Source organism: Streptomyces sp. NPDC055243 (genome assembly GCF_044544025.1).
In the GTDB taxonomy this organism is placed as follows: Bacteria; Actinomycetota; Actinomycetes; order Streptomycetales; family Streptomycetaceae; genus Streptomyces.
The window spans coordinates 1-57671 of record NZ_JBITWR010000004.1; the positions used below are offsets into that span (position 1 = coordinate 1).

The following is a 57671-nucleotide window of genomic DNA, read 5'->3' on the forward strand; positions in this document are numbered from 1 at the left end:
TTTCCCTTTCCGGCGGTGCCGACTCTACCAGATCCTTTCGGGCCTGATTCCCAGTCAGCGGGGTTTGTCTTCCCGGCTGTTGGGCCGTTCCGACGTCTCAAACTCTAGCGGTTCTTCCCGGCGACTCATAATCGAGCCGTGGAATTGAATTCGGGCACGCCGAAATCGTTCCCGGTGGGATGTCGTGCAGAGTTTGTTTTGCCGCGTCTCAGCGGCGGGAGGTGTTGTCGCAGAACCGTTACGGCTCCGTGGCAACCCGAAGAACCTTACGGATCCGCCAGGTGACTGTCAAACGCCCGAGGTCGAGCGCTCGCTCCCCCTCTGTACGGCCGCTCAGTCCGGCTCCGTACGGCCGATCAGTCCAGGTCGGTGAGACGTCCGCCCGCGTCCGGCTGGGCGTGCTCGACCCGGCGCAGAAGGCGCGTCAGTACTTCCCCGAGGGCGCCGCGCTCCTCCTGTGAGAGGTCCTGGAGGAGGTCCTCCTCGAAGACCGTGGCCAGGCGCATCGCCTCCAGCCACTTCTCGCGGCCCTCCGCGGTGAGCTCGACGATCACTCGCACGCGGTTGTTCTCGTCGCGGTCCCGGGTCACCAGACCCTCCGCCACCATGCGGTCGATGCGGTGGGTCATGGCGGCCGGCGTGAGGCCGAGGCCTTTGGCCAGCTCGCCGGGGCCCATTTGGTACGGGGCGCCGGAGAGGACCAGGGCCTTGAGGACCTCCCACTCGGCGTTGCTGATGCCGAGGGTCGCGGTCTGCCGCCCGTAGGCGACGCTCATCCGCCTGTTGAGGCGGCCGAGGGCCGAGACGATCTCCTCGACCTGAGGGTCGAGGTCCTGAAACTCCCGCTGGTAGGCGGCGATCTGCTCTTCGAGAGTCGGCTCACTGGGGCCGGGAGTGTCACCCATGGCCCGCAGTATGGCACGCCCTCACTTGGCGTTGAAGTTCTTCTGTGTGTATTGTTTAGGCTCTAACTTTAGCTTCGAAGTCTTCACTCCTAAGGCAGGTGAAAGTGACCAGGGCGATGGGCGCAGCGATGCGTCGTATTCAGGTAGGCAGCGCGCTGAGTGCGTTCGGCGTCGGATTCACGGTTCCGTTCCTCTACGTGTACGTGGCGCAGGTACGGGATCTGGGCGCCGGTACGGCGGGCATCGTGCTCGCCGCCTTTGCCATGGCCGCGCTGATCGTGCTGCCCGTCACCGGGCGCGTCATCGACCGCCGCGGCCCGCTCCCCGTACTCATGGGAGCCGCGCTGACCGCCTCGGTGGGTGCCCTCGCCCTGGGCTTCGCGAACAGTGAACCGACGGCGATCGTCTCGGCGGCCCTCCTCGGTGCGGGCACCGCGGTCATGCAGCCGGCGCTCGCCACGATGATCGTCTGGTGCTCGACGCCCACCACGCGTACGCGTGCCTTCGCGATGCAATTCTTCCTGCAGAACCTGGGCCTGGGCATCGGCGGTCTCATCGGCGGCCAGATCGTCGACGAGCACGACCCGGGCAGCTTCATCACGCTGTTCTCCATCGAGGCCGTGATGTTCCTGGTGCTCGCCGCGATCGCCGTGTCCGTGCGGCTTCCGCACGCGCCGTCCATCCAGGACGCCGTGCCCAAGGACGGGTCCGCGCCGCAGAGCGGTCTGCGGGCGCTCCTGCGGCACAAGGCGATGGTGCAGCTGTGCGTGCTCGGCTTCGTGCTCTTCTTCGCCTGCTACGGACAGTTCGAGTCGGGCCTCTCCGCGTACGGCGTCGAGGCGGCCGGGATCTCGGCGTCGACACTCGGCATCGCGCTCGCCGCCAACACGGCCGTGATCGTCGTCGCGCAGTTCGCCGTCCTGAAGTTCGTCGAGCGGCGCAAGCGGTCCCGGGTGATCGCCGCCGTCGGTCTCATCTGGGCCGTCGCGTGGATCGCGGCCGGTTACGCCGGCCTCGGGCACGGCAGCCAGGCCATGGCCACCGCCGCGTTCATCTCCACGTACGCGCTCTTCGGGCTCGGTGAGGCGATGCTGTCGCCGACCGTCGCGCCGCTGGTCGCCGACCTGGCTCCGGCCGGGATGGTCGGTCAGTACAACTCGGCCTTCGCCCTGGTGAAGCAGCTGGCGCTCGCCGTCGGCCCCGCCGTGGGCGGTCCGATGGGGGCCGCGCTGCACGGGCCGTACATCGTGACGTTCCTGCTGTTCTCGCTCGGCATCACGGTGCTCGCCGTGCGGCTCGGCAAGCAGCTCACTCCGCTGCAGAACCAGCCGTACGTGGCCAAGAGCCGGGTGGTCGCCCAGGGCACCCCCGAGCCCGTACCGGCGAACTCCTAGGCACTACGCGCGCGGCAGGGCGAACTCGCACCAGACCGCCTTGCCGCCGCCCGGTGTGCGCCGCGAGCCCCAGTTCGAGGCGATCGTGGCGACGATGGCGATGCCGCGCCCCTTCTCGTCCGCGGGCTCGGCGCGGCGGCGCCTGGGCAGGTGGTCGTCGCCGTCCGTGACCTCGATGATCAGTCGGCGGTCCGTGCGGCGCAGCCGCAGGCGCATCGGCGGGGTGCCGTGCTGGAGGGAGTTGGCGACCAGTTCGCTGGCCGCGAGGACTCCCAGGTCGTGCAGTTCGGGCGGGAAGCGCCAGCTGGCGAGGACTCCGGTCGCGAAGGCACGCGCGCGTGGCGCCGCTTCCACGCCGCCGAGCAGCTCCAGGGCGGCGTTGCGGAACAGCTCGGCGTCCAGGCCTTTGCGTGCCGGGTGCTGGAGGACGAGGACCGCCACGTCGTCGTCGTGGTCGGCCGTCACCCCCAGGGCGCGGATCAGGCGGTCGCACACCACCTGGGGAGTTCCAGTAGCGCCCGCGAGGGCGCGCTCCAGGGAGGCGACGCCTTCGTCGATGTCCTCGCTGCGCCGCTCGACCAGGCCGTCCGTGTAGAGGACGGCGGTCGAGCCGGGCCCGAGCGGGACCGAACCCGAGGTGTGCAGCCAGCCGCCGGTGCCGAGCGGCGGGCCCGTGGGCTCCTCCGCGCGGTGGATCGTGCCGCCCTCGTCCCGTACGAGGATGGGCAGGTGCCCGGCGGAGGCGTACACGAGGTTGCCTTCGTTCGGGTCGTGCACCGCGTAGACCATGGTGGCGATCTGGCTGGCGTCGATCTCGGCCGCGAGGCCGTCAAGGAGCTGCAGGACCTCGTGCGGGGGCAGGTCCAGGCGGGCGTAGGCGCGCACGGCCGTGCGGAGCTGGCCCATGACGGCCGCGGCGCGGACACCGCGGCCCATGACGTCGCCGATGACCAGGGCGGTGCGGCCGCCGCCGAGGGTGATCACGTCGTACCAGTCGCCGCCGACCGCGGCCTCCGTGCCGCCCGGTTGGTACGTGGCGGCGATGCGCAGGTCGTCCGGCTGCTCCAACTCCTGCGGGAGCAGCGAGCGTTGCAGGGTGACGGCCGTCTCGCGCTGGGTGCGCTCGCTGGCCCGCAGCCGCTCGGCGGCCTCCGCGTGGTCGGTGACGTCGGCGGCGAAGACCAGGATGCCGTCGTCCTTGAGCCCCGTGGCCGAGCCGCTCACGGGGAGCGTGACGGGGGTGCAGGTGAAGGTGTACGACCGGCCGCTCGCCGCCTTGCGTGACTTGACCGTGCGCGGCTTCGAGCTGCGCAGGACCTGGTCCAGGAGGGGCAGCAGGCCGAGTTCCTCCAGCTCGGGCAGCGCGTCGCGGGCGGGTTCGCCCACGGGACGGTCGCCGAATGCGGTGGCGTACGCGTCGTTGACGTACGCGACGCGGTGGTCGGGGCCGTGCACCAGGGCGACGAGGGCCGGAATGCGGTCGAGCACCTCACGGGTCGGCAGCTCGTCGACGCCGGCGGCGGGGGTCAGGGTCGTGCCCTCCTGGCTCCCCTCGGCACGGGCCGCGGGGACCGAGCTCTCGGCTCGCTGTGGCGGGGAGATCCCCAGGTCGGTGCGCGCCGCGGCGCGGCGCTGCGTTCCGGGGAGCCGGGCGCTCCAGCGCGTGAAGTTCACTGCGGTAGGCCTCGTGATGTCGCTTCTGGATCGGGCGGGGATTTCCGGCGGTCCTGGCCCGCCCATGGTCACACGAACAGTCTGGCCGACCGGACTGACATCCGTCAGACGCCGGTGTCACGCGGGGAGTTCCTGCCTCCGGTCAGGAGGACTCCTTCGGGCTTCTGCCCCCGGCCGCGAGTTCGAACTCCGCACGCGGGTGCTCGAGCGACCCCAGGGAGACGATCTCGCGCTTGAACAGGCCGGACAGGACCCATTCGGAGAGCACCCGGGACTTGCGGTTGACGGTGGGCACGCGGCTCAGGTGGTAGACGCGGTGCATGAACCAGGCAGGGTAGCCCTTCAACTTCCGTCCGTAGACATGTGCGACGCCTTTGTGCAGTCCCAGGGACGCCACGGAGCCCACGTACTTGTGCGTGTACTCCTTGAGGGGCTGTTCGCGCAGGGACGCCGCGATGTTGTCGCCGAGCGTCCTGGCCTGGCGCACCGCGTGCTGGGCGTTGGGGGCGCACTCCTTGCCGGGCTCGTCCGCGGTGACATCGGGGACGGCTGCCGCGTCTCCCGCGCCCCACGCGTGCGTGACGCCGTCCACGGACAGCTGGGCGGTGCAGTCGAGGCGGCCGCGTTCGTTCAGCGGCAGGTCGGTCGCGGCGAGCACCGGGTGCGGTTTGACGCCCGCGGTCCACACGACCGTGCGGGTGGGGAAGCGCGCGCCGTCGCTCAGGACGGCGACCCGGTCCTCGCACGAGTCGAGACGGGTCTCCAGGCGTACGTCGATGTTGCGGCGCCGCAGCTCACGGACCGTGTACTTGCCCATCTCCTCGCCGACCTCGGGAAGGATCCGCCCGGAGGCCTCGACGAGGATCCACTTCATGTCCTCGGCCTTGACGTTGTGGTAGTACCGCGAGGCGTAGCGGGCCATGTCCTCCAGCTCGCCGAGCGCCTCGACTCCCGCGTAGCCGCCGCCCACGAAGACGAAGGTCAGGGCCGCGTCGCGGATGGCCGGGTCGCGCGTGGAGGAGGCGATGTCCATCTGCTCGATGACGTGGTTGCGCAGCCCGATGGCCTCTTCGACGGTCTTGAAGCCGACGCCGTGCTCGGCGAGGCCCGGCACGGGCAGGGTGCGCGAGATCGATCCGGGGGCCATGACGAGCTCGTCGTACGTGATCTCGACGGCGCCCGAACCCTCGTCCTCGGTGGCCAGCGTGGTGAAGGACGCGGTGCGCTTGGCGTGGTCGACCGTCTTGACCTCGCCGATGACGATCCGGCATCTGTCCAGGACACGGCGGAGCGGGACCACGACGTGGCGCGGTGAGATGGAGCCGGCCGCGGCTTCGGGCAAGAACGGCTGGTAGGTCATATAGGGATCGGGCGTCACCACCACGATCTCCACTTCGCCCCGCTTCAGCTCCGGCTTCAGCTTCCGCTGGAGGCGCAGTGCGGTGTACATGCCGACGTAGCCGCCGCCCACAACGAGAATGCGCACAGGTTCCTTCACCATCCCATGACGCACCCCGCTCTTGCGTTTGTCCACAGCCTCGGCAATTTGTGTGACCGCTCGCGGCGGGCGGCGCGCCGTCGGGGCCTTGCCGGGCCTGATGGAAGGTGTGCAGGTCAGCGGGGGAAAGAGGGGGAAAGCAAGAGGGTGCAATCGGGTCGGAAACGGTGCGTACTCCGATCGGGGGGCGCTCTGTGCGGAACCCACCCCTTCTGAATTGACTCTGGCTCAACTATGTTCGTGTGCTGTCGGGGTGTCGGGGGATGCGCTCGTCGGGTCCAGCTACGGGGCCCGGGAATCGGGCTTGCTCCTCACACTTCGGTAGTCAATGGCGGGGAGTGTCTCCGGGGGGAGACGTCATTACCGGGGGAACGCGTATGCATATTCAGGAATCTCACTGGACTTCGAGCACGGCGTCGGCGTCAGCCGTCGCCACCAGCGGGAACGGACGCGACATGGGGGACGGACCGCGTTCGACGCCGCTGCGTGTGGACGCACAGCGCAATCTCGAGCACGTACTTCGCGCGGCGCGCGAGGTCTTCGGCGAGCTGGGTTACGGCGCGCCGATGGAAGACGTGGCCCGGCGCGCACGGGTCGGCGTCGGCACGGTCTACCGGCGCTTCCCCAGCAAGGACGTGCTGGTACGGCGCATAGCCGAGGAGGAGACCTCCCGGCTGACCGACCAGGCGCGTTCGGCGCTCGGGCAGGAGGACGAGCCGTGGTCGGCGCTCTCGCGCTTCCTGCGGACGTCCGTCGCGTCGGGCGCGGGGCGGCTCCTGCCGCCGCAGGTCCTTCGGGTGGGCGTCGCGGACGAGATCGCGGGCGTTCGGGACGACGAGGCGCGCGTGCCGCAGCAGCGGCAGGCGGCTCCGGCCGGTCCCGACCTGCGGCTCGTCGAGCAGCGCTCGGCTCCGGCCGAGGAGTCTGCGGCGGACGACCCGGGGGCGGTCGCGCTCCTGGACGTCGTCGGGCGCCTCGTGGACCGGGCGCGGGCGGCGGGCGAGCTGCGCGCGGACGTGACCGTGGCGGACGTGCTCCTGGTGATAGCCACGGCGGCGCCCTCGCTGCCGGACCCGGCGCAGCAGGCGGCGGCCTCGTCGCGGCTGCTCGACATCCTGCTCGAGGGGCTTCGGTCGCGTCCCACGGCCTGAGACGGCACGAGGGCGGCACCAGGCCAACACCTGAACGGCTCGGGGGCGGCTCAACTTCCGGTGAACACGCGGAGGTTGAGCCTTCCCCGAATGGGTGAACGGTAGTGCTCGGATACGGGAAGTCACCTCGGACGGGTGGTTGACCGTCATCGCCGTCCGCCGTAGCACGGCCGTATGGCAGTCTTTCCCGGATGGCCGGGTCTGAGTGTGCAAGCGGGGGCTTCCGCGATGAGTGGTGACGGGCGGGACGAGTTGTCCTCCGCCTTGGGCGATGAGGCCGCGGGGCTGCCTCAACGACAGGTGCCGAGCCAGGGCGGACCCGGAGCCGTACCCGGCTCCGATGGTGGCTCCGGCGGCCCCGATCCCAGCGTTCCGCCTCAGCGTGCCGTTCCTGTTCCCGTTTCCGTTCCCGGGGACGGCCCACCGGCCGACAGCGACCTGATCACGCGGATGCGGGCGGGCGACGACACCGCGTACGAAGAGCTGTACCGAAGGCACGCCGAAGCGGTCCGCCGGTACGCCCGCACCTGCTGCCGGGACGCGCACACCGCCGACGACCTCACGGCCGAGGTCTTCGCGCGGATGCTGCAGGCCGTCCGTGGCGGCAGCGGGCCCGAGCACGCGGTGCGCGCGTATCTGCTCACCACCGTGCGCCGTGTCGCCGCCGGGTGGACGAAATCGGCGAAGCGGGAGCAGCTGGTCGAGGACTTCGCGGTGTTCGCCGCGCAGGCCGCGCGCAGCTCCGAGGTCTCCGACGACGACACCATGGACCTGGGCGCGGACGTGCGCGCGATGCACGAGGCCGAGCAGTCCATGGCCATGCAGGCGTTCCGGAGCCTTCCGGAGCGCTGGCAGGCGGTGCTGTGGCACACGGAGGTCGAGGACGAGTCCCCGAGCGACGTCGCCACCCTCTTCGGGCTCGACGCCAACGGCACCCGGGTGCTCGCCAAGCGGGCGCGCGAAGGCCTGAAGGAGGCGTATCTCCAGGCCCACGTGAGCACCACGCTCACCGACAACGAGGAGTGCGCCCGCTACGCCGACCGGCTCGGCGCCTACGCGCGCGGCAGCCTGCGCACCCGGGCCGAGCGCGGCCTGCGCAAGCACTTGGAGCAGTGCGCCAAGTGCCGTCTGGCCGCGGGCCAGATCAAGGAAGTCGCCAGCGGCATTCCCGGGGTCGTGCCGATCGCGGTCATCGGCTGGTTCGGTGCCGCCGGGTACGCGAAGGTGGCCGCCCTCGTCGGCGGTGGCGCGGCGAGCGCCGCGGGCGCCGGTGCGGCGGGTGCGGCAGCGGCGAGCGGTGGCTCGTCCGGCGGCGCGGCGGGCGGTGGTGCCGCCGCCGAGGGGCTCGGCGCGCCCGCCAAGGCCGGCATCGCGGCGGCTGTGGTCGTCGCGGCCGCGGCTGCGGCGATCGCCCTGACCGCGGGGGGCGGGGACAAGCCCAAGGACCTGCCGAGCGCCGGGAAGACGCCGGCCGCCGAGCCCGACGTGCCGAGCAAGCCGTCGCCCCCGAAGCCCAAGCCGAAGCCCGGGCCCGCGCAGCCGGCCGCCGAGCCCAAGCCGAAGCCGCCCGCGAAGGCGACCCCCGAGCCGAAGCCGACGCCCACGCCCGAGCCCAAGCCGCCGGCCCCGAAGCCGGAGCCGACGCCCACGCCCACGCCGTCCGAGCCGAAGCCCGAGCCGCCTCCACCCCCGCCCCCGCCTCCGCCCGCCCCGACGGTCTACCAGTGGAGCGAGCTGCGGTACGGCGTCGTCGGTGACGGCACCGCGCCCGAGATGCGGCTGGGCGAGAGCAGTTGGGTCTGGCAGCGGGACGGCCTGTCCATCGCGGACAAGCAGTACGGCCACGGCGTGACCGTCCACGGCCAGTCCTCCGTCACCATCGACCTGAACCGCACATGCTCGGCCTATGAGGCGGTCGTCGGTGTCGACGACATGACGCTGGGTCTCGGCAAGGTGCGCTTCTCGGTCTTCGGGGACGGCGTACAGCTGTGGAAGTCACCGCTGATCAAGGGCGGGGACCCGGCGGTGCCGGTGCAGGTGAACCTGACCGGGCGCAAGACGATCCGCCTGGTCGTCGAGCCGCACTCGCCGTTCGACACCGCCGCGCTCGCGGACTGGGCGCAGTCGCGCTTCCGCTGCACGTAGTACGTGGGCCGTGGGTCGTGGGCCGTGGCCCAGCTCGGCTCGGCGTACGTGGGCCGCGGCTCAGCTCAGCTCGGCGACGGCCTCGTCGGCGGTGAGTCCGGCACCCGCGGTGCGCTCCGCCTCGTACCGCTGGTCGTGGGCCGTGGGTCGTGGGCCGTGGCTCAGCTCTGCTCGGCGTACGTGGGCCGCGGCTCAGCTCAGCTCGGCGACGGCCTCGTCGGCGGTGAGTCCGGCACCCGCGGTGCGCTCCGCCTCGTACCGCTCGTCGCCGAGGGCCGCGAGCGCCGCCGTCTCGACCCGCGCTGCCGCGTCCAGATACGGCGCCGGGCGCGGATGGCCACTGCGCAACCGGGTGCCGAAGGCCAGCAGTCGGGCGGCGCGCGGATAGTCTCCGAGCCTGCTCACCAGGGTGGCTCCGCCGTCCACCAGGGACGCGACGACCAGCTCCGCGCACCGGCTCTCCAAGGCCTCGCGCAGGCCGTGGGCGAGCAGCGGCAGCGCCTGTTCCGGCCCCGACTCGGCGGCCACGATCCTGGCCTCTAGGCCCCGAAGGTCCGCGTTGAACTGAGGCGGCGGGGTGCCGCGCTCGGCCTCGGCGTGGGCCGCGTCGAACAGAGCGCGGGCCTCGGCGACGTCGCCGTCGTCCAGCGCCATCGTCGACTGGACCATCCGCATGAACGCCCGGGAGTCCGCCACTCCGTACCGGTCGGCCTCGATCCCCGCCTCGTGGAGCGCCTTCGCCGCAAGATCACGGTCGCCCTCGCGGTACGCGATCTCGGCGAGCCGGACGATGAGGAAGGGCGTCTCGGCGTAGGCGCCCACTTCGTACGCGAGCCGCAGCGCTTCGTCGTACTCGGCGCGCGCCTCCTCGTGCAGGCCGCGTGCCATCGCGGCCTCGCCCGCCGCGCTGGACACCTGGGCGCGCATCCAGCGGTCGCCCGCGCGCCTGCTCAGCCCGCGCAGCTCCGCGAGGTCCTCGTCGACACCGGACAGATTGCCCGGGGCGTCGACGGCCTGGTGCGTACGGAACATCAGGCTGACGCCGATCTCCCAGTCGCCGCCGTACCTGCGGCAGTTGGCGACCACCGCGTCCAAGCCGGGCCGGGCCGCGTCGGGGCCGTCGAGGAAGTAGGCGGTGAACGGCCAGAGCAGCCCGGGGAAGCGGGCCGCCGCGGGCACCGGCCGCGCGAAGGCGTCCCGCACCCGCCCGAGGTAGCGGCGGTCGGCCTCCCCCGTCACCGCGTCCGTCGGCCTGGACTCCGCCACCAGGAAGAAGTGCAGCAGCCGCAGGCTCATCCAGGACCAGTGGAGCGGGTCGTCCGTGCCGTCGGGGCCGTCGGGGGTGCCGTCGGGGCCGTCGGGCGGCATCGCGGGCGCCAGGCGCAGGATGCGGGCGATCCACTCCGTGCTCTCCCTGCGGTAGTTCCGCAGCCACCAGAACCATCCGATGCCCAGGGCGAGTGCCAGGGCGTCCTCCGCGTCGTGGGACTCGATCGTGCGCTGCAGGGCCGCCCGGATGTTGTCCAGCTCCGTCTCCAGACGCTGGATCCACGGGAGTTGGTCCGCCGAGCGGAGCAGGGGCTCGGCCCGCTCGACGAGGGCGCGGACGTACGCGGTGTGGCGGTGGCCCGCCGCGGTGCGCAGGTCCGGGGTCTCGGCGGCCCGCTCGGACGCGTACTCGTGGATGGTCTCCAGCATGCGGTAGCGCATGTCGCCCCCGGCCGTGGGCTCGGCGATGAGCAGGGACTTGTCCACGAGGGCGCCGATGAGGTCGGCCGCGGGTCCGGTGCAGACCGCCTCGGCCGCCTCCAGGTCCCAGCCGCCCGCGAAGACGGACACCTCGCGCAGCACGGTCCGCTCGGGCTCGTCGAGCAGGTCCCAGGACCAGTCGACGACGGCCCGCAGGGTCTGCTGGCGGGGCAGGACCGTGCGGGCGCCGCTGGTGAGCAGGCGGAAGCGGTCGTCGAGGCGGTCGGCGATCTGCCGCGGGGTGAGCAGGCGCAGCCGGGCGGCGGCCAGTTCGATGGCGAGCGGGAGGCCGTCGAGCCTGCGGCAGATCTCGGCGACGGCCTCGGCGTCCTCCTCCGCCGCGAAGTCCGGGCGCACGGCCGTGGCGCGCTCGGTGAACAGGCGGTGCGCCGGGTCGGGCGGCAGGGGTTCCACGGAGCGGACGAACTCGCCCGGTACGCCCAGGGGTTCGCGGCTGGTGGCGACGACGGTGAGGTCCGGGCAGTGCGTCAGGAGGGTGTGGGCGAGCTCGGCCGCGGCGCCGATGACGTGCTCGCAGTTGTCAAGGAGCAGGAGCAGGCTGCGCGGGGCGCAGTACTCGATCAGCAGGCCGACCGGGTCGTCCTGCGGCACCGTGAGGTCGCTGGTCATCAGCACGGTCTCGCGCAGACCGAGCGCGCTGACGACAGCTCCGGGGACCGCCTCAGGCCGGTCGAGCGGGGCGAGCTCGGCCAGCCATGCCCGCGGATGCCCGGCGGCGGCTTCCTCGGCGAGGCGGGTCTTGCCGGAGCCGCCCGGTCCGGTGAGGGTGACCAGGCGGGCTCGTCCGATGTCTGAACGGATGGCGGCGAGTTCGGGTTCCCGGCCGACGAAGCTGGTCAGGCGGGGGCGGATGTTGCCGGTCCGCTCGGGCCGCTCCGTTCGCTCAGGCTTCGCGGGCGGCCTCTCGGCCGTGCGCGCCGCGGCCGTGTCCGGGTCCAGCAACTCCGCGTGCAGGGCGCGCAGTTCCGGGCCCGGGTCGGCGCCAAGGGCGTCGGCGAGCGTGCGGCGCGCGTTCTCGTACGCGGCGAGGGCGTCGGCGCCGCGGCCCGCGTCGCGCAGGGCGCGGATCAGCAGGGCGTGCAGCGCCTCGTCGTACGGCTGATCGGCGGTCAGCTCCCTCAGTTCCGGTACGACGTCGGAGGCGTGCCCCAGGAGCAGGTCCGCCTCGACGCGGGCGCGGGTCGCCTCGGCGAGCAGCGCTTCGGGGCGGGTCGCCGCGCTGCGGTCGGGCAGGTCGGCGAGTGCGGGGCCGCGCCACAGGGTGAGCGCTTCGCGCAGGGTGCGGGCGGCTGCCGCCGGGTCGTGGTCCAGGGCCGCCTTCCCCTCGCGTACGAGACGTTCGAAGCGGTGCAGGTCGATGTCTTCGGGGGTGGCGGTGAGGCGGTAGCCGCCGGGTCCCGAGGCGACGGCGCCCTTGCCGAGGGCGCGGCGCAGGCGGCCGACGAGGGCCTGGAGGGCGGCGGGCGCATCGGTGGGGGGCTCGTCCTGCGCCCACACCTCGGCGATGAGGGTCTCCATGGGGACGGTGCGGTTCGGGCGCAGCGCGAGGGTGGCGAGGAGCGCGCGAAGCCGCCGGCCCCCTACGGGCAGGGGCTCTCCTTGTTCGTCGTACGCCTCGGTGGCGCCCAGGATTCTGTACCGCACGGGGTCATTCTCGCCGGTGGGGTGGGTCGAGGCGCGAGGGTTTGCCTCCCCCGGGCCCGGCGCGACGCCCGGCCCCGGTCCTCAAGCAGCGGGCAGAGCAGTGCGCAGAGCGCCGGACAGAGCACCGGACAGAGCACCGCGCAGCGCACCGCGCAGACCACCGAACAGGCTGCGCCTCCGGCTACCGCCCCGCCCCCAACGCCCCCCTCTGCGGCACGACGCTCCCCGTAGGGACCGCCCTCTGCCGCGCGGGAGTGCCGGTCCAGCACGTGCCCCTGCGGGAGAGCAGGCGGCGCAGCCACAGCTCCGTGGAGACCAGGTCCGCCAGGCCGTCCAGCGGCAGTGGCTCGCCCTCCGCCGCCGCGCGCAGCGCCTTGCGGACCACGCGGGCCTCCACCAGGCCCGCCTGCGCGAGCAGGGGTGTGTCGAAGAGGGCCAGCAGGTCGTCCACCGCCACCCGCAGGCCCGTGCGCGCCGCCGCCGCGGACGACGCGTGGGACGGAGCGCCCCAGCCGGGCGGCAGTTCGGCCACTCCGGCGCCCTCCAGGACCGTACGCAGGATCGCCGCGCGGGCGCCTGGCTGGACGCGCAGGGCGACGGGGAGCGCGCGGCAGGCCCGGACCACCTGGTTGTCCAGGAAGGGCGCGTGCAGGCGCTGGAAGCGGACTTCGGCCGCCTGCTCCAGGACGCGGAGGTCCGCCGCGTGCCTCGCGAGGGCCGCGCGGGCGCGGAACTCGCCGGGGCGCTGGCCGGGCCCGGCGCCGGGGCGCCCGGTCGTGTCCTGGAGGCGAACCGATACTTCGGCCAGCGCCTCGCCCGTCAGCCACCGTGCCGCGGGCCCCGGCCTGGCCCACGCCAGGGCGGCCATCGAGGCCCCCACCGCGCCGCCCGGCTCGTCGAAGCGGCGCTGGAGGAGACGGTCGGCGAGCGAGTCGACGCCCGCGCGGTAGGACATCCGGGAGAGCTTGCGCGCGGCGCCGTACACGCGCGCGGGGACCATGACGGAGCCCGGGGAGCCGTCCGCCTTAGCCAACGCGGCCACGGGGCGCACCAGATGGCGCCGTCTGCGGTCCATCAGGAGATCGGCGAGGCGGGCCGGATGCGCGTCAAGGACCTGCCGGGCGCCGTACCCCGTGAAGTGGTCCGCGCTGCCCGACGCGAGCCGCGTGCGGTGGCGCTGGGCCGTGACGAGCGATGCGCTCGGCTCGTCGGTCAGCGGCCCGTCCAAGTCCGCGTACGGAAGGGCCTCTTCGCCCGCGGCGACCACCACGTGGTGCAGGCGGGGATTGGCCGCGATGGCGCCCGCCCGCTCCAGCTCGGCCTCGCGGCCGTTGATCGCCAGGTCGTTGAAGGTGACGGCAAGGAGCCGCTCGCCCGCGCCCGTGCCGTGGCCGAGGACCGTGCCGGGCATCCCCGGGAGGCCCGCCGCGAGCAGCGCGAGCGTGCCGGACGCGGGCCCTCCGGAGAGGTCGGCGCCGATGCCGGGCACCGGCATCCCGCGCGCCGCGCGCCGCTCGGCCGGTCCCATGCCGGGCACGGGGCCCGGGTCGACCTCGGCTCCGGGGACGTGCCGCGGGGCGCCGAGGCGGGCGCGCACCGCCTCCACGAGGGCGTCACGGACGCCGTCGACCGCGGTGGTCGCGTCGGCGGCGGGCGCGGCGACCGCGAGGGACGCCACGTGTTCGTACCCGGCGATCTCCCGTGCGCCCGCGCGCAGGATCAGTGCGTGCCCCGGGGGCACGCGCCGCACGCCCTGGTAGGGCGTCGAGTCCTGGAGCGCCTCCGGCACGTCGGGCGCGGCGAGCAGCGCCGCGAGATGGCCGATGTCCAGGTGGGCCTCGATGAGGTCGGCGAGCGGCAGCGCGGCCGTCGCGAAGGCCGTGCCGGAGGCCCAAGGGGTGTAGAAGACGGGGCGTGCGCCCGCGAGGTCGCCGGCGACCATGACGCGGCGCCCGACCTGGACGACCGCGGTGTAGCTGCCGGACCACGCGGTCAGGTGCCGCAGGGCGCCGCCGCGGGCCGCGAACAGACCGACCCTGAGCTCCTCGTCGCTCGCCCCGCAGGTGCCGAGGACCGCGATGCGGGTCTGCTCGTCGGCCTTGACCGTGCGCACCTCGTCGGCGCGCCAGTCGCCCACCGCCCACAGCGGATCCGGATCGCCCCAAAGGAGTTGGGAGCCCACGGGATGAACGGTCTCGCCGTTCTCACCGGTGGCCCCGGCCGAGCCCACCACCGCAGGCTTCGCGGCAGTGCTGCTCCACCCCACCAACCACCGCATCGTTGCCTCCACAGGCTGTGGACAACCAGTGCATCGAGAACTGGGGTCCCATGCTGCCACGAAGGAGGCGCGCAGGAGGGGCTACGGAGGTGCTCGCGCTCCCCTTAATCTGCCGCCGGGGAGCGGTACTTGGAGGGCGCGACCACGCCCTTTCGGTTGCGCGGGGGCGCATTGCCCCGGCCTCCGGAGAGGCGATTTTCGGCCAAATCAGCGGGTGGCGCTCACGTGACGGAACCGTAAACGGCACCACACAGTCCGGGAGGCGTTGCCCGCCCCCCGGACTGGTCCGCCGCCCGCGGGGATGGAGGCGGCGGTGTCCCCCAGCCCGCTGACTCCAGCGCAGCGGGCCGACCCACGCACCGTCAATGGAAGCGCTGCCCTTATGGCCGGTGAAGAGCGCACACGCAGGCGCACGGCCACACACCCGGAGCACACCACCGCACTCCCCCGCTTCTCCACCGGCAACAATCTCGCCATACGGAACTGCGCCTCTTAACGCTTGGGATTCGGCGAACTACGCTGTGTGTGCTGATGTTTTCGCGGAGGCATATACCTGGGGGCTCGGCCAAATGCTCTTGCGGCCGAGATTCCGGGCCACGGCGGTCGTAGTCGCGGACGCCGCTGCCCTGGGGGAACGCAGCACGCATGCCGCGCGGTCAAGCCATCGCGGCAGCCGTCTGTGTCGAGGGGTGGCGCATGTCCAGGGAGCAACGCGGGCCGAACGAAAAACTCGGCACCGTTCTCGCCCTCGCGGGAATCAGCAATGCGGGACTCGCACGCCGGGTGAACGACCTCGGCGCTCAACGCGGGTTGACGCTTCGATACGACAAGACATCGGTGGCCCGGTGGGTGTCCAAGGGCATGGTGCCGCAAGGCGCCGCCCCGCACCTCATCGCCGCGGCCATCGGCCAGAAGCTCGGCCGTCCCGTCCCGCTGCACGAGATCGGGCTCGCGGACGCCGATCCGGCGCCTGAGGTGGGCCTCGCCTTCCCGCGCGACGTGGGCGCCGCGGTCAAGTCGGCGACCGAGCTCTACCGCCTCGACCTGGCGGGCAGGCGCGCGGGCAGCGGCGGCATCTGGCAGTCCCTCGCCGGCTCCTTCGCGGTCAGCGCGTACGCCACCCCGGCATCGCGCTGGCTGATAACCCCGGCCGACAGCTCGGTCGCCCGCGACGTCGCCCCGGACGAGCCCCGCGAGTTGGGGCACGCCGACGACAGCGCGAACAGCGGGATGCCGATGAAGGTCGGCCACAGCGACGTGGTGAAACTGCGGGAGGCCGCCGAGGACGCCCGGCGCTGGGACTCCAAGTACGGGGGCGGCGACTGGCGTTCTTCGATGGTCCCCGAGTGCCTGCGGGTCGAGGCCGCGCCCCTGCTGCTCGGTTCGTACTCGGACGAGGTGGGCCGCTCGCTCTTCGGGGCATCGGCCGAACTGACGCGCCTGGCCGGCTGGATGGCCTTCGACACCGGCCAGCAGGAGGCCGCCCAGCGCTACTACATCCAGGCCCTGCGCCTGGCCCGCGCGGCGGCCGACGTCCCCTTAGGGGGGTACGTCCTGGCCTCCATGTCCCTCCAGGCGACCTACCGCGGCTTCGGCGACGAGGGCGTCGACCTCGCGCAGGCGGCCCTGGAGCGCAACCGCGGCCTGGCCACCGCACGCACGATGAGCTTCTTCCGCCTCGTCGAGGCACGCGCACACGCGCGCGCCAGCGACGCGCAGGCGGCGGGGGCGGCACTGCGGGCGGCCGAAGGATGGCTGGAGAGGGCCAGGGACGGCGACAACGACCCGTCATGGCTCGGTTTCTACGGATACGACCGCTTCGCGGCGGACGCCGCCGAGTGCTACCGCGACCTGAAGGCGCCCCGCCAGGTGCGGCGCTTCACGGAGCAGGCGCTCTCGCGGCCCACGGAGGAGTTCGTGCGCTCGCACGGGCTGCGGCTCGTGGTGTCGGCGGTCGCCGAACTGGAGTCGGGGAACCTGGACGCGGCCTGCGAGCAGGGCACGCGCGCCCTGGAGGTCGCGGGACGCATCTCGTCCGCGCGCACCACGGAGTACGTGAAGGACCTGCTGCACCGCCTGGAACCGTACGGCGACGAGCCGCGGGTGGTGGAGCTGCGCGAGCGGGCGCGGCCGCTGCTCGTGGCCCCCGCGTAGTTCACCGGGATCCCTGTCGTGGGGCATCCAGGATTCAGGTCGAGGGCCCGAAGTGTCCCCCCGTGCGGCGCCGGAACGGCAACAGCAATTACGCACCCTGTAACCCCGCGGTCCTCGCCGGGTTTGAGGGCGTTGTCAGTGGCGCAGTGCACTATCGGGGTGGGAGGTGATGCGGGATGGTCCGGGCCGCGGCGTACGACTGCGACGTGCTGGTGATCGGCGGCGGAATCGTCGGTCTGTCGACGGCGTATGCCCTCACGCGTGCCGCGCCGGGCACGCGGGTCACCGTCCTGGAGAAGGAGCCGGGCCCCGCCCGGCACCAGACGGGACGCAACAGCGGGGTGATCCACAGCGGCATCTACTACCGCCCCGGCTCCCTGAAGGCGCGGTACGCGGTGCGGGGCGCCGCCGAGATGGTCAAGTTCTGCGCGGAGTACGGCATCGCGCACGAGGTCACCGGCAAGCTGATCGTCGCCACGGAGCGCTCCGAGCTGCCCCGCCTGCACGCCCTCGTCCAGCGCGGCAGGGAGAACGGCATTCCGGTGCGCGAGCTGGGCCCCGCCCAGATCGCGGAGTACGAACCGGAGGTGCGCGGGCTCGCCGCGATCCAGGTCGGGACGACGGGGATCTGTGACTACGGCTCGGTGGCGGAGCACCTCGCGGACGCCTCGGGGGCCGACGTCCGGTACGGCGCGGAGGTCGTCCGCATCGACCGGCGCCCGGCGCTCGGGGTGGCCGTGCGCACGGCCGACGGCTCGGTGGTGCGGGGAAAGGTCCTGGTCAACTGCGCGGGACTGCAGTGCGACCAGGTGGCACTGCTGGCCGGAGACGACCCCGGGATGCGGATCGTGCCCTTCCGGGGTGAGTACTTCGACCTGGCGCGGCCCGAGCTGGTGCGGGGCCTGGTGTATCCGGTGCCCGATCCCGCCTTCCCCTTCCTGGGGGTGCATCTGACGCGGGGCATCGGCGGCGGGGTCCATGTGGGGCCCAACGCGGTGCCGGCGCTGGCCCGTGAGGGGTACGGATGGGGTGTGGTGCGGCCGCTGGAGGTCGCGGGGACGTTGAGCTGGCCGGGAGCCTGGCGCATGGCCGGGCGGCACTGGCGGTACGGGGCGGGGGAATTTCGGCGCTCCCTCTCCAAGGCGGCCTTCACCTCGGCGGTGCGGCGGCTGCTGCCCGCGGTGACACCGGACGACCTGGTGCCGGTGGCGGCGGGGGTGCGGGCGCAGGCCGTCCTGCGGGACGGGACGCTGGTCGACGACTTCCTCATCCGGGAGGGGGCGCGGGCCGTGCACGTACTGAACGCGCCGTCGCCTGCGGCTACGGCTTCGCTGCCGATCGGGCGCGAGGTCGCCCGGCGGGTGCTTGCGGTGCTGTAGGGGCCGGCCCTCCAGCCCAGGGGCCGGCCCTCCAGCCCGTACGCCGGGCGAGGACGGCCGCCAAGGCCCCGCGCCAGTGGGGTTCGGGAAGGGGCGTGGTTGGGGACTAAAATCCCCCCACTGTGTCTGATTCACCCGCCACCCCCAGCAGCCCCCGCCCCGCACGCCCGAAGGGCGAACCCCGTTTCCCCGACGGCCCCGCACCCGACCCCGCCGGGTCACACTTCGAGCGGCGGATCCGAAGCTTCCAGCCCCGGCGGAGCCGCGTCACCGCAGGCCAGGCCGACGCGCTCCAGCGGCTGTGGCCCAAGTGGGGCCTGGACATCGACGGGCAGCGCACACTCGACCTCGCCGAACTCTTCGGCGGCCCGCGTCCCGTCGTACTCGAGATCGGCTTCGGCATGGGCGAGGCCACCGCGCAGATGGCCGCCGACGACCCGGACACCGGCATCCTCGCGGTCGACGTGCACACCCCCGGCCAGGGAAACCTGCTCGGCCTCGCCGAGCGGAACGGCCTGGAGAACATCCGCGTCGCCAACGGCGACGCCGTCATCCTGCTCCGCGAAATGCTCCCGCCCGCCTCCCTCGACGGCCTGCGCGTCTACTTCCCCGACCCCTGGCCCAAGGCCCGCCACCACAAGCGCCGCATCATCCAGCCCGACTTCCTCGACCTCGCCGCGCCCCGCCTCAAGCCCGGCGCCGTGCTGCACTGCGCGACCGACTGGGAGCCGTACGCCGAGCAGATGCTCGAAGTCCTCACCGCGCACCCCGCCTTCGAGAACACCCGGGCCGACGGCGGATACGCGCCCCGCCCCTCCTTCCGCCCCCTCACCCGCTTCGAGGGCCAGGGTCTGGACAAGGGGCACGTGGTCCATGACCTGCTGTTCCGGCGGACGCCCGAGCACGGGACCGAGCACGGTGCCGAAACCGGAACCGAACCCGGAATCGGCCACGGAACCAGCCACGGAACCAGCCACGAGGCCTGAGACACCGTCGCGGCCCGCCCCCGTCCCTCGTTAGGGTCAACGGGTGGCCACACGTTCTCCGTACCCGTACCCGATGCCCCCCGCAGGGCCCGCCGGGCTGCGGCACGCGCGCTGGTGGCAGCGGCGGGCGATACGCGCGGCCGCCCTGGTCACGCTGCTCGCCCTCTCCGGCCTGGTGATCCTGGCCCTGGTCCGGGAGCAGACGGGCACCGAAGGCTTCCTCGTCGGGCTCGGCCTCGCGACGCTGCCCGTGCCGCTCCTGGTGGCCGCCTTCCGCTGGCTGCAACGGGTCCAGCCGGGCCCCTGGCGGAATCTGATCTTCGCCTTCGCCTGGGGCGCCTGCGCGGCCGCCCTCATAGCGATCGTCGCGAACAGCTTCGCGACCCGCTGGATAGCCACCGCCACCGCCGACCCCAACAGCGCGGACACCCTCGGCGCGACCGTCATAGCCCCGATCGTCGAGGAGAGCGCGAAGGCGGCGGCCGTGCTGCTCGTCTTCCTCTTCCGCAGACGCGAGTTCACCGGCATCGTCGACGGCGTGGTGATCGCCGGAGTGACCGCGACCGGCTTCGCGTTCACCGAGAACATCCTCTATCTCGGCAGCGCCTTCGGCACCGACCAGATCAACGGCGGCACCGGACTCGCCTCCGTGACGGCGGCGACCTTCTTCGTACGCGTCGTCATGTCGCCCTTCGCACACCCGCTCTTCACCGTGCTCACCGGCTTCGGCTTCGGCATCGCCGCGCTCAGCGCCGACCGCCAGCACTGGCGCCGCGTCCTGCTCCCGGTGGGCGGACTCCTCCTGGCGATGGGCCTGCACGCCCTGTGGAACGGCTCGGCGAGCTTCGGGAGCTACGGCTTCTTCACCGTCTACGCGCTCTTCATGCTGCCCTCGTTCGGCCTGCTCACCTGGCTGGTGATCTGGATCAGGCAGCGCGGCCTGCGCATCGTGCGGGCCGAACTGCCCGCGTACGCGCTCGCGGGCTGGCTCACCGCGCCCGAGCCGTACGCGCTCGGCACGATGCGCGCCCGCACGCTGGCCCGCGACTACGCCTCGTACACCCAGGGCAAGGCCGCGGCGCGCACGGTCGCCCAGTACGAGACGTACGCGACGTCTCTCGCGCTTCTTCGCCACCGTGGGCGCAAGGGCCGCGCGGGCGCCGACTTCGTCGTACGGGAGCGGGAGTTGCTGCACGCGCTGTGGGAGCGCCGCGAGGCGGCACGGCCCGCCCTCGCGTACGCGGCGCGCGCGACGGCACCGGTGCTGGTGCCGATGCCGCCGCCGTACGGGTACCAGCAGCAGCGCGGGTACCAACAGCCGTACGGATACCAGCAGCCTTATCCACAGCAGCAGCACCAGCAGCCGCCGCAGCCCCCGTACGGATATCCCTACGCCCAGCCTGCGATGCCCTACCCCGCGTACAACCCCTACCGCGGCTGAGAAGGGCTCGACTCAGGCGGAGGCCACCGTCAGCGCCGACAGCTCGGCGGCCGTCAGCTCGAACTCCCCCACCGCGAGCAGCGCAGGCAGCTGCTCGACCGTACGGGCCGACGCGAGCGGCGCCGCCACCGTCGGCTGCGCCGCGAGCCAGGCCAGGGCCACGGTCGCGATCTCGGCGCCGCGCGCCTGGGCGACCTCGTCCAGGGCGGCGAGCACGCGCCGCCCGCGGCCGGTGTCCAGGTGCTTGCCCGCGCCCTCGGCCCGCGCGCTGTCGACCTTCGCACCCGGGCGGTACTTGCCCGTCAGGAAACCGGACGCGAGCGCGTAGTACGGGACGGCGGCCAGGCCGGAGCGCGATGCGACCTGCTCCAGGGTGCCCTCGTACGTGTCGCGCGAGACGAGGTTGTAGTGCGGCTGGAGCACCGAGTAGCGCGCGAGGCCCTCGCGGTCGGAGAAGTCCAGGAACTCCTGGAGCCGGTCGGCGGTCACGTTCGACGCGGCGATGGCGCGGACCTTGCCGGACGTCACCAGCTCGTCGAGCGCGCCGATGATCTCCTCGACCGGGACGGTCGGGTCGTCGTAGTGCGTGTAGTAGAGGTCGATGTAGTCGGTGCCCAGGCGGCGCAGCGACTCCTCGGCACCGGACTTGATGGTGCTCGCGGACAGGCCCTTGTAGTCGGGGTGGGCGCCGACCTTGGTGGCGAGCACGACGTCGGAGCGGTTGCCGCGCGCGGCCAGCCAGCTGCCGATGACGGTCTCGGACTCGCCGCCCTTGTTGCCGGGCACCCAGGCCGAGTAGACGTCGGCGGTGTCGATGAAGTTGCCGCCGGCGGCGGTGTAGGCGTCCAGCACGGAGAAGGACTGCGCCTCGTCGGCCGTCCAGCCGAAGACGTTGCCGCCGAGTGCCAGCGGGAAGACCTCGAGGTCGGACGAGCCAAGTTTGCGGAGAGAAGTCATACGGGGCTCAACGCCCCTACGGATCTCGGCATTCCGTACAACGGGATGCCGGTTCCACTCGGTGGACACGCGCAACGAAGAGCGGGCGCGGAGCGCGGACATGCCGAACCGGCAGCCCTGGCGTCGGGGGGTTGTCGCCAGGACCGCCGGGGTTCTGCGGCTACATCAGATCGACTGGCCCTTGCCGCGCAGCCACGCCGCCGGGTCGACCCCGGTGGAGTCGCCGCCCGGGTGGATCTCCAGGTGGAGGTGGGCACCGGTGACGTTGCCGGTCGCGCCGACGCGGCCGATGGTCTCGCCGGTGGTGACCTTCTGGCCGACGCTGACGCTCATCGAGGACTGGTGGCAGAACCAGATCTCGGTGCCGTCGTCGAGTTCGAGGACCGTGCGGTAGCCGTAGGCCCCCGCCCAGCCGGCTTCCTTGATGGTGCCCGAGTGGATCGCCTTGATGGGCGTGCCCGTGGGCGCCGCGAAGTCCAGGCCGGTGTGGTAGCCGGAGGACCACATGGAGCCGGGCTGACCGAAGGTGCCGGTGAGCGTGTACGAGGCGACGGGGAGGGTGTAGCTCTTGGCGAGCTTGGCCAGGCGCTCCGCCTCGGCCTTGCGCTTGGCCTCCGCCTCGGCCTTCTTCTTCGCGGCGGCCTTCTCGGCGGCGATCTTCTTCTCGGCCGCGGTCTGCTCGGCCGCCGCCTGTGCGGCGGCCTGCTTGACGGCGGCCTCTTCGGCCGCCTTCTGGACCGCGTCGTCCGCCTGGTCCTGCTGGTTCTCGGCCTGCTCCATGATGCGGGCCCGCAGTGCCTCGCCGGCGTCCGTGGTGCCCTGCTCGGCGTCGGCGGTGCTGATGCCGGCGGCGCTCAGGGGCGCTGCGGCGACCGTCACGCCGTCGTCCGCGGAAGCCGCGTCGGACGAGTCGTCGGATATCAGGGAGCCCACGCCCGGAAGCGACTTGGCCTCCGGCAGCGAGTCCGTGACGGCCGAGAGGTCCGGCATCTCGATGGCCACCGGGGGCTTGCCGCCCTGCGCGGTGGCGATGCCGCCCGCACCGACGGCGGCGATGACGCCTACGCCGAGAACCGTGGAGCTGCGGGCGAGCCCGCCACCGCCCCGCTTGTGCACGCGGTGCCTGCCGCGGACGGGACGAATGGACTCCTCGGTGGGGTTCCATTCCTCCCAGGAATTGTCGTCGTACCCACCGAAGTCGTCGTCATTCGGTACGTACGCGCCTTGGGGGGCAGGGCGGTTGGACGCCACTGGGGCGCACTCCTTTCCTTCCTTCTCGCCTACCGGGTTAGCTGACGGGTTCGGAGCAGGAAGGTCTCCTACGAACATCTGGCACGGATGCACAGATGCCCGATTCACCCCAATTAGTGGTTCCCCGGCTCCCTTTCGGGATTAGGCGCGTGCGCGCGGAGCCGACTCGAGTGACGGCTGGGACGACCGCGCTGCGTTATCGAACGTTAATAGACAGCGGGGTCGTATTCCAAGCCGTTCCGACTGATCGTTAACGGCTTTGGCCTGTACTTAATGGGACACGGAGGGCTGGAACGGGGCGAGTTGACCCCGATTCTTCACACACCGGAGCTTCACACTTCCTTGACAGTGCGTCAGTTGTTATGCGGAGTGGTGTCCTTCAGTCACGGCCCGTGACCTCGGCCCCCGCGTCGGCCTCCGCGTCGACCTCCGCGTCGACCTCCGCGCCGGCCCTGGCGTCACCCGTCCCCAACGGCCGCCGCACCGCGAGCAGCGCCATGTCGTCGGTCGTGCCGCCCCCGGTGTGCCGCCGCACCTCGTCGGTGAGCGTGGCCAGGAGCGCGTCCGGGCCATTGGGCCCGGGGAAGATGCGGCCGCCGAGCCGGACGGCCGGGTCGTAGAACTCGCCGCGGCCGTCACGCGCCTCGGAGAGCCCGTCGGTGTAGAGCAGCAGCATCGCCCCCGGCGGGAACTCCGTCTCGTCCGCACGGTCCGGCCAGGCGCCCAGATCCCCCATCCCCAGCGGAAGGGCGGGCTCGGTGGCGGACAGGACGCACAGCCGTCCGTCGCCGCGCAGGAGCAGCGGTCCCGGGTGCCCGCGGTTGATGAGGCGCACCAGACCGTCGCCGTGCGGGATCTCCGCGAGGACCGCGGTGGTGAACCCCTCGAAGGCGTCGAGCCCGTCGCGCCGCGTGCCCTCACGAGCAAGCGCACGCTCAAGGCGCTGGGCCACCGCCTCCAGCGTGGCCTCCTGCTCGGCGGCCTCCCGGAACGCCCCGATGACGACGGCGACGGCCGCCACCGCGCCCATGCCCTTGCCGCGTACGTCACCGACGATGACGCGTACGCCGTGCGGGGTGTCCTGCACGGCGTACAGATCACCCCCGATGAACGCGTCGGCCTCCGCGGCCTCGTACCGCGCCGCGATGTCAAGACCGCCGATCCGGGGGTCCGGCTGCGGCAGTACGGCACGCTGGGCGGCCTCGGAGATGGAGCGGGCGGAGGCCAGCTGTTCGTCGCTGCGGCGCTGGACGCGGTTGATGAGGACGGCGAGCACGGCGACGGTCACCACCGTGATCAGTTCGGTGACGGCCTCGACGTCGGTGGTGGTGCTGGTCTTGAAGTGCAGGGCGAGCACGGCGGCGCAGGAGCCGAAGCCGATGAGCGCGGTGCTGATCAGCGAGTAGAAGGGCGCGGCGATGAGCGGGGCGGCGGTGAAGAGGGGCGCCGCGGTGAACGCGGGCGGGGTCGAGACGTCGTAGACGACCCCGGCGACGATGAGCAGCAGCGGAAGGGCCCGCACGAGCGCCCGCTCATGCCGGACATCGGGACTCTTGCCACCGCCCCCGCCACCGATTCCTCCTGGCTGCCCCACCGGTCTTCTCCTGCCGAATTCCGCGCCCAGGACCAGATCCATGACCACGCTCATTCAGGGTTCCCGGAGCGGCGGCACGGGGCGACCGGTGTGGGCCGACCGGGTTAATGGAGAGACCGGACCACCCCGGGGCGGAAACCACCGAAGGCCCGGATCCATTTCTGGATCCGGGCCTTCGGTCTTTAGTAGCGGGGACAGGATTTGAACCTGCGACCTCTGGGTTATGAGCCCAGCGAGCTACCGAGCTGCTCCACCCCGCGCCGTTGAATGCAACTCTACGCCATCAGGGGGAGTGAAAGCGAACCGGTTCACGCGTTCTCGGCGTGCGTCAGCGTTTCCCAGGCCACGAAGAGATCGTCCGTCCCCTCGGGCCGCCGCTCGTGCGTGAACCTCTCCGTCTCCGGAAGAGCCAGCTTCAGCCGTTCCCGCAGGTGATTGAGGCCGACCTCGGTGTCGGGCCCCATGTCGCGCCGCACCTTGCCGCCGCACAGCCAGTCCGGCGCCTTGGCGCCCCGCTGGTACTTGGAGTGGAATTCGAGCGCGGCCCGCAGCCGCTCCTTGACCTCGCCGTACAGGTCGACGCCCTGATGCCAGGCGGTCTCGGCGATGTGCGCGGTGGCCGCGAGCGAGTAGCTGGCGTGCTTGAAGTTCCGGCAGGTCTCCTGGGAGAGCCCGTCGGCGAACGTCTTCTGCCCGAACCAGTACTTCTGGAGCTTCGCCGGGGTGTTGATGTCGCTGCCCGCGGGCGATACGGGCAGCGGGCCGTCCGACTCCAGATAGAAGTAGGCGGGCACGCGGGTCCGGAAATGCGTCACCGCCTTCTCGAAGGACTCGTGGTCGTCGAGGAAGACCGCCATGCTGATGGTCGCGTCGGCCATCAACAGGTCCCAGTTGCCGTTGAAGTCGGCCGCTCCGTCGCGCACTTGGGGCAGATAGGCGTTGCGCAGCATCCGCTCGAAGCGCAGGAGTTCGCCGTCGGTCCAGCCGTCGTAGGTGTAGCGCACGGCCTCGGCCGCACGGGCCCAGGAGGAGGCGGCCCAGGCGGTCTGGAGACCCGCGTTGGACTCCGTGTGCCGGGTGATCACCCGCGCCCAGGCGTCCATGATCTGCACCGCCTTCTTGGCGTGCGCGCGGTCGCCGGTGATGTTCCAGAGCAGCGCCTGGGTGTACGCGGCGATGGCGTCCTCGCGCTCTTCGACGCAGCCCTGGCCGGGGCGGGTGCCGGGCGGGCACGCGACGACGGCGTACGGCTTGGCCGTGTAGTCGCCCGCGCCGTACTTGCTGTCCCGCATCTGCTCGAACGCCGTCAGCCAGGGCTGCTCGCGCGCCGCGACGTGGGCGCGCACGCGGTCCAGCTGCGCCTTGCTGACGAGCACTCCGGGGTGCTCGAAGGCCAGCTCGGCGGGGCGCGCGCGCTCGGTGGCCGCCCCCTGGGAGCCGCTGCCGGAACCACCGCAGGCCGCCGAGAGGCCGATCAGCGACGCCACGAGCACCATCACGAGAACCCGTCGTACGGAACCCATGCTGAACCTCCGGATCGGCCACCTGGCAGGCCCAGCGTCACTCGCGGGCCACGGGGGCGCAGGCGAGGAGGGTCCGTTCGGGCGAGCGACGCCCCGGGGCACGCCGAAGGCCCAGGTCAGAAGATGTCTGACCTGGGCCTTCTCCGGTAGACCGTGTGGGACTCGAACCCACAACCAATGGATTAAAAGTCCACTGCTCTGCCAATTGAGCTAACGGTCCGTGCGGACGCACCCCCCGAGCATAGCCGGACAGGGCAAGCCGTCCGATCGGGTATCGCCTCCTTGGCCCGTCGCGCGTTCCGCGACGGGCCGGGTGCGAGCCGGGTGCGAGCCGTGGACGGCCGCGGCGGGCTCAGGGATCGGCCGGTTCCGGCGCCCCGTTCCTGGCCGCCTCGCGGGCCGCCGTGCGCTCGTGGTCCGGGTTGAGGAACCAGTGCCTGGCCGAGGCGAACCACCACGTGGCGGCGAACCCGAGGACGACGAGGACCGCGATCGGGGCGTAGTTGAAGGTCTCCCAGGTGACCGGCGAGACCTGCGGCAGCATGAAGAGGACCGTGATCACGCCGACCCAGGCCACCGCCACGATGCCGATCGGGCGTGACCAGCGGCCCAAGTGCCAGGGCCCGCGCTCGAATTCCTCGCCCTTGCGCAGCCGCAGGAAGGTGGGCACGACGTAGGCGATGTAGAGACCGATGACGGCGATGGACGTCACCGCCGCGTACGCCGTGACATTGATCAGATAGGGCAGGCCGAGGACGAGCGCGCCGAGTGCCGCGAGCCAGACCGCGGCGACGGGCGTGCGCGTACGCGGGTTGACCGAGTGCCAGATGTGCGAGAACGGCAGCGCTCCGTCCCGCGAGAAGGCGTAGATCATCCGGGAGTTGGCGGTCACGGACGCCATGCCGCAGAAGAGCTGGGCGCCGATGACGACGAGGAGGAGCAGCTTGCCCGTGGTGGCCCCGAGCGCGTCGAGGAGGATCTGGGCCGGCGGCGCCCCCGTCGCCGACTCGCGGGCGCCGTCGTACGACTGGATGGCGAAGGTGAAGCCGAGCAGCAGCACGAACCCGGCGATCCAGGACGTCCAGATGGACCGGACGATGCCCTTGGGACCGGCGGTGGACGCGTCGTGCGTCTCCTCGGTCATGTGGGCGGAGGCGTCGTAGCCGGTGAAGGTGTACTGGGCCATGAGCAGCCCGATGAGCGCCACGTACAACCCGCTTCCCCACCCGGTGTTGTTGACGAACTCGGTGAAGACGAAGGACGCCGACTGGTGCGAGTCGGGCGAGAAGGCGAGCGCGCCGACGATGACGGCGACCCCGAAGACGTGCCACCACACGCTGACGCTGTTCAGCAGCCCGACGATGCGCACCCCGAAGGTGTTGAGCAGGCCGTGGAGCACGAGGATCGCGGCGAAGAGCAGGATCGTGCGCCCCTCGGTGACCTGGAAGTCGAACTGCAGATTGAGGTACGCGCCGAGGAACGAGGCGGCCCCGAAGTCGATCCCCGCGGTGACCGCGACCTGCCCGAGGACGTTGAACCAGCCCGTGAACCACGCCCAGGCGGCCGCGGTCCGCGACGGCGCGAGCCGGTGCGCCCAGAAGTAGAGCCCGGCGGAGGTCGGATAGGCGGAACAGATCTCCGCCATGGCCAGACCCACGAACAGCGTCATCAGACCGACCCCGACCCACCCCCAGGTGATCAGGGCGGGACCGCCGGTGTTCATGCCGAACAGATACATCGTGAGGCAGCCGGACAGGACCGAGATGATCGTGAAGGAGACCGCGTAGTTGGAGAACGCGGACATGCGCCGGGCCAGGACCTGGGTGTAGCCGAGCTGGGCGAGGCGCTCCTCGTCCGAGCCGGCGGCCGTGGGCGCGGGTGGTGCCGTGGGCCCGGGTGGTGCCGTGGGCGCGGGTGGTGCCGTGGGCCCGGGTGGTGGGGACTGCTTCCGCTCTCTGGGGTCACTTGTCATGCCCCCAGCGATTCCCTCGCCGGGGGCACGACATGCGCCACCGCTGGCCAAAAAGCGCTCAACTCAAGGGCTAGTAGAGGCCCTTGTAGCCGCTCCAGCCGGTCGCGACCTTCGTCCGCGCGGTGAACGAACCGTTCCCCTTGCCGTCGTTGCGGTAGAGGTTCCCGGACGTGTCGCGCACGACCAGGTCGGCCTCGCCGTCACCGGTGATGTCGCCGGCACCGACCACGGCGTTGTACGAGGCGCCCCACTCGGTGAAGACCGTGGCCCGGTCGGCGAGGGTGCCGTCGCCCTTGCCCTCGTACCGGAACAGCGTCCCGTCCTCGCGCCGGGCCAGGACGTCCCCGATCCCGTCACCGTTCAGGTCACCCGCCCCGACGACGTGCGTGTACGTCGTCCAGGCCGAGCGGATCTTCTTGCCGGCCGCCAGCTTCCCGTCGCTCTTGGCCGCGAAGACGAGGATGTCGCCGGTGGAAGCCTTGCGGGCGACGAGGTCGGCGCGGCCGTCACCGGTCACATCGGGTCCCCTCCCTCGCGGTCCGGCTCCCCACCGGACCGTCCTTCTGATCAGGCCTGAAGCTGATCAGGCCTGAAGGTAACAGCGAGCACCGGCACGGATACGACGAAGGGCCCGCACGACAGGTATGTCGTGCGGGCCCTTCGGTCAGATCAGACCGGCCGTGGGTCAGCCGTTGCGCTTCCAGCGCGGCTTGTCGTCACGGCGTCCGAAGGAACCCGTGCCGGTGCCGGAGCGGTCGCGGTTGAACGCCGGGCGGTCGTGGCCGCCGGAGCGGGCACCGCCCGCGGGGCGGTCGTCGCGGCGGTCACGGTTGAACGGACGGTCGCTGCCGCGGTGGCCGCCGGAGGGGCGGTCGTCGCGACGGAAGCTGGAGCCGCCGCCACGGTTGTCGTCCCGACGGTCGCCGCCACGGAAACCGCCACGGTCGCCACCGGAGGGACGGTCGTCACGACGGAAGCCGGAGCCACCGCCACGGTTGTCGTCCCGACGGTCGCCGCCACGGAAACCGCCACGGTCGCCACCGGAGGGACGGTCGTCACGACGGAAGCCGGAACCGCCGCCACGGTTGTCGTCCCGACGGTCGCCGCCACGGAAACCGCCACGGTCGCCGCCCGACGGACGGTCGCCGCCGCGGAAGCCGGAGCCGCCACGGTCGTCACGACGCTCGAAGGAGCGGCCGCCACGGTCGTTGCCGCGGTCACGGTTGAAGCCGCCGCCACCCTCACGACGGTCGCCGCCACGGAAGCCGGAGCCGCCACGGTCGTCACGACGCTCGAAGGAGCGGCCGCCACGGTCGTCACGGCGCTCACGCTCGTAGTTGCCGCGGTCGTCGCGCTGCGGACGACGGTCGTCACGGGCGGCCGGCGCGGCCGACTGCTCCGGGACGGAGACGGCGGCCTCGACGACGGCCTCGGCGGCTGCGGCGGCCTCGGCCACCGCGGTCTCCGGGTCGTCGCCACGCTCACGGGCGGCACGCGCGGTGAGGCGCGAGGCCTCCTCGCGCAGCTCCGTGGCGCGGCGGGTGGCGCGCTCCAGCTCCTTGGTGAGGTCCTTGACCTCACGCTCGGCCTGGGTCGCGGCGTTGCCCGCGGAGTCGGCCTGCACCTCGGTCATCGAACGGGCGCCGGTGATCTCGGCGACCTCCGGGTCGAAGGTGCCGCCGCCGTTGATGATGTGACGCGTGGCGTCGACGCCCGCGTCCTCCATCAGACGGAAGATCTGGCGGCGCTGGTGCGGCAGGGACAGCGAGACGACCGTGCCGGAGCGGCCCGCGCGAGCGGTACGGCCGGAGCGGTGCAGGTAGTCCTTGTGGTCGCCGGCCGGGTCCACGTTCAGGACCAGGTCGATGCCGTCGACGTGGATGCCTCGGGCGGCGACGTCGGTCGCGACGAGCGCGTTGACGTAGCCCTTCTTGAAGTCCTCGAGGACGCGGGTACGAGCGCCCTGCGTCATGCCGCCGTGCAGCGCGTCGGCCTTCACGCCGGACTCGCAGAGCTGCTCGGCGATGCGGTCGGCGCCCAGCTGGGTGCGGACGAAGATGATCGTGCGGCCCTTGCGCGCGGCGATGGCGGCCGTGACGGGCGCCTTGTCGCGGGGCTTCACGATCAGGATGTGGTGGGTCATGGTCGTGACGTTGCCCTGGGCGCTGTCGACCTCGTGCGTGACCGGGTTGGTCAGGTAGCGCTTGACCAGCGTGGAGATCTCGTTCTCCATCGTGGCCGAGAACAGCATCCGCTGACCGCCGGACGGAACCTGGTCGAGCAGCTCCGTGACCTCGGGCAGGAAGCCCAGGTCGGACATCTGGTCGGCCTCGTCGAGCACCGCGATCTGGGTGTTCTCCAGCGAGCAGGCGCCACGGCTGATGATGTCGCGCAGACGGCCCGGCGTGGCGACGAGGATGTCGACGCCGCGCTCCAGGGCGTAGATCTGGTTGCCCATGGACGTACCGCCGCAGACGACCTTCATCTTCAGGCCGAGCACGTCGCCGTACGGCTGAAGCGCGTCCGCGACCTGCATCGCGAGCTCACGGGTCGGGGTCAGGATGACGCCGCGGGGCTTCTTCTTCTCGGTGTGGCCACCGGCGAGCGTGGTGAGCATCGGCAGACCGAAGGAGAGGGTCTTGCCGGAGCCCGTACGGCCGCGGCCGAGGATGTCCTTGTGGGCCAGGGCGTCCGGGATGGTCGCGGCCTGGATCGGGAAGGGCGCGGTCACGCCGTTCTGGGCGAGCTTGCGGACGATGGCCTCGGGGAGACCGAGGTCACCGAAGGTGGGGCCGGCCGGAGCTTCGTCGGCGGCCTTGACGGCCTCGTCGGCAGCGTCGGTCGCGGGCTCATCGGCCTCGGCGACGACCTGCTCGGCGGCCTCCACGACGTCTGCGGCCTGGACGGTCTCGACGGTCTCGACAGCCTCGGCGGTCTCGACGACGGCCTCGGCCGCCTCGGCCTTCAGCTCGTCGGTCGTCTCGTTCTCGGGCAGGACGGCGTGGTCAGAATGAGAAATGGACATGCGAAATGCGAAACCTTCCGGAGTCTCGGCACGCGCCCGTCAACTCCGTGATTTCGCAATGGACCGCCTCTATGCGGTCAGCCACGGCAAGGGAGAGTACGCGCCACGCGGCGCTCTTCTTTTTCGGCGCCGGGCAAATGGGATCAAACGATCTACCACCATACGCACCCAACCCCCCAGAAGGCAAACCGCACCCTCCGGGGCACCTTGGATTCCACCCCCCACAGCTCGTCTCACCTGCGACGAAGCGGGTTTCGGACAGGGGCTGAACCCCGCCCCGAGGCGTCCCGGACGGACCCGAGGCCGCCCGAAGCCGTCTTAGGCGGGCCCGGCCTCCGGCGAGGGCTCCCGCGACCTGAGCCCCTCCGAGCGCTCCCCCAGCTGCGTGTCCTGCTTCGGGGGCTCGTGCGCCGACGACGAGGGCTCCGGAGTGGGCTCAGGAGTCGGCGTCGGGGTCGGCTTCGGAGGATCGGGCGTCGGCGTGGGGCGCGGCGGGTCGGGCTTCGTACGGGTGGGCGCAGGACCCCCGCCCTTCGCCGGCGGGGCGGGGGCGTCGCCACCGCCGGACGCGGACGCCGAGGCCTGGGCTGCGTCGGAACCGGACTCGCCGCGCTTGCCCGATCCCCCCTTGCCCTTGCCTTTGCCCTTCCCCTTGCCCTTCCCCTTGCCGCCCTTCGCGTCGCCGCGGTCGGCATCACCGCCGGCCGAACCGGCGCCCGGCGTGACGCTGCCGCCGTCCGGGGCGGCCGCCGCGCTGCGCTCGCCCGCGGACCGCGCGGGGCCGGGCTCACCGCCGCCGTCGTCGCCGATGCTCATGCAGCCCGCGGTCGCCATGACGGCCACCGCCGCCGCGGCCAACCGGACAGGAACGTACAACTGGCGCACGGCCGAGCACCTCCGAGGCGCTGAGAAGCGGGGACGTCCTACCCAACTCCCTTGCCCCGCAAGAGGACACGGACGACGAGCCCCGCCGCCGCCCGGTGCCGCCCGGCCGTCAGCCGTATCCCAGGGCGTGCAGGCGCTCGTCGTCGATCCCGAAGTGATGTGCGACTTCGTGCACCACTGTGATCTCCGTCTCCACGACGACGTCCTCGCGCGACTCGCACATGCGCAGCGTCGGCCCCCGGTAGATCGTGATCCGGTCGGGCAGCACTCCCGCGTACCACTCGCCCCGGTCCGTCAGCGGAGTCCCCTCGTAGAGCCCGAGCAGCTCGGGGTCCTCGGCGGGTGGTTCGTCCTCCACGAACACCGCCACGTTGTCCATCAACCGCGTCAACTCGGGAGGAATCCGGTCGAGCGCCTCGGCGACCAGTTCCTCGAACTCTTCCCGCGTCATCTCCAGCACGCACCCATTGTCGGCCACCGCCCCGCATAGCCGCCCCTCCCCTTGGGCATACCGGCCCAATGGCCCGCGACTTCCGTGCGCCCGCCGCCCTCGTACGCCACTACCGGTCCCGCCACCCGCACCCGGTGAGCGAGCTCATCAGCCCTCCCCACCCGTACGGCCGCGCGGTGGGCCTGATCGCGGTCGTCCTGTTCGGCGCCTGGCTCGGCCTGCTGATCGTCGGCAGCGTGCACGCTCCGGTCGGCCCGATGGACACGCGCATGACGCTGCGCCCCTCGCTCACCGGCGGCACGAAGATCGACGTCTCCCCGCTGGGCGCCCTCGAACTGCGCTCGCACCTCGCGCCCATCCGCCTGGACGTGGACGTGGACCGCCTGGACCCGGTCCGCTCCCAGGCCCTGGTCGACCACCCCGAGCGGATCTCGGGCCTCCAGGACGAGGTGACGAGGGACGTCGGCCACGGCACGCTCGACCTGGCCGTACGCTCCTGCGCCGCCGTCGTCGCGGGCGCCACGACGCTGGGCCTCGCGGTCTACCGCCGCCCGCGCCGGGCCATGGCGGCGGGCGGCCTCGCCCTGGCCCTGCTCGCCGCGTCGGGCGCGGCGGCGTACGCGACGTGGAACCCGAAGTCGGTCCTGGAGCCGAAGTTCTCGGGCCTGCTCAGCAGCGCGCCGTCGGTGGTCGGCAACGCCCGGAGCATCGTGAGCGAGTTCGACGTGTATCAGCAGGAGCTGGCGCGCCTGGTCACCAACGTGACGAAGCTGTACGACGCGACGTCGACGCTCCCCGCGTACCAGCCGGACCCGTCCACGATCCGCGTCCTGCACGTCTCGGACATCCACCTCAACCCGGCGAGCTGGAAGATCATCGCCTCGCTGGTCGAGCAGTACGACATCAACGTCATCGTCGATTCCGGCGACACGATGGACCACGGAAGCGCCGCCGAGAACACCTTCCTGGACCCGGTCGAGGACCTGGGGGCTCCGTACGTGTGGGTCAGGGGCAACCACGACTCCCACACGACCCAGCGCTATCTCCAGCGCATGAAGAACGTCCACGTCCTGGACGAGGGCAGGGCGGCGACGGTCGCGGGGCTGCGGTTCGCCGGGACGGGCGATCCGCAGTACACCCCGGACCGCTCGGAGCCGGCCGAGGGCGAGGCCGTCGAGGAGATGGCGGGCATCGGCCTCGCCTCCGCCCTGCGGGACCAGAAGGCCGCGGGCACGCCCGTCGACATCGCCGTCGCGCACAACCCCGACGCCGCGCGCGAGACGGACGGCGAGGTGCCGCTCGCCCTGGCGGGCCATGTGCACCACCAGGAGATGGAGGTCATGGACGGCGGGACGCGGCTGCGCATCGAGGGCTCCACGGGCGGCAGCGGGCTGCGGGCGGTGGAGGGGAAGTACCCCGACCCGGTCGAGACGTCGGTCCTCTACCTGGACCGGGACACCCGGCGCCTCCAGGCCTGGGACGAGATCAAACTGGGCGGCCTCGGGCTGACGAAGGCGGAGGTCAGCCGCCATCTGCCGAAGGAGAACCAGCCCGGCGCGACGCCGTCCCCGCCCCCCGCGGGCCGCTCCCCGGACACCGGCTCCCCGGCCCCCCGATAACCGTTTTGGCGATAGCTCCCCGCATCCCATATGCTTCTCACGTCCCCGACGCGCTGCAAAGCGCCCAGGTGGGCCCTTAGCCCTCATCGTCTAGTGGCCCAGGACGCCGCCCTTTCAAGGCGGTAGCACGGGTTCGAATCCCGTTGGGGGCACGCAACACCTTGTGCGAGACTAGTGCTCGCACAACGCTTGGTCCTGTGGAGCAGTTTGGAGTGCTCGCCACCCTGTCAAGGTGGAGGCCGCGGGTTCAAATCCCGTCAGGACCGCTTGCGATTCCTTGAATCGCGTGGCTGGGTAGCTCAGTTGGTACGAGCGATCGCCTGAAAAGCGATAGGTCGCCGGTTCGATCCCGGCCCCAGCCACCTCTTCGAAGGCCCCGTCCGATGGACGGGGCCTTCGCCGTTCCCGGAGACCGGAGACCGGAAGCCAGGGGACGGCAAGGGCCGCCTCACCCCGCCGGCGCCGCCGCGTGCGCCGCCGGCCTCTCCCGGCCGCCCGGGTGGCGGTGGCGCCAGACCCAGAACACCGTGCACGCGAGCACCGCCCACGCCGCGAGCACCAGGAACGGGAACACGTGCTGGTGGCCGCCGAAGTACACCGCCGTGTGCTGGGCGTTGACCGATGCCCCGGGCGGCAGCCAGCGCCCGATGTGGCCGAGGACCGACGGGAGCAGCGGCCACGAGACCGCGCCGCCCGACGACGGGTTGCCCAGCAGCACCATCAGGCCCCAGGTCGGGATCATCGCCCAGCGCCCGAACAGGGTGTTGAACATCGTGAAGACCATCCCCGAAGCGAACATCGTCAGCGCCAGGATCAGCCACGACTCCACGAACGGCAGGTCCACCGCGCCCAGCCACCAGTCCACCACCGCCGCGATCACGAACCCGCCGAGCAGCGCGTAGAGGACCGTGAAGGCGATCCGCTCCGCCGGGTTGAGTCCTCGCGCGTGGACGCTCAGCTGGATCGCCCCCACGAAGCCGATGATCACCGCGGCCAGCGAGATGTAGAAGATCGCGAGCCCTCGCGGGTCGCCTTCCTGGAGGGGCTTGATGTCCTTCACCGTGACCGGCACCCCCACTTCCCTCCCCACCTTCGGGGCCGCCTCCGCGAGGACCTGTGCGACCGACGCACCGGAAGCCCCCGAGACGTCGAACGTCACCTTGTCCCCGGACGCCACCGCGAGGATCGCGAAGACCTTCTGCTCCTCCACCGCGGTCCGCGCCGCGCCCACGCTGTCGTACTCGTGCACTTCGAGCGAGGCGTTCAGCGCCTTCTCCATGCCGTCCAGGAACGCCTTGCCCCGGGTGGCCTCCTGCGCGCCGACCACCGCGGTGGGGATGTGGTGCGGGGTCGGTTTCGCCATGGAGTACGTGTACGACCCCGCGAAGAGCCCCGCGGCGGCCGCCAGGATGAACACCAGCACGACCGCGGGCAGGAAGGGCGAGTCCTTGAACGCCGACCACCGCTCGCCCCGGGTGGGGGCCCTCCCGTGGGCTCCGTGGGCGCCGTGGGGACTGTGGGCGCTGTGGGAGCCGTGGGCTGCGGGAGGGGCTTCTTCGTGGCCAGGGCGGTCAGGCTGTTCAGGCATACGAATACGCTAAACCACCTAAAACGGACTCACCCCTGCTCGGCCTCGACCGGCCCCCTGGCCCTCCGGCACCAGGCCCGCACCGCGAACCCCACGCCCACCAGCGCCACGACCCCGACCAGGAGCACCGAGTCCGGCACGGCCCGGCCCACGCCCCCGGCCCACCGCTCCACGGCGAACGAGTCGTCCACGTCGAGCAGACCCGGCAGCGCGGTGGTCCCGTCGTACGCGAGGAAGAGCGCGCCCAGGGCGACGAAGAACGCCCCCGACAGCAACGACGTCGTGTGCAGCTCGAAGCGCCCGACCCGGAACGTCCGCCCCCGCAGCCAACGCCGCCGCCCCAGGTCGAACCGCTCCCAGAGCAGCGCGAGGACGAACAGCGGCACCGCCATCCCCAGTGCGTACACGGCGAGCAGCAGTCCGCCGTAGACAGGGCTCCCGCTCACCGCCGCCACCGTCAGGACGCTGCCCAGGATCGGCCCCGCGCAGAAGCCCGCGAGCCCGTACACCGCGCCCAGCGCGTACACGGACACCGCCGTCGTCGGCCGGATGCGGCCCGACAACTCGGCCATCTTCCGCGAGGCGAACCCCATGCCCACGACCTGGAGCACGCCGAGCGCGATGATCAGCCACCCGGCGACGAGCACCAGCTGATCCCGGTGGCCGAAGAAGAACCGTCCGGCGACCGAGCCCGCCGCGCCCAGCGGCACGAGGGTCGTCGCGAGACCGGCGTAGAAGATGCCGGTGCGGGCGAGCAGCCGCGAGGTCGAGTCGATCGAGTACGCGAAGAAGGCGGGAAGCAGCAGCGCGCTGCACGGGCTGATCAGGGCGAGGAGACCGCCGAGGAACGCCGCGAAGTACCCGACATCGGCGGTCACTTGTCGCCCGCCCCGGACGCCCCGGACGCCCCGGACGCCCCGGAGGACTTCGCCGCCTTCGCCGCCTGCTCGATCGCCTGGTCGAAGACCTCGTCCGGCTGCGCCCCGGAGATGGGCCGCCCGTTGACCAGGAAGGACGGGGTCGACGTGGCCCCCAGGCCGTAGGCCTCCTCCTGGTCCTTCTTCACGGCCGCCTTGGCGCCCGCGCTGTCCACGTCGTCCGAGAAGCGGCCGACGTCCTTGACCCCGGCCTTCCTCGCGAGCTCCTTGAGCCGGTCGCCGCCGAACCCCTTCTCCTTGGAGCCCTCCGCGTACGCCGCCGCGTGGAACTGCCAGAAGCGCCCCTGCTGCCCGGCGGCCCACGCGCCCCGCGCCGCGGACTCGGAATCCGCGCCGAAGATGGGGAAGTTGCGCCACTCGATGCGCAGGGTGCCGTCCTCGACGTACTTCTTCACCAGGTCCGGCTCGGTGTCGCGGGCGAACTTGCCGCAGTAGCCACACTTGAAGTCGGCGTACTCGATGAGCACGACCGGTGCGTCCTTGCGCCCCTGCGCGAGCGGGTCCTTGGCGTCGCGCCGGGCGAGCTCGGCCAGCTCCGGGTAGACCCCGGCCTGCGGGTCGGCGGAGACGTCCGCGGGGGACTCCTCCTTCGCGGTGACCGAGGAGGACTCGTCGGGCCGGGTGGCGCTGTAGGAAGCGGCGCCGAGCAGCAGGGCGGCGAGGGCCACGCCCGCTCCGATGGCGATGTTCTTCTTTTTGTTGTTGTTCTTGGGCATCAGGGAGTTCTCTCTCGTTCCGTACGTCGTTGAAGGGGCCCCGAACGGGGGCCTCTACACGCGCAGGATCGAGAGATCTATGGGAGAAGGCGGCGACAGCGGCGGAGGACCGCGCTCCGGCGTCAGGGACGGCACCGTCTGTCCGACGCCCCACCCACCGGACGCGGAATGGGCCTGATGCAGGGCGGGCAGCAGCTCGTACGCCGTACTGGAGCGCGGCGGGGCCGCGGGGGCCTGACCGGCGTCCTGCTGGCCGCCCTTGCCGCAGCCGGGCACCCCGGCGGACGCCTCGACCTGCACCGACACCGGCGCCGACACCGCGGAGTTCACCGCCGGTTCCGCGGCCGCCGCCGGCCCGCAGAACGCCCCGAGCACGACGAGCAGCACCCCCAGCAAGGGGCACCACGACAGACGCGCACGGGACGACATGCCCAAAATCGTACGTCCCCGGGCGCCCCGCCAGATAAATCGGTTCGCCACCTTCGAGCGGCGGGTGAGATCCTGGACGCCGTATGTCTACGCAGCCTGCCCTCACCCTCGACACCCTCGCCCCGCGCCTGTCCGAGCTGTCGCTGCGCGACGAGCACCGGATCGGCCGCCGGATGGAGGGTGCACGCCGGATCCGCAAGCCCGACGCCCGGGCCGCCGTCATCGCCGAGATCGCGGCGGACGTCGACAAGGCCGCGGCGCGGATGGCCGAGCGGGGCAGTCGTCTGCCCAAGATCACGTATCCGCAGGAACTGCCGGTCAGCCAGAAGAAGGACGACATCGCGGCGGCGATCCGCGACCACCAGGTCGTGATCGTCGCGGGCGAGACGGGCTCCGGCAAGACGACGCAGATCCCCAAGATCTGCATGGAGCTCGGGCGCGGCCTGCGCGGCATGATCGGCCATACGCAGCCCCGCCGCATCGCGGCCCGCACGGTCGCCGAGCGCGTGGCCGACGAGCTGAACACCCCGCTCGGCGAGGCCGTCGGCTGGAAGGTCCGCTTCACGGACCAGGTGGGCGCCGACACGTACGTGAAGCTGATGACGGACGGCATCCTGCTGGCCGAGATCCAGACGGACCGCGAGCTGCGCGCGTACGACACGATCATCATCGACGAGGCCCACGAGCGGTCCCTCAACATCGACTTCCTGCTCGGCTATCTCGCCCAGCTGCTGCCCAAGCGCCCGGACCTGAAGGTCGTCATCACCTCGGCGACCATCGACCCCGAGCGGTTCTCGCGGCACTTCGGTGACGCCCCGATCGTCGAGGTCAGCGGCCGTACGTACCCCGTCGAGGTGCGCTATCGCCCCCTCCTCGAAGACGACTCGCAGGACACGGACCGCGATCAGATCACCGCGATCACGGACGCCGTCGAGGAGCTCCAGGCGGAGGGCAAGGGCGACATCCTGGTCTTCCTCTCCGGCGAGCGCGAGATCCGTGACACGGCGGACGCGCTCAACAAGAAGAACTATCGCTTCACCGAGGTCCTCCCCCTCTACGCCCGCCTCTCGCACGCCGAGCAGCACCGCGTCTTCCAGCAGCACACGGGCAGACGCGTCGTCCTCGCGACGAACGTCGCCGAGACCTCCCTGACCGTCCCGGGCATCAAGTACGTCATCGACCCGGGCACGGCCCGCATCTCCCGCTACAGCCACCGTACGAAGGTGCAGCGGCTGCCCATCGAGGCGATCAGCCAGGCCAGCGCCAACCAGCGCAAGGGCCGCTGCGGCCGTACGTCGGACGGCATCTGCATCCGCCTCTACTCGGAGGACGACTTCGTCGCACGCCCCGAGTTCACGGACGCGGAGATCCTCCGTACGAACCTGGCGAGCGTCATCCTGCAGATGACCGCCGCCGGCCTCGGCGACATCGAGAAGTTCCCCTTCATCGACCCGCCGGACCACCGCAACATCCGCGACGGCGTCCAGCTCCTCCAGGAACTGGGCGCGCTCGACCCGACGCAGAAGGACCCGAAGAAACGCCTCACCCCGGAGGGCCGCAAGCTGGCCCAGCTGCCGGTGGACCCGCGCCTGGCCCGCATGGTCCTGGAGGCCGACAAGAACGGCTGCGTACGCGAGGTCATGGTGATCGCCGCCGCGCTCTCCATCCAGGACCCGCGCGAGCGCCCCGCCGAGAAGCAGACACAGGCCGACCAGCAGCACGCCCGCTTCAAGGACGAGACCTCCGACTTCCTGGCCTTCCTCAACATGTGGCGGTACGTCCGCGAGCAGCAGAAGGAGCGCGGCTCCTCCTCGTTCCGCCGGATGTGCAAGGCGGAGTACCTGAACTTCCTGCGGATCCGCGAGTGGCAGGACATCTACACGCAGCTGCGCACGGTCGCCAAGCAGATGGGCATCAACCTCAACGAGGACGACGCCCCCGAGCAGCAGGTGCACATCTCCCTGCTCGCCGGACTGCTCTCCCACATCGGGATGAAGGACGTGAAGGAGTCCAAGGACAGCGACCCCAAGCAGCGCGGCGGCCGTGGCGAGTATCTGGGCGCCCGCAACGCCAAGTTCGCGGTCTTCCCGGGCTCCGCGCTCTTCAAGAAGCCCCCGCGCTTCATCATGTCGGCCGAGCTCGTCGAGACCTCCCGGCTCTGGGCGCGGGTCAACGCGCGCATCGAGCCGGAGTGGGTCGAGCCGCTCGCCCAGCACCTCCTGAAGCGCACGTACAGCGAGCCGCACTGGGAGAAGGACCAGGCCGCGGTGATGGCGGTCGAGAAGGTCACGCTGTACGGCATCCCGCTCGTCACCGACCGCAAGGTGAACTACGGCCGCATCGACCCCGAGGTCTCTCGCGACCTGTTCATCCGCAACGCGCTCGTCGAGGGCGACTGGCGCACGCACCACAAGTTCTTCGCCGCCAACCGCCGCCTCCTGACCGAGGTGGAGGAGCTGGAGCACCGCGCGAGGCGCCGCGACATCCTCGTGGACGACGAGACGCTGTTCGACTTCTACGACCAGCGGGTGCCCGCGGACGTGGTGTCGGGGGCGCACTTCGACTCCTGGTGGAAGAAGAAGCAGCGCGAGGAGCCCGAGCTGCTCGACTTCGAGCGGTCGATGCTCATCAACGAGCGCGCGGGTGACGTGTCGAAGGACGACTATCCCGACACGTGGCTCCAGGGGCCGCTCAAGTTCCGGGTGACGTACCAGTTCGAGCCGGGCGCGGACGCGGACGGCGTCACCGTCCACGTCCCGCTCCAGGTCCTGAACCAGGTCACGGCGGACGGCTTCGACTGGCAGATCCCGGGCCTGCGCGAGGAGGTCGTGATCGAGCTGATCCGCTCCCTGCCCAAGCCGATCCGCCGGCACTACGTCCCGGCGCCCAACTACGCCACGGCGTTCCTGGAGCGGGCGGTCCCCCTCCAGGAGCCGCTGCACGTGACGCTGGCCCGTGAGCTCCAGCGGATGGTCGGCGTCCCCGTCTCCCCGGACGACTTCGACCTCACCCGCGTACCGGACCACCTGAAGATCACCTTCCGGATCACCGACGAGCGACGCAAGAAGCTCGCCGAGGACAAGGACCTGGAGGCGCTGAAGCTCCAGCTGCGCCCGAAGGCCCGCAAGGCGCTCTCCCAGGCCGCCGCCGCGACGGCCGAGCGCACGGGCGGCTCGGCAGTCGAACGGACAGGCCTCACGGACTGGTCCATCGGCTCCCTCAGCCGCGTCTTCGAGACGCGTCGCGCGGGCCAGCCGGTGAAGGCGTACCCGGCGCTCGTGGACGACGGCGACACCGTGTCCGTACGCCTCTTCGACACCGAGGCCGAGCAGCAGCAGGCGATGTGGAAGGGCACGCGGCGCCTCATCCTGCGCAACATCCCGGTGAATCCGGCCAAGTTCGCCTCGGACAAGCTGACCAACGCCCAGAAGATCGCCCTGTCCGCCAATCCGCACGGCTCCATCCAGGCGCTCTTCGCGGACTGCGCGATGGCGGCGGCGGACAAGCTGATCGGCGACTTCGGCGGTCCCGCCTGGGACGAGGAGTCCTACCGCAAGCTGTACGAGAAGGTGCGCGCGGAGATCGTCGACACGACGGTCCGCACGGTGAGCCAGGTCCAGCAGGTCCTCGCCGCCTGGCAGGCCTGTGAGCGCCGCCTGAAGTCGACGAAGAGCCCGACGCTCCTGGCCAACCTCGCGGACGTGCGGGCGCAGTTGGACGCCCTCGTCGGCCCCGGCTTCGTCACGGCCACCGGCATCCGCCGCCTGGCGGACCTGATGCGCTACATGACGGCCGCCGACCGCCGGCTCCAGCAGATGCCGACGAACGTGCAGCGGGACACCTCGCGCATGGAGAAGGTCCACGAGATGCAGGACGAGTACGCCTGGCTCCTGGAGCAGCTCCCGCAGGGCCGCCCCGTGCCCCAGGAGGTCCTGGACATCCGCTGGATGCTGGAGGAGCTCCGCGTCAGCTACTTCGCGCACGCGCTGGGCACGGCGTACCCCGTCTCGGACAAGCGGATCGTGAAGGCGATCGACGCCGTGGCACCGTGACGAGCCGCTCACGCAGAGCGAGTTCGACCAGCGCCCGTGGCCTGCTGTAGAGTCTCGTCTCGCAGCACAACGCAGCAATCAGTGCCGCAAAGCAAGGTCCTGTGGAGCAGTTTGGAGTGCTCGCCACCCTGTCAAGGTGGAGGCCGCGGGTTCAAATCCCGTCAGGACCGCAGTAAAGGAAGGGCCGCACCCGGCAAACGGGTGCGGCCCTTCTTGCGTACCACCCCATGCACCCCAATCGCCTCGCCACCCCACGGGCCGCACCCCGCAAACGGGTGCGGCCCGTTGTCGTACCCGCATCTTGACTGCGTCACATTCCGCCGGTACCTAGACAACAGGGAGCGGGGCGGGACCGGTTCCTCATCAGGAGGTGGCGCATGACGGCATCTGCGGCGTCCGCACGGCACGAGACACGCGCTCTGCTGCGCGCCCACCTCTCGGCGGCGACCAGCTATCGCCACCTGACCCGGCACTGCCCGATCTGCCACCGCCTGGAGCGCCTCGTCCTGGAGACCTCACCCGCCGCCCAGAACGGCTGTGAGAGCGGCGGCGAGCCGGGCGAGGACGAAAGTCCCCCGAATGCGTGACCAAAGCCGACCCGCGACCCACCCCGGTGGTGGGAGGGTGAGGGGGAGGACCCCCCGGGCGCCTCGGGCGCGCGGGAGCCAACTCCCCTGTGCGCCCCGGGATCTCCTCTAGCTCAGAGGTATCGCGGGCAACAAGGTTCACGGCGTGTGACGGGTGTCACCGAAGTCGTTTTGAAAACCCCTGAACTTACACCCGTCTTACAACCAGTCAATTTAATATGTGCAATTGCACCACCCCGCACAGCGCCCGTCCGGGCCGCACAAGGGTGGGGGGAGGGTGGCGCCACAGCCGCTCCACAGCGCGGCCCCAGCACTCCTCAGAGACCAACAAGCCCGCTCACAGCGGCGCTCACCAGCACCTCCCGGGCACACAAAAAAGATCGCGCTGGACCCGGCGGAGTCCAGCGCGATCGAAGACGACTCACCCATGAGGCTCAGGCGTGGGACCCGTTGGGGCGGGACCCGCGTCGCATGTAGCTAGAAGTCGGACGTTGCGGCTGGATTGGGGGACCCAGCAGCGGTCGTACGTTTCGTCCGGGTACTGCGTGGTACTGCGGTAATGCGGTAGATCAGGCCTCGCTGCGCTGCTGCGGGATACCCGCGAGCAGTGCGCGGACCTCAGCCTCGCGGTAACGGCGATGGCCGCCGAGCGTGCGAATCGACGTGAGCTTGCCAGCCTTGGCCCAGCGCGTCACCGTCTTGGGGTCGACGCGGAACATCGTGGCAACCTCAGCCGGGGTCAGCAGCGGCTCGGCATCAGGGGTGCGAGCGGTCATGAGCGGCCTCCTCGGAGAACCGAACCTTCTCGGTTCATTCCTCTAAATTCTGCACCTTGACCCGCGTTGCCCGAAATGGCGGACGCGAGTCGAGTCGGTTATAGGACGAACGGCTTGTCCTCGGCACTACAACTACACCATCCGTCCAGCCACGTCGGCCAAACCGATGGAATTGCCCTCCCAGGTGTCTATCAGCGACGGAAGCCGATGGACCATGCCATAGCGGACAGTCACGCCACAGTGACGATCAGTCACAGAGCGATCAGGAGTCAACAGACCCCCCATAGCGTGCAATGCTGAGCATTCCGCCCACACATGGACGGAAGGAGCCCTCCCCGGACTCCTTGTCCTATTTTGGCACGAGGGGGGGCGATGGGCGCAAGGGCCCAGTAAGTGCGGTCCGTCACGCTTGAGACAAAAGCCCGGATCGGGACCTACGTCCCGTGTAGGCGTCAGGTAGGGATGACTCGTTGGGATGACCCACGAACGGCCCGCTGACGCTCAGTTCGAGAACTGACGGTCCCGGACCGCCCTCCATCGCTCCATGAGCCTCGCATACGCCTCGCCGGCCCCCTCGCCGTCTCCGTCGCGCAGCGCCTCGATTCCTTCCGCCACGTCCGCCGCCGAGTGGTCCTCGTCGAGCTGCTCCTCGGACAGGGCGTGCACGAGCCCGCCGTAGTCGAGCTCGACCAGCGAGCGCGGATGGAACTCCTCCAGCCACCGGCCGACGTCCATGAGCCCGTCGACGAGCGGCCCTTCGTCGATCGTGTCCCGCAGCGTCCTGAGGCCGCGGGCCACCCGGCACCGCGCCTGCACCATCGGGGTCCGGTAGCGCAGGACGGGCGCGCCGGCCGCCGCCTCGCCCCCCTCGTCCTCCTCGCGCTTCTTCTCGTACCCCTTCTCGAACTGACGCTCCTCGTCCGAGACGAGCACGAACCAGTTCAGCGGCACCTGCCACGTCGACGTACGGATCCACGGGCGCGCGTCCGGGTTCCGCACGAGCCACTGTTCGTAGTCCGCGGTCGTCTGGCGGCGCACCACCGGCGGCAGGACCGCGTCGAGGACCGGCATCGGCAGCTGCCCCGGCAGCTCCCCCAGCGCCTGCCAGCCGCGCAGCCGGGTCCGCCAGGGGCAGACGCACACCACCCCGTCGGCCTCCACCACGAACGCGTCGCTGCTCTCGTGCACCGGCACGGGCACCGGCGGCGTGGGCAGCAAATCGGCCAGCGACCGCCTCAGTTCGTCCTGGTACGAGGGACGGTCGGTGCGACGCGCGTAGCGCGCCCAGTGATCACGCTCGGGCTCCGGGAAAGCGGCGAGCGGCTCATAGACGCGCAAGTAGGACGCGTACGGGACGACCAACGAAGACACCTTGGGCACGGCTGCTCCCTCCCCCGCGTACCGGCTGGAAAACACTGCAAATCGTGCCATGGCCGAACTCCGCCGTACTCCTCGCTGCGCCGGGAGAGGGTGATCCTCGGCACTGCGCGGCCACCGGGTTCTCACAGGCTCTAGTCTCATGCCCATCGGGCCCCGCCACCCGCACGGGCGCCCGCCCAACCGCCGCCACTTGACCGGGAGTCACCACAGTGACCGAAGCAGACAACGGCGTCCTGCACACCCTGTTCCACTCGGACCAGGGCGGCCATGAGCAAGTAGTGCTCTGCCAGGACCGTGCCAGCGGCCTCAAGGCCGTCATCGCCATCCACTCCACCGCCCTGGGCCCGGCCCTCGGCGGCACGCGCTTCTATCCGTACGCGAGCGAGGAAGCCGCCGTCGCCGACGCGCTGAACCTCGCGCGCGGGATGTCGTACAAGAACGCCATGGCCGGTCTCGACCACGGCGGCGGCAAGGCCGTGATCATCGGCGACCCGGAGCAGATCAAGAGCGAGGAGCTCCTCCTCGCCTACGGCCGCTTCGTGGCCTCGCTCGGCGGTCGCTACGTGACGGCGTGCGACGTCGGCACGTACGTGGCGGACATGGACGTCGTCGCACGTGAGTGCCGCTGGACGACCGGCCGCTCCCCCGAGAACGGCGGCGCGGGCGACTCCTCCGTGCTCACCGCCTTCGGCGTCTTCCAGGGCATGCGGGCCTCGGCCCAGCACCTGTGGGGCGACCCCTCGCTGCGCGGCCGCAAGGTCGGCGTCGCGGGCGTCGGCAAGGTCGGCCACCACCTCGTCGAGCACCTCCTGGAGGACGGCGCCGAGGTCGTGATCACCGACGTGCGCGAGGAGTCCGTGAACCGCGTCACGCACAAGCACCCGTCCGTGACGGCCGTCGCCGACACCGAGGCGCTGATCCGCGTCGAGGACCTCGACGTGTACGCCCCCTGCGCGCTGGGCGGCGCCCTGAACGACGACTCCGTGCCGGTGCTCACCGCCAAGGTGGTCTGCGGCGCCGCCAACAACCAGCTCGAGCACCCCGGTGTGGAGAAGGACCTCGCCGACCGCGGAATCCTCTACGCGCCCGACTACGTGGTGAACGCCGGCGGCGTGATCCAGGTCGCCGACGAGCTGCACGGCTTCGACTTCGACCGGTGCAAGGCGAAGGCGTCGAAGATCTTCGACACCACTCTTGCCATATTCGCTCGTGCGAAGGAAGACGGTATTCCGCCGGCCGCGGCGGCCGACAGGATCGCCGAGCAGCGCATGGCGGAGGCCCGCCGCAGCTGACCCCGCAGGCGCCGTGCAGGGGCCCCGTCGACGTGCGCGAGAGACAAGACTCACCCCCGTCGGCGGGTCGCCCGACAAGAAGAGGTTAAAATCGCAGTTGACCAGCGAGGACAGGGCTCCTCGCGGGTTCTGCGCCGAGGCGCGTCCTGCGGGCGACGTACCGTATGGCCGCAGGAGCAGGTACCGTGGAAGCCCTACGGACCGGCCTCTCCACGGAGAGCCCGTTCCTGATCATGAACGCGTGTCAAGACTCTGGGGTCACCAAGCCCCATATCCGAGGGGGTCGAGCCATGGGGCGCGGCCGGGCAAAGGCCAAGCAGACGAAGGTCGCCCGCCAGCTGAAGTACAGCAGCGGCGGGACTGACCTGTCGCGTCTGGCCAATGAGCTGGGCGCTTCGACTTCGCAACAGCCGCCTAATGGCGAGCCGTTCGAGGACGACGACGAGGAAGACGACCCGTACGCCCAGTACGCGGATCTGTATAACGACGACGAGGACGACGACTCTGCTGAAGAGTCCGGCCCCTCGTCGCAGCGCCGCGGCGCTTGACCTCGTTGCATTCGCAGCACTTGCAGCATTCGCAGTTCTCGTAGCAACTGCACCTGACCCGGTCCGGGGTGGTCACCACACCGGACCGGGTTTTGTGCTGCCCCGCAGGGCTTACTTGGAGTAGTCACCGATCAGCGCCGCGCCATCGGTGTGCTCGCCGCGCTCGGTGATCTCACCGGCGATCCAGGCGTCCACGCCGCGGTCCGCGAGGGTCGCGAGGGCCGCGTCGGCGGACTCCTCGGGGACGATCGCCATCATGCCGACGCCCATGTTCAGCGTCTTCTCCAGCTCCAGGCGCTCGACCTGGCCGGCCTTGCCGACGACGTCGAAGACCGCGCCGGGCGCCCAGGTCTCGCGGTCGACGATCGCGTGCAGACCGTCCGGGACGACCCGGCCCAGGTTCGCCGCGAGGCCGCCGCCCGTGATGTGGCTGAAGGCGTGGACGTCCGTGGTGCGGGTGAGCGCCAGGCAGTCCAGGGAGTAGATCTTGGTGGGCTCCAGGAGCTCCTCGCCGAGCGTGCGGCCGAACTCCTCGACCTGGCGGTCCAGGGACCATCCGGCGCGGTCGAAGACCACGTGCCGCACCAGCGAGTACCCGTTCGAGTGAAGACCGGAGGACGCCATCGCGATGACCGCGTCCCCCTTACGGATGCGATCGGGGCCGAGCACGCGGTCGGCCTCGACCGCGCCCGTGCCGGCGCCCGCGACGTCGAAGTCGTCCGGGCCGAGCAGGCCCGGGTGCTCGGCCGTCTCGCCGCCGATGAGGGCGCAGCCGGCGAGCACACAGCCCTCGGCGATGCCCTTCACGATGGCCGCGACACGCTCGGGGTGGACCTTGCCGACGCAGATGTAGTCGGTCATGAAGAGCGGCTCGGCGCCGCACACCACGATGTCGTCCATGACCATGGCGACCAGGTCGTGCCCGATGGTGTCGTACACGCCGAGCTGGCGGGCGATGTCGACCTTCGTGCCGACACCGTCGGTGGCGGAGGCGAGCAGGGGGCGCTCGAAGCGCTTGAGGGCGGAGGCGTCGAAGAGTCCGGCGAAGCCGCCGATGCCACCGAGTACCTCGGGGCGCTGCGTCTTCTTCACCCACTCCTTCATCAGCTCGACGGCGCGGTCGCCCGCCTCGATGTCGACGCCTGCGGAGGCGTAGCTGGCACCAGTGGTCTCAGACATGTGGGGTGAGAACTTTCGTGTCGTTACTACGTACGGGGCTTACGGGCGACGGATCGCGTCGGCCGCTGCCGTGGACGCCGGACCGGCGGCCAGCTCCGTCTCCAGGAGCTGCTTGCCGAGCAGCTCGGGGTCGGGGAGGTCCATCGGGTACACGCCGTCGAAGCAGGCGCGGCAGAGGTTCGGCTTGTCGATGGTCGTGGCCTCGATCATGCCGTCGATGGAGATGTACGAGAGCGAGTCGGCGCCCATGGACGTGGCGATCTCGTCGATCGTCATGCCGTTGGCGATGAGCTCGGCGCGGGTCGCGAAGTCGATGCCGAAGAAGCAGGGCCACTTCACGGGCGGCGAGGAGATCCGGATGTGGATCTCGGCGGCGCCGGCCTCGCGGAGCATCTTGACCAGGGCGCGCTGGGTGTTGCCGCGGACGATCGAGTCGTCGACGACGACAAGACGCTTGCCCTTGATGACTTCCTTGAGGGGGTTCAGCTTCAGACGGATGCCCAGCTGGCGGATCGTCTGCGAGGGCTGGATGAAGGTCCGGCCGACGTAGGCGTTCTTGACCAGGCCGGCGCCGAAGGGGATGCCGGAGGCTTCCGCGTAACCGATCGCGGCGGGCGTTCCGGACTCCGGGGTCGCTATGACGAGGTCGGCTTCCGCCGGGGCTTCCTTGGCGAGTTTCCGGCCCATCTCGACGCGCGAGAGGTAGACGTTCCGGCCCGCGATGTCGGTGTCGGGGCGCGCCAGATAGACGTACTCGAAGACACAGCCCTTGGGCTTCGCTTCCGCGAATCGGGCCGTTCGCAGGCCGTTCTCGTCGACCGCGATGAACTCGCCGGGCTCGACCTCGCGGACGTAGCTGGCGCCGCAGATGTCGAGCGCCGCGGACTCCGACGCGACGACCCAGCCGCGCTCCAGGCGGCCGAGGACCAGCGGGCGGATGCCCTGCGGGTCGCGCGCCGCGTACAGCGTGCCCTCGTCCATGAAGACCAGGGAGAAGGCGCCCCGGACGTCCGGGAGGACCTTCATGGCGGCTTCTTCGATGGTCAGCGGCTTGCCGTCGTCGTCCGTCTGGCCCGCGAGGAGAGCCGTCACCAGATCGGTGTCGTTGGTCGCCGCGACCTGGGTCGCGCGGCCGTTCTCCTTGGGCAGCTCGGCGACCAGCTCGGCGAGCTGGGCCGTGTTGACGAGGTTGCCGTTGTGCCCGAGCGCGATGGAGCCGTGCGCGGTGGCACGGAACGTCGGCTGGGCGTTCTCCCATACGGAGGCCCCGGTGGTCGAGTAGCGGGCGTGACCGACCGCGATATGACCCTGGAGCGAGCTGAGAGAGGTTTCGTCAAAGACCTGGGAAACCAGCCCCATGTCCTTGAAGACAAGGATCTGGGAGCCGTTGCTGACCGCGATTCCCGCGGACTCCTGGCCTCGATGCTGTAGGGCGTAAAGCCCGAAGTAAGTGAGCTTGGCGACCTCTTCACCCGGAGCCCAGACACCGAAGACGCCACAAGCGTCCTGGGGGCCTTTCTCGCCGGGGAGCAGATCATGATTGAGTCGACCGTCACCACGTGGCACGACACCGAGTGTAGGCGAGATCGACCACTGGTCCGAATTGGGGATACGGCCCCCGCACGGAGCGTGATGACGCTCCCGGTGCGTCCGTGGAGTACGAAGCCCTTGTGAACAGGTGAGCGAGAGCGTTGACAGGGGCGGGCGGGTCCCGTGAAGCTCCTGGTCCATGCCCCTGCAGCCCCTCGGTGACCCCTCGGCCACCCTTGTGGAGCGCCGCCACGTCGACCTGGTCCGTGTCGCGAGCGCCATCTGTCGCCGCGCGCTCTGAGCTCACTCTCCGTCTCACTATTTGTCGACTCCGGGTACGTGCCCCAGCCGCGCCGTGCCCCGTTCAGGAGCGCAGCCATGCCTTCGTACGACCAGTCCGCCCTGTCCCGCCGCGCCTTCGGGGGCGCCGTGGGAGCCGGTGCCGCCGCCGCGGTGGGTCTGCCCGCCGCCGCCGAGGCCCACGAGCGGCCCTTCCGCGCGGCCCCGCGCCGCGGCGCCAAGCGGCCGAACATCCTGTTCATCCTCGGCGACGACCTGGGCTGGGCCGACCTCTCCTCCTACGGGTCGCCGCACATCAGCACCCCGAACCTGGACCGCCTCGCACGCCAGGGCGTGCGGTTCACCGACGCCTACTCCGGCTCCGCGACCTGCTCCCCGACCCGCTTCAGCCTCTACACGGGACGCTTCCCGGGGCGTACGAAGGGCGGGCTGGCGGAGCCGATCGCGGACAAGTCCGTTGGCCTGGAGCCGACGCATCCCACGCTGGCCTCGCTGCTGCGGGACGCCGGGTACGCGACCGCGCTGATCGGCAAGTGGCACTGCGGCTATCTGCCGGACTACTCGCCGACGAAGTCGGGCTGGGACGAGTTCTTCGGGAACTTCGGCGGGGCCCTGGAGTACTACTCGAAGCTGGGGCTCGGCGGTGAGTACGACCTCTACGAGGGCGATGTCCGGGAGGGCGACGCCGAGTACAAGGACCTGCGCTACTACACGCGCATCCTGACCGAGCGGGCGAGCGAGTACGTCCGGCGGGACCACGGCGACAAGCCCTGGCTGCTCAACCTGAACTTCACCACTCCGCACTGGCCGTGGATCGCGGACGGCGACACGGAGGAGAGCGCGGAGATCGTAAGGAGGATCAAGGCGGGCGAGAAGGGCGCGCTCTGGCACCAGGACGGCGGCTCCGTCGAGAAGTACACGGAGATGGTGCAGGACCTGGACCGCTCGGTCGGCGAGGTCCTCAAGGCCCTGAAGAAGTCGGGTCAGGAGCGGGACACGCTGGTCTTCTTCGCCTCCGACAACGGCGGCGAGCGCTTCTCGTACAACTGGCCCCTGTCGGGCAACAAGGCCTCGCTCCAGGAGGGCGGCATCCGCGTGCCGACCATCGTGCGCTGGCCCGCGCGGCTCGACGGCGGGCAGGTCAGCCACGAGCCCGTGTTCACCCCGGACTGGACGGCGACGCTCCTGGAGATAGGCGGGGCCCGGCCGAACCCCGCCTACAAGCTGGACGGGACGAGCCTCGCGCCCTACCTCCTCAAGGGCGAGGAGCTCGCGGAGCGGGAGCTGTTCTGGCGGGTGCGCGGGGAGCGGGCGCTGCGGCGCGGGCAGTGGAAGTACTACCGGGGCAAGGGCGGCAAGGACCAGCTGTTCGACCTCGCGGCGGACCAGCGCGAGCAGGCCGACCGGGCCGCGGACGAACCGAAGCGCCTCGCGGAGCTGAAGGCGGCCTGGGAGAAGACGGAGAAGGGGCTGCTGCCCTACCCCGCTGCCTGAACTGGGCCTTAAGCGCGGCCTAAGAAGCCTTCCCGGGGGTTCGCGCGGGCCGATGTGATCGCTAGCGTGCCTCGCGCGCGCCCAAGTTGATCTCCAAGGTCCGCGCGAACCCCCACTCGGAAGGTCCCCCATGAAGCCGTCCCCGCGCCTCTGTCTCCTGCCGGCCGCCGTGGCCGCCGCCCTGGCCGCTGCCGCCGCCGCGCCCGCTCCCGCCGCCGACGGGCCGCAGCGGCGCGTCCAGGTCGCCATGGTGAACTTCACGGACAGCCGCATCCCGGACGCGGGCACGCTCGAAACCGCCCTGAAGGACAACTACTTCGGGTCGAGCGGCTCCCTCACCTCGTACTACAACGAGGTCACCGGCGGCGCGACCACCTTCCAGGCCGCCGAGGGCGACGGCGTCACCGGGCCCGTGGACATCGACCTGGCGGCCACCGGCTGCGACACCGGAAAGATCAACGACCTGACGCGCGAGGCACTCGCCGCGAAGGGCGTGCCCGAGGACGGCTACGACCACCTGTCGCTCGTCTTCCCCTCGGAGAAGGCCGGCTGCGACTGGCTCGCGCTCGGCACCGTCGGCGGCGGCACCACCTGGATGCCCGTCGGCGCCGACGGCAAGATGTCGATGACGGCCCTGGTCCACGAGTTCGGCCACAACTTCGGCTACAGCCACCACATGCGCCTCCGCTGCCCCGAGGGCGACCTCGGCACGGGCTGCGAGGAGGACGGCACCAGCCACAAGACCCCGATGGGCGGCGGCGGTTGGGAGGCCGGGCTCACCGCCCCCGAGCTCCTGCACAACAAGTGGCTGACGGGCGGCGAGGTCGCGAAGGTCGCCAAGTCCGGTACGTACACGCTGCGTCCGCTGTACGGCAGTGGCGGCGGGGTCCGTGCGCTCGACATCCCGCTGGGCGACGACCGCCTGGTCGTGGAGCTGCGGCACGAGTCCGGCACCCTCGACGGCGAGATCCAGGGCGTGCACGCCTACCGGGTGCAGGACGGGAAGTACGCCGATTCGGCCCTCGTCGACCCGACGCCGGACGCCGACGAGTCCACCGGCGGCGACGCCCCGGCCGACGCGGACGCGCTCAAGGCGGGCGCGACGCTGACGGACGAGGCCCGGAAGGTCGAGGTCGAGGTCACCAAGGCGGGGGCGGACACGGCCACGGTGGAGGTGAGCCTGGACGGGGTGGCGGCGCCGGCGGCTGCCGCCGAGCCCGCGGCAGAGGAAGAGGCTCCCGTGGAAGCCTCCAACGACGCGCGCCCCGAAGGCGGTTCCACCGAACTCGCCGAGACCGGCGGCGACTCCGACACCAGCCTCGCCTACTCCATCGGCGGCGGCCTGATGCTCGCCTTCGGCGGCGCGTTCCTGCTGAAGTCCCGCTCCCGCCGGGGCGTCGCTACTTCGTCTGCTTCAGGTCGGCGTTCGCGCTGACGACCGTGCCGTCGGCGGCGGTGAGCGAGAGCCCCCGGTGGGACAGCTGGTAGGTCACCTTGCCGTCGAAGAGCTTGAGGAGCTTCTTCTCGGTGTCGCCAGCCGCTCCCTCGCACATCATCCGGGTGCTCCGGGGAGCGCCCAGGGTGATGCTGTCGCCCTCCACCTCGGCCTTCGCGGTGACGTTGTTGCAGCCGAGCTTGCCGCGGACGGTGCCGTCCTTGCCGAAGGTCAGATGGGCCTTGCCGTCCACTTCCTTCGGCAGGGAGGCGGTGACCTTGCCGTCGCCGATGGCGTTCACGTTCCACTTGGTGCCCGTCAGCGGGACGTCCGGCTCCGAGGTGAGGGCCACGCGGTCTCCCTTGTCGGTGGTGAGGGTCAGCCGGTCGCCGTCGACCGCGGCCTTCAGCTCGCCCTTGCCGATGGCGCCCTTGAAGGCGTCCTCGAAGTCCAGTTTCGCGCAGCCCCTCTTGGTGGAGATGGCGTTGGCGAAGTCGACCTTGTCGCCGTCCGTCGAGACGTCCGCGGTGAAGCCGTTGCAGCCGTAGTTGCCCTCGGCCCTGCCCTTGTCGCCGATCTTGACGTAGGCGTCGGCCGGGGCCTGCTGCTTCTTGCCGCCCACCGTGACGCTCTCGACGCTCCAGTGCACGCCGGTGAGGGACTGTCCGGACCCGACGGACCCACTGCCTGAGCCGGTCTCGGTGCCGCACGCGGTGAGCATGCCCGCGGCGGCCAGGGCCATGACGGTCGGAGTCAGTCGTTGCTTCTGCATGCCGGTGTGACGGGGCAAGTGGGGGTTCTGGTTCCCCTCCGCCAGCCGAAGAGGACCGTCGCCCGCCGGGGCGGATCGTCGGTACGGATCGGCTCAGCTCATGACCGGCAGCAGCTCCGCCAGATCCGCCCGCTCCCCGCTCGCGCTGACCTTCGCCGCGTCCAGGGCGCTCTTCCAGTCCGTACGCCCGGTCGCGAGGCGGATCCAGGTCAGCGGGTCGGTCTCGACGACGTTCGGCGGCGTGCCGCGGGTGTGCCGGGGTCCCTCCACGCACTGGACCACGGCGAACGGCGGGACCCGGACCTCGACGGCGCCGCCGGGGGCCTTCACCGCGAGGGCGTCGGCGAGCAGCCGGGTGCAGGCGGCCAGGGCCTGGCGGTCGTACGGGACGTCCAGACCCGGCACCGCGTCGTTCAGGTCGTCGGTGTGGACGACGAGTTCGACGGTACGCGTGACCAGGAAGTCGTCGAGGGTCATCGCGCCGAACCGGGTGGGCACGAGCCGGCCCGCCGTGACGTCGGGCAGCGCCTCCTCGAAGCCGGCGAGCGTGCGCGTGTACAGCTCGCCGAGGTCCTCCTGCGCGGCGAAGGCCCGCGACGCCTCGTCGACCTGCGCGGCGGCCGAGGCGGTCGCGAACGGCCAGTCCAGCAGCGCCACTTCACGGGCCGGGGGCTCGGGCATGGCGAGGAAGCGGGTGGCGCCGATGAGCGCCATCGTCAGGTGGGCGGCCAGCTCGCGCACGGTCCAGCTGCCGAGCCGGGTCGGCAGGGCGAGCTGCTCGGGCTCCAGGGCGCCGACCGCTTCCCGTACGTTCCCGAACTGGGCGAACACGGCGGTGCGGATCTTGGCGGAGTCGTACGAACGCGTGCGCTTCTTGGCCGGTGGCATGGGCCGAGCCTAATTCTTCTCGGGGTACCCCTGGAGACCCTTTTCCACCTGGCCGAAGACGCGCTCGGCGGACGCGGCGCAGCCCTTCGCGATCTCGTCGAGCGGGTCGCCGGCGAGGGTGCGCTGGTGGTTCTCCACGATGAGCGCGTTCCGGGCGCCGATCAGCTGGGAGGCGGCGACGCGTGCGAGGAGCATGTCGCCCGTCTCCTGGGCGAGGGCGTCCGCGAGGAGCTGGACGCTGCGCATGTGGAAGATGACCATGCGGTGCGCGAGGGTCGGCGTCTCGCTGATGAGCTGGCGGACCTTGAGGGTGCGCGGGTCGCCGCTGAGGCCGATCGAGGGGTCGCGCGCGGTGATCTGCTCCAGGAACTGGCCGCGCATCGCGGCGACCGCGGACTGTCCCGGCGCCCGCTCGCGCACGGCGCGGGCGGGATCGCCGACGTGCTCCTCCAGGGGGCTGACGATCACGCTTTCCTTCGTACCGAAGTAGTTGAAGACGGTCATCTTCGACACCTCGGCGGCCTCGGCGATCTCCGCCACGGATACGTGGTCGAAGCCCCGCTCGGAGCAGAGGTCCACGGCTACCCGCCAGATCCGCGACGCGGTCTGCTTCTTCTTGCGCGCACGCAGCCCCAGCTCCTCTGTCATGCAGGTCACGGTACCGGGAGGGCCTCTTCCCGCACCGTGAACGTCTCGCCGTTGGCGGGCACCCCGACCCCCCGCCAGCGGAACGGCACGCCCCGCGCGGTGGCCAGGTCGGGGCCGTCCATCAGCTGGAAGTGCACATGGGGTTCGGTCGAGTTGCCGGAGTTCCCGCAGCGGGCCATGACCTGCCCGGCCCGGACCCTGTCCCCGGTGCGCACGGCGAGCGAACCCCGCTGGACGTGCGCGTACACGGCGTACGTCCCCTCGCCGATGTCGAGCACGATGTGGTTGCCGACGACGCGGCGGGCACCGCCCACCGTCCTGCCGACGCCTTCGACGATCATCAAGTAGGCGAGCGCGACGAGGGAGTTGCGGCTCAGGTGGTCGCGCTGGCCGTCCTCCGCGTGCACGACGGTCGCGTCGGCGACGGCGAGGAGCGGGGCCCCGAAGGCGGGGAAGGCGTCGTTGCGCCGGGCGATCGGCCACAGCCAGGCGAAGGCGGGGCGCACCCCGTCCTCCGGCTCGGCCACGACGTCGATCGCGTAGGTCTGCCCGAGACCGTGCGTGCCGTGGCTCGGCACCTTGTCGGCGGGGCTGTTCAGCGCGGACCAGCGGCCGGTGACGGGCGGGGCGATCTCCACGGGGGCCGGGGGCTCGGCCCGTGCCCGGTGGCGGCGGGCGACCTGGCCGAGCACCACGGCGACGGCGACGAAGCCGACCGCGGGGACGATGCCCCACCAGGAGGGATAGGGCAGGTCCACGAAGAGCCCGGTGATCACGTGGACGAGGACGACGAGCATCAGCAGCCGCTGCAGCAGCACCGCGAACTTGCGCTGACGGACAGACATGGTGTTTCCCCCAGTGGTCGGTTCAGGGCCGCGCGGCGGACAGCACCACGAGCAGCGGGACGATCCGCCCCGCGGGGACCTCGTGGCGGCCGCGCCCCGTGGTGTGCAGCCAGCCCGCGCCGGTCAGCTGGCGCAGGTGGTGGTAGATCTGGCCGGTCGTGCCGATCTCTGCCAGTTCCGCGAGCTCGGCCGCGGTGCGCCGGCCGCCGAGGATCTCCCGCAGGAGCCTCAGCCGCACGGGGTGCCCGAGCGCGGCGAACGACTCGGCGGCCTCGGACCAGTCGTCGCCGAGGAGCTGCTCGGTGGTGTGGCCGTACTGCCACTCGTACCGCTCGCCCGTCGGCACGCGCACCGCTCCGGTGAACACGACGGCGCCGTCCGGGACCCGCTCCTCGGGCAGTCGCGCCTTCAGCGCGTCCAGCGCCCAGAAGTCACCCTCGACCGCGGCGGGCGCGGGGGCGCCCGCGCTCTCCAGCTCGGCCATGCGCCGCTCCAGCTCCGCGACGCGCTCTTCCAAGTCCATGGGACCAGTATTACGTAATTACGTAATCCCCTGCAAGGGAAAGGCGGAGGGAACGACGAAGCCCCCGCCCGGACCAGGTCCGAACGGGGGCTCGCGGCAGCGATCGTCAGGCGAAGAGCCCCGGAAGGGTCCCCTCGTGCGCCTCGCGGATCTCGCCGAGCGTCAGCGTGAACTCGCCCTGCAGCTCCACGGCGTCACCGTCGACCACACCGATGCGCGTCGCGGGAAGACCGCGCGCCCCGCACATGTCGGTGAAGCGCAGCTCCTCGGAACGGGGGACGGACACGACCGCCCGGCCCGCCGACTCGCTGAACAGGAGCGTGAACGCGTCCAGGCCGTCCGGGACGACCAGGCGCGCGCCCTTCCCACCACGGAGGCAGGACTCGGCGACGGCCTGGGCGAGGCCACCGTCCGAGAGGTCGTGCGCGGCGTCGATCATGCCGTCGCGCGAACCCGAGATCAGGATCTCGGCGAGCAGCCGCTCGCGCTCCAGGTCGACCTTCGGGGGAAGCCCGCCGAGGTGGTCGTGGACGACCTGCGACCAGGCCGAGCCGCCGAACTCCTCGGTGGTGTCACCGAGCAGGTAGAGCAGCTGGCCCTCTTCGGCGAAGCCGATCGGCGTGCGCCGTGCGACGTCGTCGATCACACCGAGGACGGAGACGACGGGCGTCGGGTGGATCGCCGCCTCACCGGTCTGGTTGTAGAGCGATACGTTGCCGCCGGTCACCGGGGTGCCCAGGATCTGGCAGGCGTCGGCGAGGCCACGGGTGGTCTCGGCGAACTGCCACATGACGTCCGGGTCCTCGGGCGAACCGAAGTTCAGGCAGTCCGACACGGCGAGCGGGCGGGCGCCGGTCGCGGCGACGTTGCGGTACGCCTCCGACAGGGCCAGCTGCGCGCCGGCGTACGGGTCGAGCTTCGAGTAGCGGCCGTTGCCGTCGTTGGCGAGGGCGACACCGAGGCCGGACTCCTCGTCGATGCGGACCATGCCGGAGTCCTCGGGCTGCGCGAGCACCGTGTTGCCCTGCACGAAGCGGTCGTACTGATCCGTCACCCACGCCTTGGAGGCCTGGTTCGGCGACGCGACGACCGCGAGGACCTGCTCGCGCAGTTCGTCCGACGTCGCCGGGCGGGTGAGCTTGTTCGCGTCGTCCGCCTGGAGGGCGTCCTGCCACTTCGGGCGGGCGTAGGGGCGCTCGTAGACCGGGCCGTCGTGGGCGACGGTGCGCGGGTCGAGGTCGACGATCTTCTCGCCGTGCCAGAAGATCTCCAGCCGGTCGCCGTCGGTGACCTCGCCGACGACGGTGGCGATGACGTCCCACTTCTCGCAGATCGCGAGGAAACGCTCGACCTTCTCGGGCTCGACGACCGCGCACATGCGCTCCTGCGACTCACTCATGAGGATCTCCTCGGGAGTGAGCGTGGAGTCGCGAAGCGGTACGTCGTCCAGCTCGACGCGCATGCCGCCGGAGCCGTTCGACGCCAGCTCGGAGGTCGCGCAGGAGAGTCCGGCGGCGCCCAGGTCCTGGATGCCGACGACCAGCTTCTCGGCGAAGGCCTCCAGGGTGCACTCGATGAGGAGCTTCTCCTGGAAGGGGTCGCCGACCTGCACGGCCGGACGCTTCGACGGCTTCGTGTCGTCGAAGGTCTCGGAGGCCAGGATCGAGGCGCCACCGATGCCGTCGCCGCCGGTGCGGGCCCCGTAGAGGATGACCTTGTTGCCGGGACCGGACGCCTTGGCGAGGTGGATGTCCTCGTGCCGCATGACGCCGATGGCACCGGCGTTGACCAGCGGGTTGCCCTGGTAGCAGGCGTCGAAGACGAGCTCGCCGCCGATGTTCGGCAGGCCAAGACAGTTGCCGTAGCCGCCGATGCCCGCGACGACGCCCGGCAGGACGCGCTTGGTGTCGGGGTGGTCGGCGGCGCCCATCCGCAGCGGGTCCACGACCGCGACCGGGCGCGCGCCCATCGCGATGATGTCGCGGACGATGCCGCCGACACCGGTGGCCGCGCCCTGGTAGGGCTCGACGTACGAAGGGTGGTTGTGCGACTCGA

General features: G+C 71.3%; 43 protein-coding genes, 6 tRNA genes and 1 riboswitch (1 of these 50 running past the window's edge). Of the genes, 19 read left to right on the top strand and 30 right to left on the bottom strand.

Annotation, left to right across the window (positions count from 1 at the left end):
* Positions 1-356: 356 nt before the first annotated feature.
* Positions 357-905, bottom strand: a complete 549-nt coding sequence (locus ACIGXX_RS12825) for a MarR family transcriptional regulator (RefSeq protein WP_366463043.1) — start codon at positions 903-905, stop codon at positions 357-359.
* A 116-nt stretch (positions 906-1021) separates the two neighbouring features.
* Between ACIGXX_RS12825 and ACIGXX_RS12830 the strand changes: the two genes are divergently transcribed.
* A complete protein-coding gene (locus ACIGXX_RS12830; RefSeq protein WP_361469835.1) occupies positions 1022-2299 on the top strand; it encodes an MFS transporter in 1278 nt (425 codons plus the stop codon).
* A gap of 3 nt (positions 2300-2302) precedes the next feature.
* Here ACIGXX_RS12830 and ACIGXX_RS12835 read toward each other — a convergent pair whose 3' ends face one another.
* Both ACIGXX_RS12835 and ACIGXX_RS12840 read right to left on the bottom strand, forming a co-directional pair.
* Entirely contained in the window at positions 2303-3973 is a 1671-nt protein-coding gene (locus ACIGXX_RS12835; protein ID WP_351167565.1) for a SpoIIE family protein phosphatase, read from the bottom strand.
* 142 nt (positions 3974-4115) lie between these two features.
* A complete protein-coding gene (locus ACIGXX_RS12840; RefSeq protein ID WP_351167563.1) occupies positions 4116-5474 on the bottom strand; it encodes an NAD(P)/FAD-dependent oxidoreductase in 1359 nt (452 codons plus the stop codon).
* A gap of 374 nt (positions 5475-5848) precedes the next feature.
* Between ACIGXX_RS12840 and ACIGXX_RS12845 the strand changes: the two genes are divergently transcribed.
* Both ACIGXX_RS12845 and ACIGXX_RS12850 read left to right on the top strand, forming a co-directional pair.
* Positions 5849-6622 (top strand): helix-turn-helix domain-containing protein, encoded by a 774-nt coding sequence (locus ACIGXX_RS12845; RefSeq protein ID WP_351167561.1) that lies wholly within the window; start codon positions 5849-5851, stop codon positions 6620-6622.
* A gap of 228 nt (positions 6623-6850) precedes the next feature.
* Complete coding sequence (locus tag ACIGXX_RS12850; protein WP_399975247.1) at positions 6851-8767, top strand: sigma-70 family RNA polymerase sigma factor; 1917 nt, start codon at positions 6851-6853, stop codon at positions 8765-8767.
* Between the two features lie 192 nt (positions 8768-8959).
* On the opposite strand, the gene ACIGXX_RS12855 is transcribed toward ACIGXX_RS12850, so the two are convergent.
* Together ACIGXX_RS12855 and ACIGXX_RS12860 are read right to left on the bottom strand one after the other, a co-directional pair.
* Positions 8960-12181, bottom strand: a complete 3222-nt coding sequence (locus ACIGXX_RS12855) for a BTAD domain-containing putative transcriptional regulator (RefSeq protein WP_399975250.1) — start codon at positions 12179-12181, stop codon at positions 8960-8962.
* A gap of 181 nt (positions 12182-12362) precedes the next feature.
* Positions 12363-14459 (bottom strand): asparagine synthase-related protein, encoded by a 2097-nt coding sequence (locus tag ACIGXX_RS12860; RefSeq protein WP_351167555.1) that lies wholly within the window; start codon positions 14457-14459, stop codon positions 12363-12365.
* A 696-nt stretch (positions 14460-15155) separates the two neighbouring features.
* Between ACIGXX_RS12860 and ACIGXX_RS12865 the strand changes: the two genes are divergently transcribed.
* The 4 genes from ACIGXX_RS12865 (at position 15156) to ACIGXX_RS12880 (ending at position 20419) form a co-directional block, all read left to right on the top strand.
* Positions 15156-16613: an MFS transporter gene (locus tag ACIGXX_RS12865; protein ID WP_351167553.1), complete on the top strand. Its 1458-nt coding sequence runs from the start codon at positions 15156-15158 to the stop codon at positions 16611-16613.
* A gap of 176 nt (positions 16614-16789) precedes the next feature.
* Positions 16790-17992, top strand: coding sequence for an L-2-hydroxyglutarate oxidase (gene lhgO, locus ACIGXX_RS12870; RefSeq protein WP_351167551.1), 1203 nt, complete (start codon positions 16790-16792; stop codon positions 17990-17992).
* A 122-nt stretch (positions 17993-18114) separates the two neighbouring features.
* Entirely contained in the window at positions 18115-18978 is an 864-nt protein-coding gene (gene trmB / locus ACIGXX_RS12875; RefSeq protein WP_399975255.1) for a tRNA (guanosine(46)-N7)-methyltransferase TrmB, read from the top strand.
* Positions 18979-19021: 43 nt separating this feature from the next.
* Complete coding sequence (locus ACIGXX_RS12880) at positions 19022-20419, top strand: PrsW family intramembrane metalloprotease (RefSeq protein WP_366463050.1); 1398 nt, start codon at positions 19022-19024, stop codon at positions 20417-20419.
* Between the two features lie 12 nt (positions 20420-20431).
* On the opposite strand, the gene ACIGXX_RS12885 is transcribed toward ACIGXX_RS12880, so the two are convergent.
* The 11 genes from ACIGXX_RS12885 to ACIGXX_RS12935 all read right to left on the bottom strand — a co-directional run bounded on the left by ACIGXX_RS12885 (position 20432) and on the right by ACIGXX_RS12935 (position 32086).
* Positions 20432-21376, bottom strand: coding sequence for an aldo/keto reductase (locus ACIGXX_RS12885; protein ID WP_351167545.1), 945 nt, complete (start codon positions 21374-21376; stop codon positions 20432-20434).
* A 165-nt stretch (positions 21377-21541) separates the two neighbouring features.
* Complete coding sequence (locus tag ACIGXX_RS12890; RefSeq protein WP_351167543.1) at positions 21542-22627, bottom strand: M23 family metallopeptidase; 1086 nt, start codon at positions 22625-22627, stop codon at positions 21542-21544.
* Between the two features lie 11 nt (positions 22628-22638).
* A riboswitch (cyclic di-AMP (ydaO/yuaA leader) is annotated at positions 22639-22785 on the bottom strand.
* Between the two features lie 221 nt (positions 22786-23006).
* Positions 23007-24263, bottom strand: coding sequence for a PP2C family protein-serine/threonine phosphatase (locus ACIGXX_RS12895; protein ID WP_399975260.1), 1257 nt, complete (start codon positions 24261-24263; stop codon positions 23007-23009).
* Positions 24264-24407: 144 nt separating this feature from the next.
* Positions 24408-24481, bottom strand: a tRNA-Met gene (locus ACIGXX_RS12900).
* Positions 24482-24529: 48 nt separating this feature from the next.
* Complete coding sequence (locus ACIGXX_RS12905) at positions 24530-25744, bottom strand: alginate lyase family protein (RefSeq protein WP_399975263.1); 1215 nt, start codon at positions 25742-25744, stop codon at positions 24530-24532.
* A 147-nt stretch (positions 25745-25891) separates the two neighbouring features.
* Positions 25892-25964 (bottom strand) — tRNA-Lys (locus tag ACIGXX_RS12910).
* A 132-nt stretch (positions 25965-26096) separates the two neighbouring features.
* On the bottom strand, positions 26097-27716 hold the full coding sequence (locus tag ACIGXX_RS12915) for an amino acid permease (RefSeq protein WP_399975266.1): 1620 nt from the start codon (positions 27714-27716) through the stop codon (positions 26097-26099).
* A gap of 70 nt (positions 27717-27786) precedes the next feature.
* The gene (locus ACIGXX_RS12920) at positions 27787-28233 is read right to left on the bottom strand and encodes a VCBS repeat-containing protein (RefSeq protein ID WP_361469842.1); all 447 of its coding nucleotides are present in this window, start codon (positions 28231-28233) and stop codon (positions 27787-27789) included.
* 168 nt (positions 28234-28401) lie between these two features.
* Positions 28402-30741, bottom strand: a complete 2340-nt coding sequence (locus ACIGXX_RS12925) for a DEAD/DEAH box helicase (protein ID WP_399975269.1) — start codon at positions 30739-30741, stop codon at positions 28402-28404.
* A 318-nt stretch (positions 30742-31059) separates the two neighbouring features.
* Positions 31060-31626 (bottom strand): hypothetical protein, encoded by a 567-nt coding sequence (locus tag ACIGXX_RS12930; RefSeq protein WP_351167531.1) that lies wholly within the window; start codon positions 31624-31626, stop codon positions 31060-31062.
* 109 nt (positions 31627-31735) lie between these two features.
* Positions 31736-32086 (bottom strand): metallopeptidase family protein, encoded by a 351-nt coding sequence (locus ACIGXX_RS12935; protein WP_351167529.1) that lies wholly within the window; start codon positions 32084-32086, stop codon positions 31736-31738.
* Between the two features lie 59 nt (positions 32087-32145).
* Between ACIGXX_RS12935 and ACIGXX_RS12940 the strand changes: the two genes are divergently transcribed.
* The 4 genes from ACIGXX_RS12940 (at position 32146) to ACIGXX_RS12955 (ending at position 34058) form a co-directional block, all read left to right on the top strand.
* Positions 32146-33696 carry a metallophosphoesterase gene (locus tag ACIGXX_RS12940; protein WP_351167527.1) on the top strand — a complete coding sequence of 517 codons (1551 nt, stop codon included), beginning with the start codon at positions 32146-32148 and terminating at the stop codon, positions 33694-33696.
* A gap of 79 nt (positions 33697-33775) precedes the next feature.
* A tRNA-Glu gene (locus tag ACIGXX_RS12945) sits at positions 33776-33848 on the top strand.
* Positions 33849-33887: 39 nt separating this feature from the next.
* A tRNA-Asp gene (locus tag ACIGXX_RS12950) sits at positions 33888-33962 on the top strand.
* A gap of 22 nt (positions 33963-33984) precedes the next feature.
* Positions 33985-34058, top strand: a tRNA-Phe gene (locus ACIGXX_RS12955).
* Positions 34059-34144: 86 nt separating this feature from the next.
* Here ACIGXX_RS12955 and ACIGXX_RS12960 read toward each other — a convergent pair.
* From ACIGXX_RS12960 to ACIGXX_RS12975, 4 genes are read right to left on the bottom strand one after another with little or no spacing between them, the layout of a single operon-like run.
* Entirely contained in the window at positions 34145-35284 is a 1140-nt protein-coding gene (locus ACIGXX_RS12960) for an ABC transporter permease (RefSeq protein WP_399975274.1), read from the bottom strand.
* A gap of 29 nt (positions 35285-35313) precedes the next feature.
* Entirely contained in the window at positions 35314-36162 is an 849-nt protein-coding gene (locus ACIGXX_RS12965; protein ID WP_351167523.1) for a cytochrome c biogenesis CcdA family protein, read from the bottom strand.
* Positions 36159-36938 (bottom strand): DsbA family protein, encoded by a 780-nt coding sequence (locus ACIGXX_RS12970; protein WP_399975277.1) that lies wholly within the window; start codon positions 36936-36938, stop codon positions 36159-36161. The genes ACIGXX_RS12965 and ACIGXX_RS12970 overlap by 4 nt, the downstream gene beginning before the upstream one ends.
* A 54-nt stretch (positions 36939-36992) precedes the next feature.
* Positions 36993-37367: a hypothetical protein gene (locus tag ACIGXX_RS12975; RefSeq protein WP_399975280.1), complete on the bottom strand. Its 375-nt coding sequence runs from the start codon at positions 37365-37367 to the stop codon at positions 36993-36995.
* A gap of 83 nt (positions 37368-37450) precedes the next feature.
* On the opposite strand from ACIGXX_RS12975, the gene hrpA reads away from it, so the two are divergent.
* The 3 genes from hrpA to ACIGXX_RS12990 all read left to right on the top strand — a co-directional run bounded on the left by hrpA (position 37451) and on the right by ACIGXX_RS12990 (position 42006).
* The gene (hrpA, locus tag ACIGXX_RS12980; RefSeq protein WP_361469733.1) at positions 37451-41419 is read left to right on the top strand and encodes an ATP-dependent RNA helicase HrpA; all 3969 of its coding nucleotides are present in this window, start codon (positions 37451-37453) and stop codon (positions 41417-41419) included.
* 95 nt (positions 41420-41514) lie between these two features.
* Positions 41515-41589 (top strand) — tRNA-Asp (locus ACIGXX_RS12985).
* Positions 41590-41796: 207 nt separating this feature from the next.
* Positions 41797-42006 (top strand): DUF6274 family protein, encoded by a 210-nt coding sequence (locus tag ACIGXX_RS12990; RefSeq protein WP_361469730.1) that lies wholly within the window; start codon positions 41797-41799, stop codon positions 42004-42006.
* 569 nt (positions 42007-42575) lie between these two features.
* Here the strand turns inward: ACIGXX_RS12990 and bldC are convergent.
* Both bldC and ACIGXX_RS13000 read right to left on the bottom strand, forming a co-directional pair.
* Positions 42576-42782, bottom strand: a complete 207-nt coding sequence (gene bldC, locus ACIGXX_RS12995; protein WP_003949541.1) for a developmental transcriptional regulator BldC — start codon at positions 42780-42782, stop codon at positions 42576-42578.
* Positions 42783-43283: 501 nt separating this feature from the next.
* A complete protein-coding gene (locus ACIGXX_RS13000) occupies positions 43284-44162 on the bottom strand; it encodes a hypothetical protein (RefSeq protein ID WP_399975283.1) in 879 nt (292 codons plus the stop codon).
* Positions 44163-44371: 209 nt separating this feature from the next.
* Between ACIGXX_RS13000 and ACIGXX_RS13005 the strand changes: the two genes are divergently transcribed.
* Both ACIGXX_RS13005 and ACIGXX_RS13010 read left to right on the top strand, forming a co-directional pair.
* Positions 44372-45454, top strand: coding sequence for a Glu/Leu/Phe/Val dehydrogenase dimerization domain-containing protein (locus tag ACIGXX_RS13005; RefSeq protein ID WP_351167512.1), 1083 nt, complete (start codon positions 44372-44374; stop codon positions 45452-45454).
* 290 nt (positions 45455-45744) lie between these two features.
* Positions 45745-46002: a DUF3073 domain-containing protein gene (locus ACIGXX_RS13010; protein WP_344522176.1), complete on the top strand. Its 258-nt coding sequence runs from the start codon at positions 45745-45747 to the stop codon at positions 46000-46002.
* Positions 46003-46113: 111 nt separating this feature from the next.
* Here the strand turns inward: ACIGXX_RS13010 and purM are convergent, their stop codons facing one another.
* Both purM and purF read right to left on the bottom strand, forming a co-directional pair.
* Positions 46114-47181 (bottom strand): phosphoribosylformylglycinamidine cyclo-ligase, encoded by a 1068-nt coding sequence (purM, locus tag ACIGXX_RS13015; protein WP_399975287.1) that lies wholly within the window; start codon positions 47179-47181, stop codon positions 46114-46116.
* A gap of 39 nt (positions 47182-47220) precedes the next feature.
* Positions 47221-48747, bottom strand: a complete 1527-nt coding sequence (gene purF / locus ACIGXX_RS13020; protein WP_351167508.1) for an amidophosphoribosyltransferase — start codon at positions 48745-48747, stop codon at positions 47221-47223.
* Between the two features lie 163 nt (positions 48748-48910).
* On the opposite strand from purF, the gene ACIGXX_RS13025 reads away from it, so the two are divergent.
* The 3 genes from ACIGXX_RS13025 (at position 48911) to ACIGXX_RS13035 (ending at position 51940) form a co-directional block, all read left to right on the top strand.
* Complete coding sequence (locus ACIGXX_RS13025; protein ID WP_351167507.1) at positions 48911-49012, top strand: putative leader peptide; 102 nt, start codon at positions 48911-48913, stop codon at positions 49010-49012.
* 77 nt (positions 49013-49089) lie between these two features.
* Positions 49090-50505, top strand: a complete 1416-nt coding sequence (locus ACIGXX_RS13030; protein ID WP_399975290.1) for a sulfatase — start codon at positions 49090-49092, stop codon at positions 50503-50505.
* Positions 50506-50635: 130 nt separating this feature from the next.
* A complete protein-coding gene (locus tag ACIGXX_RS13035; RefSeq protein WP_399975293.1) occupies positions 50636-51940 on the top strand; it encodes an LPXTG cell wall anchor domain-containing protein in 1305 nt (434 codons plus the stop codon).
* On the opposite strand, the gene ACIGXX_RS13040 is transcribed toward ACIGXX_RS13035, so the two are convergent.
* The 6 genes from ACIGXX_RS13040 to purL form a co-directional block, all read right to left on the bottom strand.
* Positions 51906-52712, bottom strand: a complete 807-nt coding sequence (locus ACIGXX_RS13040; RefSeq protein ID WP_351167501.1) for an META domain-containing protein — start codon at positions 52710-52712, stop codon at positions 51906-51908. The two genes, ACIGXX_RS13035 and ACIGXX_RS13040, sit on opposite strands and share 35 nt — an antisense overlap.
* 93 nt (positions 52713-52805) lie before the next feature.
* Positions 52806-53600, bottom strand: a complete 795-nt coding sequence (locus ACIGXX_RS13045) for a sterol carrier family protein (RefSeq protein WP_399975297.1) — start codon at positions 53598-53600, stop codon at positions 52806-52808.
* A 9-nt stretch (positions 53601-53609) separates the two neighbouring features.
* On the bottom strand, positions 53610-54248 hold the full coding sequence (locus ACIGXX_RS13050) for a TetR/AcrR family transcriptional regulator (RefSeq protein ID WP_351167498.1): 639 nt from the start codon (positions 54246-54248) through the stop codon (positions 53610-53612).
* A 5-nt stretch (positions 54249-54253) separates the two neighbouring features.
* Positions 54254-55093 (bottom strand): M23 family metallopeptidase, encoded by an 840-nt coding sequence (locus ACIGXX_RS13055; RefSeq protein WP_399975300.1) that lies wholly within the window; start codon positions 55091-55093, stop codon positions 54254-54256.
* 22 nt (positions 55094-55115) lie between these two features.
* Complete coding sequence (locus ACIGXX_RS13060; protein WP_351167494.1) at positions 55116-55616, bottom strand: winged helix-turn-helix domain-containing protein; 501 nt, start codon at positions 55614-55616, stop codon at positions 55116-55118.
* A gap of 106 nt (positions 55617-55722) precedes the next feature.
* A protein-coding gene (gene purL / locus ACIGXX_RS13065; protein WP_351167492.1) for a phosphoribosylformylglycinamidine synthase subunit PurL crosses the window boundary here: on the bottom strand, positions 55723-57671 show its 3' portion. 301 nt of this gene lie beyond the right edge of the window; 1949 of the gene's 2250 nt are visible here — the last part of the coding sequence; the start codon falls outside the window, past its right edge; its stop codon occupies positions 55723-55725.

Coding starts and splice junctions, on each gene's coding strand:
- ACIGXX_RS12825 (WP_366463043.1), bottom strand. CDS start 905: ATGGGTGACACTCCCGGCCCCAGTGAGCCGACTCTCGAAGAGCAGATC.
- ACIGXX_RS12830 (WP_361469835.1), top strand. CDS start 1,022: ATGGGCGCAGCGATGCGTCGTATTCAGGTAGGCAGCGCGCTGAGTGCG.
- ACIGXX_RS12840 (WP_351167563.1), bottom strand. CDS start 5,474: ATGGTGAAGGAACCTGTGCGCATTCTCGTTGTGGGCGGCGGCTACGTC.
- ACIGXX_RS12845 (WP_351167561.1), top strand. CDS start 5,849: ATGCATATTCAGGAATCTCACTGGACTTCGAGCACGGCGTCGGCGTCA.
- ACIGXX_RS12850 (WP_399975247.1), top strand. CDS start 6,851: ATGAGTGGTGACGGGCGGGACGAGTTGTCCTCCGCCTTGGGCGATGAG.
- ACIGXX_RS12860 (WP_351167555.1), bottom strand. CDS start 14,459: ATGCGGTGGTTGGTGGGGTGGAGCAGCACTGCCGCGAAGCCTGCGGTG.
- ACIGXX_RS12865 (WP_351167553.1), top strand. CDS start 15,156: ATGTCCAGGGAGCAACGCGGGCCGAACGAAAAACTCGGCACCGTTCTC.
- lhgO (WP_351167551.1), top strand. CDS start 16,790: ATGGTCCGGGCCGCGGCGTACGACTGCGACGTGCTGGTGATCGGCGGC.
- ACIGXX_RS12885 (WP_351167545.1), bottom strand. CDS start 21,376: ATGACTTCTCTCCGCAAACTTGGCTCGTCCGACCTCGAGGTCTTCCCG.
- ACIGXX_RS12895 (WP_399975260.1), bottom strand. CDS start 24,263: ATGGATCTGGTCCTGGGCGCGGAATTCGGCAGGAGAAGACCGGTGGGG.
- ACIGXX_RS12905 (WP_399975263.1), bottom strand. CDS start 25,744: ATGGGTTCCGTACGACGGGTTCTCGTGATGGTGCTCGTGGCGTCGCTG.
- ACIGXX_RS12915 (WP_399975266.1), bottom strand. CDS start 27,716: ATGACAAGTGACCCCAGAGAGCGGAAGCAGTCCCCACCACCCGGGCCC.
- ACIGXX_RS12925 (WP_399975269.1), bottom strand. CDS start 30,741: ATGTCCATTTCTCATTCTGACCACGCCGTCCTGCCCGAGAACGAGACG.
- ACIGXX_RS12940 (WP_351167527.1), top strand. CDS start 32,146: ATGGCCCGCGACTTCCGTGCGCCCGCCGCCCTCGTACGCCACTACCGG.
- ACIGXX_RS12960 (WP_399975274.1), bottom strand. CDS start 35,284: ATGCCTGAACAGCCTGACCGCCCTGGCCACGAAGAAGCCCCTCCCGCA.
- ACIGXX_RS12970 (WP_399975277.1), bottom strand. CDS start 36,938: ATGCCCAAGAACAACAACAAAAAGAAGAACATCGCCATCGGAGCGGGC.
- ACIGXX_RS12975 (WP_399975280.1), bottom strand. CDS start 37,367: ATGTCGTCCCGTGCGCGTCTGTCGTGGTGCCCCTTGCTGGGGGTGCTG.
- hrpA (WP_361469733.1), top strand. CDS start 37,451: ATGTCTACGCAGCCTGCCCTCACCCTCGACACCCTCGCCCCGCGCCTG.
- ACIGXX_RS12990 (WP_361469730.1), top strand. CDS start 41,797: ATGACGGCATCTGCGGCGTCCGCACGGCACGAGACACGCGCTCTGCTG.
- bldC (WP_003949541.1), bottom strand. CDS start 42,782: ATGACCGCTCGCACCCCTGATGCCGAGCCGCTGCTGACCCCGGCTGAG.
- ACIGXX_RS13010 (WP_344522176.1), top strand. CDS start 45,745: ATGGGGCGCGGCCGGGCAAAGGCCAAGCAGACGAAGGTCGCCCGCCAG.
- purM (WP_399975287.1), bottom strand. CDS start 47,181: ATGTCTGAGACCACTGGTGCCAGCTACGCCTCCGCAGGCGTCGACATC.
- ACIGXX_RS13025 (WP_351167507.1), top strand. CDS start 48,911: ATGCCCCTGCAGCCCCTCGGTGACCCCTCGGCCACCCTTGTGGAGCGC.
- ACIGXX_RS13030 (WP_399975290.1), top strand. CDS start 49,090: ATGCCTTCGTACGACCAGTCCGCCCTGTCCCGCCGCGCCTTCGGGGGC.
- ACIGXX_RS13035 (WP_399975293.1), top strand. CDS start 50,636: ATGAAGCCGTCCCCGCGCCTCTGTCTCCTGCCGGCCGCCGTGGCCGCC.
- ACIGXX_RS13040 (WP_351167501.1), bottom strand. CDS start 52,712: ATGCAGAAGCAACGACTGACTCCGACCGTCATGGCCCTGGCCGCCGCG.
- ACIGXX_RS13045 (WP_399975297.1), bottom strand. CDS start 53,600: ATGCCACCGGCCAAGAAGCGCACGCGTTCGTACGACTCCGCCAAGATC.
- ACIGXX_RS13050 (WP_351167498.1), bottom strand. CDS start 54,248: ATGACAGAGGAGCTGGGGCTGCGTGCGCGCAAGAAGAAGCAGACCGCG.
- ACIGXX_RS13055 (WP_399975300.1), bottom strand. CDS start 55,093: ATGTCTGTCCGTCAGCGCAAGTTCGCGGTGCTGCTGCAGCGGCTGCTG.
- ACIGXX_RS13060 (WP_351167494.1), bottom strand. CDS start 55,616: ATGGACTTGGAAGAGCGCGTCGCGGAGCTGGAGCGGCGCATGGCCGAG.